Annotated in this window: 53 protein-coding genes (2 of these 53 cut by a window edge); 10 read left to right on the plus strand and 43 right to left on the minus strand. The window is 69.1% G+C overall.

Annotation, left to right across the window (positions count from 1 at the left end):
- Positions 1 to 109, minus strand: the 5' end (the start) of a protein-coding gene (locus D3230_RS09155; protein WP_202344719.1) for a hypothetical protein. It extends 743 nt beyond the left edge of the window; 109 of the gene's 852 nt are visible here — the first part of the coding sequence; the start codon lies at positions 107 to 109; its stop codon lies beyond the left edge, outside the window.
- 40 nt (positions 110 to 149) lie between these two features.
- Positions 150 to 2,048 carry a vWA domain-containing protein gene (locus D3230_RS09160; protein WP_202344720.1) on the minus strand — a complete coding sequence of 633 codons (1,899 nt, stop codon included), beginning with the start codon at positions 2,046 to 2,048 and terminating at the stop codon, positions 150 to 152.
- Positions 2,049 to 2,142: 94 nt separating this feature from the next.
- On the opposite strand from D3230_RS09160, the gene D3230_RS09165 reads away from it, so the two are divergent.
- Complete coding sequence (locus D3230_RS09165) at positions 2,143 to 3,678, plus strand: AAA family ATPase (protein ID WP_237467250.1); 1,536 nt, start codon at positions 2,143 to 2,145, stop codon at positions 3,676 to 3,678.
- A 134-nt stretch (positions 3,679 to 3,812) separates the two neighbouring features.
- Here the strand turns inward: D3230_RS09165 and D3230_RS09170 are convergent, their stop codons facing one another.
- From D3230_RS09170 to D3230_RS09250, 17 genes are all read right to left on the minus strand, one after another.
- Positions 3,813 to 4,685, minus strand: a complete 873-nt coding sequence (locus D3230_RS09170; protein ID WP_202344721.1) for a DUF1684 domain-containing protein — start codon at positions 4,683 to 4,685, stop codon at positions 3,813 to 3,815.
- Positions 4,685 to 6,088, minus strand: coding sequence for an acyl-CoA thioester hydrolase/BAAT C-terminal domain-containing protein (locus tag D3230_RS09175; protein WP_202344722.1), 1,404 nt, complete (start codon positions 6,086 to 6,088; stop codon positions 4,685 to 4,687). Before D3230_RS09175 ends, D3230_RS09170 begins: the two co-directional genes overlap by 1 nt.
- Positions 6,085 to 7,095: an Ldh family oxidoreductase gene (locus tag D3230_RS09180; RefSeq protein WP_202344723.1), complete on the minus strand. Its 1,011-nt coding sequence runs from the start codon at positions 7,093 to 7,095 to the stop codon at positions 6,085 to 6,087. The genes D3230_RS09175 and D3230_RS09180 overlap by 4 nt, the downstream gene beginning before the upstream one ends.
- A 17-nt stretch (positions 7,096 to 7,112) precedes the next feature.
- Positions 7,113 to 7,949, minus strand: coding sequence for an ABC transporter permease subunit (locus D3230_RS09185; protein ID WP_202344724.1), 837 nt, complete (start codon positions 7,947 to 7,949; stop codon positions 7,113 to 7,115).
- Positions 7,946 to 8,710: an ABC transporter ATP-binding protein gene (locus D3230_RS09190; RefSeq protein ID WP_202344725.1), complete on the minus strand. Its 765-nt coding sequence runs from the start codon at positions 8,708 to 8,710 to the stop codon at positions 7,946 to 7,948. The genes D3230_RS09185 and D3230_RS09190 overlap by 4 nt, the downstream gene beginning before the upstream one ends.
- On the minus strand, positions 8,707 to 9,765 hold the full coding sequence (locus D3230_RS09195; protein WP_202344726.1) for an ABC transporter substrate-binding protein: 1,059 nt from the start codon (positions 9,763 to 9,765) through the stop codon (positions 8,707 to 8,709). The genes D3230_RS09190 and D3230_RS09195 overlap by 4 nt, the downstream gene beginning before the upstream one ends.
- Positions 9,766 to 9,986: 221 nt before the next feature.
- Complete coding sequence (gene aroB / locus D3230_RS09200; RefSeq protein WP_202344727.1) at positions 9,987 to 11,096, minus strand: 3-dehydroquinate synthase; 1,110 nt, start codon at positions 11,094 to 11,096, stop codon at positions 9,987 to 9,989.
- Complete coding sequence (locus tag D3230_RS09205) at positions 11,096 to 11,629, minus strand: shikimate kinase (RefSeq protein WP_237467251.1); 534 nt, start codon at positions 11,627 to 11,629, stop codon at positions 11,096 to 11,098. The genes aroB and D3230_RS09205 overlap by 1 nt, the downstream gene beginning before the upstream one ends.
- A 206-nt stretch (positions 11,630 to 11,835) precedes the next feature.
- Entirely contained in the window at positions 11,836 to 13,032 is a 1,197-nt protein-coding gene (aroC, locus tag D3230_RS09210) for a chorismate synthase (RefSeq protein ID WP_202344729.1), read from the minus strand.
- A gap of 5 nt (positions 13,033 to 13,037) precedes the next feature.
- Positions 13,038 to 13,895: a shikimate dehydrogenase gene (locus tag D3230_RS09215; RefSeq protein ID WP_202344730.1), complete on the minus strand. Its 858-nt coding sequence runs from the start codon at positions 13,893 to 13,895 to the stop codon at positions 13,038 to 13,040.
- Positions 13,896 to 14,993 (minus strand): endolytic transglycosylase MltG, encoded by a 1,098-nt coding sequence (mltG, locus tag D3230_RS09220; RefSeq protein ID WP_202344731.1) that lies wholly within the window; start codon positions 14,991 to 14,993, stop codon positions 13,896 to 13,898.
- Positions 14,990 to 15,493 (minus strand): Holliday junction resolvase RuvX, encoded by a 504-nt coding sequence (ruvX, locus tag D3230_RS09225; RefSeq protein ID WP_202344732.1) that lies wholly within the window; start codon positions 15,491 to 15,493, stop codon positions 14,990 to 14,992. Before ruvX ends, mltG begins: the two co-directional genes overlap by 4 nt.
- Positions 15,486 to 18,152, minus strand: coding sequence for an alanine--tRNA ligase (gene alaS / locus D3230_RS09230; RefSeq protein ID WP_202344733.1), 2,667 nt, complete (start codon positions 18,150 to 18,152; stop codon positions 15,486 to 15,488). Before alaS ends, ruvX begins: the two co-directional genes overlap by 8 nt.
- 45 nt (positions 18,153 to 18,197) lie before the next feature.
- Positions 18,198 to 18,425 carry a hypothetical protein gene (locus D3230_RS09235; protein WP_202344734.1) on the minus strand — a complete coding sequence of 76 codons (228 nt, stop codon included), beginning with the start codon at positions 18,423 to 18,425 and terminating at the stop codon, positions 18,198 to 18,200.
- Between the two features lie 167 nt (positions 18,426 to 18,592).
- The gene (gene rpsD, locus D3230_RS09240) at positions 18,593 to 19,222 is read right to left on the minus strand and encodes a 30S ribosomal protein S4 (protein WP_087015579.1); all 630 of its coding nucleotides are present in this window, start codon (positions 19,220 to 19,222) and stop codon (positions 18,593 to 18,595) included.
- A 255-nt stretch (positions 19,223 to 19,477) separates the two neighbouring features.
- Positions 19,478 to 20,791, minus strand: a complete 1,314-nt coding sequence (locus D3230_RS09245) for a replication-associated recombination protein A (RefSeq protein ID WP_202344735.1) — start codon at positions 20,789 to 20,791, stop codon at positions 19,478 to 19,480.
- Positions 20,792 to 20,848: 57 nt separating this feature from the next.
- Complete coding sequence (locus tag D3230_RS09250) at positions 20,849 to 21,700, minus strand: alpha/beta fold hydrolase (protein WP_202344736.1); 852 nt, start codon at positions 21,698 to 21,700, stop codon at positions 20,849 to 20,851.
- Between the two features lie 135 nt (positions 21,701 to 21,835).
- Between D3230_RS09250 and D3230_RS09255 the strand changes: the two genes are divergently transcribed.
- Together D3230_RS09255 and D3230_RS09260 are read left to right on the plus strand one after the other, a co-directional pair.
- On the plus strand, positions 21,836 to 23,071 hold the full coding sequence (locus tag D3230_RS09255) for a DUF349 domain-containing protein (RefSeq protein ID WP_202344871.1): 1,236 nt from the start codon (positions 21,836 to 21,838) through the stop codon (positions 23,069 to 23,071).
- Positions 23,072 to 23,193: 122 nt separating this feature from the next.
- Positions 23,194 to 23,769: a hypothetical protein gene (locus D3230_RS09260; protein WP_202344737.1), complete on the plus strand. Its 576-nt coding sequence runs from the start codon at positions 23,194 to 23,196 to the stop codon at positions 23,767 to 23,769.
- Between the two features lie 20 nt (positions 23,770 to 23,789).
- Here the strand turns inward: D3230_RS09260 and D3230_RS09265 are convergent, their stop codons facing one another.
- The 7 genes from D3230_RS09265 to leuA all read right to left on the minus strand — a co-directional run bounded on the left by D3230_RS09265 (position 23,790) and on the right by leuA (position 33,141).
- Complete coding sequence (locus D3230_RS09265; RefSeq protein WP_202344738.1) at positions 23,790 to 26,039, minus strand: RelA/SpoT family protein; 2,250 nt, start codon at positions 26,037 to 26,039, stop codon at positions 23,790 to 23,792.
- A gap of 98 nt (positions 26,040 to 26,137) precedes the next feature.
- Positions 26,138 to 27,193, minus strand: a complete 1,056-nt coding sequence (secF, locus tag D3230_RS09270; RefSeq protein ID WP_202344739.1) for a protein translocase subunit SecF — start codon at positions 27,191 to 27,193, stop codon at positions 26,138 to 26,140.
- Between the two features lie 2 nt (positions 27,194 to 27,195).
- Positions 27,196 to 28,989: a protein translocase subunit SecD gene (gene secD, locus D3230_RS09275; protein WP_202344740.1), complete on the minus strand. Its 1,794-nt coding sequence runs from the start codon at positions 28,987 to 28,989 to the stop codon at positions 27,196 to 27,198.
- Between the two features lie 64 nt (positions 28,990 to 29,053).
- Entirely contained in the window at positions 29,054 to 29,530 is a 477-nt protein-coding gene (gene yajC, locus D3230_RS09280) for a preprotein translocase subunit YajC (RefSeq protein ID WP_202344741.1), read from the minus strand.
- A gap of 107 nt (positions 29,531 to 29,637) precedes the next feature.
- On the minus strand, positions 29,638 to 30,645 hold the full coding sequence (gene ruvB / locus D3230_RS09285; protein ID WP_202344742.1) for a Holliday junction branch migration DNA helicase RuvB: 1,008 nt from the start codon (positions 30,643 to 30,645) through the stop codon (positions 29,638 to 29,640).
- Positions 30,642 to 31,268, minus strand: a complete 627-nt coding sequence (gene ruvA / locus D3230_RS09290) for a Holliday junction branch migration protein RuvA (protein WP_202344743.1) — start codon at positions 31,266 to 31,268, stop codon at positions 30,642 to 30,644. Before ruvA ends, ruvB begins: the two co-directional genes overlap by 4 nt.
- 106 nt (positions 31,269 to 31,374) lie before the next feature.
- Positions 31,375 to 33,141, minus strand: a complete 1,767-nt coding sequence (leuA, locus tag D3230_RS09295; RefSeq protein ID WP_202344744.1) for a 2-isopropylmalate synthase — start codon at positions 33,139 to 33,141, stop codon at positions 31,375 to 31,377.
- A gap of 153 nt (positions 33,142 to 33,294) precedes the next feature.
- Here leuA and D3230_RS16415 point away from each other — a divergent pair, with 153 nt between their 5' ends.
- Together D3230_RS16415 and D3230_RS09300 are read left to right on the plus strand one after the other, a co-directional pair.
- The gene (locus D3230_RS16415; RefSeq protein ID WP_337249140.1) at positions 33,295 to 33,903 is read left to right on the plus strand and encodes a DUF2207 domain-containing protein; all 609 of its coding nucleotides are present in this window, start codon (positions 33,295 to 33,297) and stop codon (positions 33,901 to 33,903) included.
- Positions 33,904 to 35,145: a DUF2207 family protein gene (locus tag D3230_RS09300; protein ID WP_337249141.1), complete on the plus strand. Its 1,242-nt coding sequence runs from the start codon at positions 33,904 to 33,906 to the stop codon at positions 35,143 to 35,145. It abuts the gene before it with no gap.
- 240 nt (positions 35,146 to 35,385) lie between these two features.
- On the opposite strand, the gene D3230_RS09305 is transcribed toward D3230_RS09300, so the two are convergent.
- The 13 genes from D3230_RS09305 to lepA all read right to left on the minus strand — a co-directional run bounded on the left by D3230_RS09305 (position 35,386) and on the right by lepA (position 48,838).
- Positions 35,386 to 35,757, minus strand: a complete 372-nt coding sequence (locus tag D3230_RS09305) for a DUF5684 domain-containing protein (RefSeq protein WP_202344745.1) — start codon at positions 35,755 to 35,757, stop codon at positions 35,386 to 35,388.
- 35 nt (positions 35,758 to 35,792) lie between these two features.
- Positions 35,793 to 36,722, minus strand: coding sequence for a GTPase Era (gene era / locus D3230_RS09310; protein WP_202344746.1), 930 nt, complete (start codon positions 36,720 to 36,722; stop codon positions 35,793 to 35,795).
- On the minus strand, positions 36,719 to 38,011 hold the full coding sequence (locus D3230_RS09315; protein ID WP_202344747.1) for a hemolysin family protein: 1,293 nt from the start codon (positions 38,009 to 38,011) through the stop codon (positions 36,719 to 36,721). Before D3230_RS09315 ends, era begins: the two co-directional genes overlap by 4 nt.
- Positions 38,008 to 38,469 (minus strand): rRNA maturation RNase YbeY, encoded by a 462-nt coding sequence (ybeY, locus tag D3230_RS09320; RefSeq protein WP_202344748.1) that lies wholly within the window; start codon positions 38,467 to 38,469, stop codon positions 38,008 to 38,010. The genes D3230_RS09315 and ybeY overlap by 4 nt, the downstream gene beginning before the upstream one ends.
- Positions 38,466 to 39,533, minus strand: coding sequence for a PhoH family protein (locus D3230_RS09325; protein ID WP_202344749.1), 1,068 nt, complete (start codon positions 39,531 to 39,533; stop codon positions 38,466 to 38,468). Before D3230_RS09325 ends, ybeY begins: the two co-directional genes overlap by 4 nt.
- A complete protein-coding gene (locus D3230_RS09330) occupies positions 39,523 to 39,873 on the minus strand; it encodes an HIT domain-containing protein (RefSeq protein ID WP_202344750.1) in 351 nt (116 codons plus the stop codon). The genes D3230_RS09325 and D3230_RS09330 overlap by 11 nt, the downstream gene beginning before the upstream one ends.
- A gap of 62 nt (positions 39,874 to 39,935) precedes the next feature.
- Positions 39,936 to 40,691, minus strand: coding sequence for a 16S rRNA (uracil(1498)-N(3))-methyltransferase (locus D3230_RS09335; protein WP_202344751.1), 756 nt, complete (start codon positions 40,689 to 40,691; stop codon positions 39,936 to 39,938).
- A 2-nt stretch (positions 40,692 to 40,693) separates the two neighbouring features.
- Positions 40,694 to 41,794: a molecular chaperone DnaJ gene (dnaJ, locus tag D3230_RS09340; protein ID WP_202344752.1), complete on the minus strand. Its 1,101-nt coding sequence runs from the start codon at positions 41,792 to 41,794 to the stop codon at positions 40,694 to 40,696.
- Positions 41,795 to 41,848: 54 nt separating this feature from the next.
- Complete coding sequence (hrcA, locus tag D3230_RS09345) at positions 41,849 to 42,886, minus strand: heat-inducible transcriptional repressor HrcA (RefSeq protein ID WP_202344753.1); 1,038 nt, start codon at positions 42,884 to 42,886, stop codon at positions 41,849 to 41,851.
- A 170-nt stretch (positions 42,887 to 43,056) separates the two neighbouring features.
- On the minus strand, positions 43,057 to 44,940 hold the full coding sequence (locus D3230_RS09350; protein ID WP_202344754.1) for an S-layer homology domain-containing protein: 1,884 nt from the start codon (positions 44,938 to 44,940) through the stop codon (positions 43,057 to 43,059).
- Between the two features lie 145 nt (positions 44,941 to 45,085).
- Positions 45,086 to 46,321, minus strand: a complete 1,236-nt coding sequence (gene hemW, locus D3230_RS09355) for a radical SAM family heme chaperone HemW (RefSeq protein WP_202344755.1) — start codon at positions 46,319 to 46,321, stop codon at positions 45,086 to 45,088.
- Positions 46,302 to 46,988, minus strand: coding sequence for a DUF1990 family protein (locus tag D3230_RS09360; RefSeq protein ID WP_202344756.1), 687 nt, complete (start codon positions 46,986 to 46,988; stop codon positions 46,302 to 46,304). Before D3230_RS09360 ends, hemW begins: the two co-directional genes overlap by 20 nt.
- Positions 46,985 to 48,838, minus strand: coding sequence for a translation elongation factor 4 (lepA, locus tag D3230_RS09365; protein WP_202344757.1), 1,854 nt, complete (start codon positions 48,836 to 48,838; stop codon positions 46,985 to 46,987). Before lepA ends, D3230_RS09360 begins: the two co-directional genes overlap by 4 nt.
- Before the next feature lie 140 nt (positions 48,839 to 48,978).
- On the opposite strand from lepA, the gene D3230_RS09370 reads away from it, so the two are divergent.
- Positions 48,979 to 49,803, plus strand: a complete 825-nt coding sequence (locus D3230_RS09370; protein WP_202344758.1) for an MOSC domain-containing protein — start codon at positions 48,979 to 48,981, stop codon at positions 49,801 to 49,803.
- A gap of 187 nt (positions 49,804 to 49,990) precedes the next feature.
- Entirely contained in the window at positions 49,991 to 50,251 is a 261-nt protein-coding gene (gene rpsT, locus D3230_RS09375) for a 30S ribosomal protein S20 (RefSeq protein ID WP_202344759.1), read from the plus strand.
- A 393-nt stretch (positions 50,252 to 50,644) separates the two neighbouring features.
- Here the strand turns inward: rpsT and holA are convergent, their stop codons facing one another.
- The 4 genes from holA to D3230_RS09395 form a co-directional block, all read right to left on the minus strand.
- Positions 50,645 to 51,703, minus strand: coding sequence for a DNA polymerase III subunit delta (holA, locus tag D3230_RS09380; RefSeq protein WP_202344760.1), 1,059 nt, complete (start codon positions 51,701 to 51,703; stop codon positions 50,645 to 50,647).
- A 60-nt stretch (positions 51,704 to 51,763) separates the two neighbouring features.
- On the minus strand, positions 51,764 to 53,488 hold the full coding sequence (locus D3230_RS09385; RefSeq protein ID WP_202344872.1) for a ComEC/Rec2 family competence protein: 1,725 nt from the start codon (positions 53,486 to 53,488) through the stop codon (positions 51,764 to 51,766).
- A 224-nt stretch (positions 53,489 to 53,712) separates the two neighbouring features.
- Positions 53,713 to 54,657, minus strand: a complete 945-nt coding sequence (locus D3230_RS09390) for a DNA-3-methyladenine glycosylase family protein (RefSeq protein WP_202344761.1) — start codon at positions 54,655 to 54,657, stop codon at positions 53,713 to 53,715.
- Complete coding sequence (locus tag D3230_RS09395; RefSeq protein ID WP_202344762.1) at positions 54,654 to 55,022, minus strand: VOC family protein; 369 nt, start codon at positions 55,020 to 55,022, stop codon at positions 54,654 to 54,656. Before D3230_RS09395 ends, D3230_RS09390 begins: the two co-directional genes overlap by 4 nt.
- Positions 55,023 to 55,084: 62 nt before the next feature.
- Here D3230_RS09395 and D3230_RS09400 point away from each other — a divergent pair, with 62 nt between their 5' ends.
- The 3 genes from D3230_RS09400 to D3230_RS09410 form a co-directional block, all read left to right on the plus strand.
- Positions 55,085 to 55,522 (plus strand): MarR family winged helix-turn-helix transcriptional regulator, encoded by a 438-nt coding sequence (locus D3230_RS09400; RefSeq protein ID WP_202344763.1) that lies wholly within the window; start codon positions 55,085 to 55,087, stop codon positions 55,520 to 55,522.
- Between the two features lie 336 nt (positions 55,523 to 55,858).
- Positions 55,859 to 57,388, plus strand: coding sequence for a recombinase family protein (locus D3230_RS09405; protein ID WP_202344764.1), 1,530 nt, complete (start codon positions 55,859 to 55,861; stop codon positions 57,386 to 57,388).
- Positions 57,385 to 57,671 carry the start of a hypothetical protein gene (locus tag D3230_RS09410; protein ID WP_237467252.1) on the plus strand. The gene runs 358 nt beyond the window's last position, so 287 of the gene's 645 nt are visible here — the first part of the coding sequence; its start codon is at positions 57,385 to 57,387; its stop codon lies off the right edge, out of view. Before D3230_RS09405 ends, D3230_RS09410 begins: the two co-directional genes overlap by 4 nt.

Here is a 57,671-nt window from a genome sequence, read left to right on the forward strand (position 1 = left end):
CGCTGGAACTCGGCTCCGCACCCGCGCCGGCCGCGTAGCGCTCCGCGAGCGCCGGGTACAGCGCACGGATCAGGCGCAGCTGTTCCGCGGCGTGTGACTGTCGTTCCATGGACCCGGATCCCCTGCTCGTGGTGTGATGCTCGTGCTCCTCACGGTAGCTCATCCACGATCACCGCGCTGAGCGTCTCCGCGAGCCGCGCAGGATCATCGATCCGGCGACCGTCCGGCGCGTAGCGGTTGGTCATTTCGTCGCTCCCGAAGCCGCAGCCGACCACGCGCACGCCGAGATTCCGGAGCGCGCGCAGCTCGCGGGCGGCGGCCACCGGGTCGTTCGATCCGCCATCGCTGATGAGGAACACGATGCGCTTGCGTTCCTGGCCGTCCCCACCGCCAGCGCCGGCACCGCCGCCCGTCCCGCCCCACTGCGCGGCCGCGGCGCGGAGCGCCGCACCGTCGTTCGTGGAGCCCTGCGGAGCGCGGATCGCGGCGTCGAGCCGGCGTCGCACCCCGTCGTCGAGGCCGCTGGAGAGCGGCTTCACGATCTCCACCTCGGCGTCGAACACCAGCAATGCGGTGCGCACATCGAGTTCGAGGCTGCTTCCGAGCGCGCGCTCGGCGTGCTGCACGTCCCGTTCGACGCCGCTCAGGGCCTCGAGCAGCACGAGCATGGCGTCCGACGCGGCGGCCGCGATCCGGCCCTGCATGGATGCCGAGCGGTCGATCAAGAACACGTAGTCGGTGTGGCCTGCGCGCCGTGTCGGGCGGGGCCGCGACACGCGGCGGCGGTACGCGCGCGGGCGGGCCACCCCGGCGAGCACCTCGGCGATCGCAGCGGGCAGCGCATCCGTGGCGAGTTCCTCCCCCTCGGGCTCCGCGCGCCGACTCAGCGCCGGGCGCCGCGCGATCCGCTCCGTGATCACCCGCGCCCAGACCTCGCGCATCGCCTCGATCGCGGGGGCGAGCGCGGCCGCCCGTTCCCGGTAGGCCGCGAGCGCCGTGCTCCCGCCGCGGGCGTCGCCGCCGCCGGAACCCGCCGGCTCCCGGTCGCTCGATTCCCCCTCCGCGCGGGCTTCCAGCCCCTGCTCGACGATCCCGTCGAGCAGGGCACCGGACGCCGGCATCGGGGTGCTCAGCATGGTCTCCACAAATCCCGCGTGTTCGGCGGCGAACAGATCGGCGCCCTCGGCCGAGTCGCTGCCCTCTCCGGGCCGGGCGTGCTCCTGTTCATCCGCCGACGCCGCGTCCGGGGCGTCCGACTGTTCGGGGGCGTCGCCCGGGCTCGCGTCGGCGCCGGCCGATCCCGCGCCGCTGTCGAGCGCCGCCCCCGCGTCCGCGGACTCCGCCGAACCCTCGCCCGCCGCGTCCAGCCCGCGATCCGCCGCGTCGAGCGCCCGGAGCGCGTCGTAGCTCGGGAGCAGGAGGGCGAGCGCCCGCTCGGTGCGCTGCAACGCCGTGCGCCGGGGATCCGGTGCGAGCACCCGGCGCAGCGGGTCGAAGCCCCCGTGCCCGAGCGCGACGAGCGCCGCGAGCTCCGCAGCCACCGCGGGATCCACGTCGACCGCGGGCCCGGAGGCTCCCACGCCCGCCGCGCCGCCGCGCCGCAGCAGCTCCGTCACCCACTGCAGGTGCCGCGGCAGCGACCGCAGCTCGGACGGGAGCTCCCGCGCCATCGCCACCTCGAGCGGCCCACGGAGGCCCGGGAACGCGGCGACGAGTTCCGCGGCGGACTGCAGCCGGACCACGGCGCGCAGCAGCGGCACGGTCTCGGGCCGCTGCGCGGCGATCGAGCGCACCCGGCGTGCACGGGTCGCCTCGACGAGTTCGCCGCGCGGGCCCTCCCACAGGTGCAGGAGCGCCAGCGCGATCGCCTCGGCGTCCCCGTGACCCCGCGCCCCGTACCAGCCCAGTCCGATCCGCAGCGCCCCGTCGACAAGCTCCCACGTCTCGTCATCGGTGACCTCAACGGGCACGCCGAGAATCGCGCCGGCCGCGGTCAGCCGCGCACGCAGTTCGCCGCGGCGTCGCACCTCGCGCTCACTGGTGTCCATGCACTCACCCTAGCGGCGGCGTCGCGGACGGGGAACGTCCCCTTCACGCCGTTCGCGCTTTCCTGCCCCGTGACGCGGATTATCCGGTGCACATATGCGACGTTTTGAAATCGAGTGGCGCATGCGTGCCTCCTGCTCCGGCCCGGCGCAGCAGGCTCGCGCGGCGTCATCCGGTCGCGCGGTCACCCCGGATGATAGCGTGAGCCTCATGCTCCCATTTGACGCGCACCCGGTCCTCGCAGAAGCTCGGGAGCTCGCCGCGGAACGCCGCCGCGTACGGCAGGCGCGCGCACTCAGCACCCGCGACGCGGCTCGCGAATTGCACGCCGTTGACCTCGCCCGGCTCGATAGCCGGCTCGGCGAGATCCTGGCCGATCCAGAGCACCGCTCGATCATTGATCGGGCCCTCGACGATCGCGCCGCCGCGCTCCGCGTTGCCGTCAACGAGCGGCGGGCGGAACTCGCGGAGCGGGACCGCGGGACCGCGGCGGACACGCTCGTGGCCGAGGCCATCGCGCAGAACCGTTCGCTCACCGCGGGCGAACGCGCGCGGGTTGCCGAGCTGCGCGGGCCGGACGGCACCGCCGCGCCCAGCACCGCCGTCGCCGCGCTTGACGACACCGCCCGCGACACCGCGCTCACGGCGCACGGCACGCTTCGGCTGCGCGAGGCGCGCGCGCAGCTGCGCTCCGGCTTGCTCCTCACCGGGCAGATGCGCGGCATCATCGCGGAGGCGGCACCCGCCCTGCACCGCGGCAATCCGGTACTCCTGCTCGGCGAAACCGGCGGCGCGAAGACCGCGCTGGCGGAACACCTCTCGCGCACCGTGCTCGGCCGTGAACCCGAGCTCGTGTCCGGCTACGGGGATATCACCTCGGCCCAGCTCATCGGCACGCACGAACTCCGGGCGGAGGACGGCGCCACGGTGAGCGTGTTCACGCCGGGCCCGCTGCTGCGGGCCATGACGGAGGGCCGCCCCGTGATCCTCGACGAGGTGAACGCGATGCCGCCCGAGTTCTTGAAGCGCCTCAACCGGATCCTGCAGCTGCGCCCCGGCGACACCCTCGGCGTGCAGGAGGATGCGGGGCGCGAGGTGCGCATCGCGCCGGGCTTCGCGATCCTGGCCACCGCGAACGAGCAGACCCCGCACCGCTACCGCGGCGTGGACCGGCTCAGCGCCGAGCTCGTGAACCGCTTCGGCGCGAACAGCTACCGGGTGCACTATCCCGACACCGGGATCGCGTTCGAGGCGTACCCGGCGGAGAACGCGCTCCTCGCGGCCGCCGCGATCGTGGATGAGCGCGGCGAACTGCCCCGCGAGTGGTCCGCGGACGCCCTCGAACGGGTGGCGCGCGCGGCGTTCATCAGCCAGCAGGTGTTCGCGGGGGCGGCCAGCGGCGGTTTCAGCGACTACGTGAGCGCCGAGCGAGAGATCGACGGCCGGCCCGGGCTTGAGGAGTCGGTGCTCGCGCCGCGCACCCTCGTCGCCATCGTGCAGAAGGTCGCCGCGAGCGCGGGTTCCGTGTCCCTCGACCACGCGCTCTCGCGCTTCGTGGAGGGCGTGATGCACCGCGAGGATCGGCGGGTGCTCGCCCTGATCCTCGAGGGCCAGGGCTTCCAGCTGCGCTGAGCCGACGCTCGGGTCCACGAAACGACCCTGAAATCACGAAACGACCCCGAAATTACAGTAATTGCCGTAATTTCGGGGTCGTTTCGTCGCTCAGGGGTCATATTGCGGTCCGATGACCGAGGGGCGGGGCCGGTCTACGCCTCGTAGGTGAGGACCCGGGCCACGTCGTTCGCCGGTTTCTTCTCCCCGGCGAGCACCTCGAAGTCGAGCGAGTTCTGCGCGGGCGGCAGCGGGCAGGTCACGAAGTTCGTGACCGCGCAGGGCAGCGCGTGCGCGTAGTTGAAATCGATGACGTCGATGCGCCCCTCGCCGTCCTCCGAGAACTGCAGCTCGATGACCCGGCCCGCGCCGTAGCTGATCGGGCCACTCGTGCGGTCCCGCACGTGCGCGACGGGCTGCACGCCGTGGGCGGAATCCTTCCCGATCAGCACCAGCTCATAGCGCGCGCCGTCATGCTCGAAGGCGAGCGTGCCGATCTGCGTGGTCGTCTCGCGGACGCCGGTCTCGACCGTCACCGCTTCGACGTCGTTGCGCTCCGCCGGCGTGAACACGGCCGGGAGGCGCCAGGCCGGATCGTAGTCGAAGGCCGTCAACCCGATCTCCGCTGCGCTCACGGACACGTGCGGGTCGCGCACACGCACCCCGAGGATCCGATCCCCCGCGTCGTTGGTACGCGGGACCGTTTCCACCTCGCGGTCCCCGAAGTAGACGGGAACGCTGGCACCGTGGCCGTAGGTCTGGTTGCGTCCCGTCGGAATCTCGACGGGGCTCGTGGGGTACTCGCCGTTCACCGACAGGTTCGGGCCCGACTCGGGCGGGGTAAAGATCACGCGGCCGTCGGTGACGGCCCAGGTGCCCGGCAGCCCGTCGAGCGTCTTCCCCGAGGTCCCCTCGTGCAGCCAGTACTGCGCCACCAGCGCGGTCCAGCCGTAGGGTCGGGTCAGCTCCGAGACTCGCGTGTGGCGCCACTCGCGCCACTGCCCTGCCAGATGCTCCGTCGTCGGCATTACTGCTCCTTCGTTCGTGGGGAAAGTGGGGTGCGTGCGGCCGCGGTGCGGTGCACAAACGCGCACACCTGCGCAAAGGAATCCGCGCTGGCCCGGGCGTTGCCCCCGGGGGTGCCGCCGTTCGAGTAGCTCACCCCGGAGACCGGGTGCGTGCGCGCGATCTCGGTGCTCGGGAGGTGCGGGATCGTGATTCCGTGCCCGGCGTCGACGTAGTCGAGGTGCTGCCGCTCGGCGGCGTGGCCGTGGCGGGCGAGGGTGTCGAGGGCGAGCCGAGACGCGTAGCTCGAGGGCCAGGCGCGATCGTCGAGCCCGGATACGCAGAGCACCGGCCCCGGGAAGCGTTCGATCGGGATCCGGCTTGCCTGAGCGAGCTCCCGGTCGTGCAGCCCATCGACGTACACGTCAGCGTGCCGCTTGGGCGGCGGTGCGTCGTGCCACGGGTGCCAGGTAACGCCCGCGTTGTCGTGCCACAGGTACTCGAGCGGTTCGCCGCCCGCGGTCCAGGTGGGGCCGTCCCACCCCTCGGCGGGATCCGCGGCACCCTGCGCGCCGAACACAAACGCCCCGGGCACGAACGCGACGGCACCGAGGATGCGCTCCGGGAAGCGGGAGGCGAGCAGCAGCGTGAGCTCCCCGCCGCGCGACTGCCCGCTCACGAGCGGCGCGCCCCCGAGGGGTTCGAGCTCGCGCTGCACCCAGGCGAGCGCCCGCTCGAAGTACTCAAGCGGCGTCCGCGAGATGAAGTGGGACAGGCCGGGTGCGCGGAAATAGCCGAGCGCGAGCGCCTGAATCCCCGCCGCGGCGTACAGCGCCGCGCGCGCCTCGTTGATCCCGCCGCCGGAGCCGTTCATCACGACGATCGTCGGGAACGGGCCGTCGCCCGGCGGGCGGAAGATCGTGCCCACGAGGCCATCCTCGCGCAGCTCGGTGCGGGTCACGCCCGGGGCGAGCAGGTGCTGCTCCACGCGCACCTCGGCTGCGGTCTCGGGCCCGGAGTCGGCCGGAACCGCGGCACGTTCCGCGCCGGGATCCCCGCTCGCGGGCGCGTCCAGATACCCGGTGCCGGGTTCGCCCCATGCGCGCAACCGGGTCACGATCGGCACCGTCACGTCCTGCGGTTCGGAGCTGCCGCCGTGCGCCGTCACGCGCGCCTGCGCCCAGAACAGGCCCATCGCGTCAGCCTCACGGAAGTCGCCGGAGACCGGGGCCGAGGTATCCAGGTCCACGGTGCCGTCGGCGCCCACGAGCACACTCGCCTGCGCGGCCCAGGTTTCGGCACCGCGCACCGTCTCGGCGCGGAGCGTCACGAGCGAGCCGGGCACCGCGCCAGCCACGCGGATCCGGCGTCGTTCCGAGAGCAGGCCCGATTCGGGCGTCACGGTGAGCTGCAGCGCCGCGCTCATCGGGGTCCCCCGTCCCGCAGCGCCCGCAGGGCCGCGAGGCTCTCGGCCGCGACCGTCACGTCGCCGCGCGGAACGGCGGCCCCCAGCGGCAGGGCGTCGAAGCGCGCCGGGACGTGCCCGCCGGCCGCGGACCAATCGGCGGCGAGCTGCGCGGTGTCCAGCGCCGCACGCGCGCCGCCCGCGCGTGCGGGATCGAGGGCGAGGACGAGGGCCCCTCGGCCGGACGCGGCGTGTCCCGCCGGGACGCGCCCGCCCACGGCGACGCCCGCGAGCAGCTCGACCAGCAGCCCGCCGAGCGAGCCGAGCAGGTGCTGCGGCAGAATCGTCGCGACCTGCGCCGCGTCGAGCGTGGGCGCGCCCGCCGCGTCGAGCGCGATGTCCGCGGCGATCGGGGTGCCGCTCGCGCGGTGCGCGGCCAGGGCCGCCTGCGTGATCGGCGCGGTCGCGAAGTCGGCGACGAGCGGCGGCGCGTCGGGGCGCGGAGCGGCCACGGCGAGGGGGTTGGTCCCGACCACGGGGCGCGTCCCGCCCCACGGCGCGACCTTCGCCGGCGCGTGGGCGGCCACGAGCCCGACCGCGCCGTCGGCGGCGAGATCGCGTGCGGCGAAGCCCAGGATCCCGAGCGCGCCCACGTTCCGGATCCCCACCACCCCGACGCCGTGCGCGGCCGCCGCGGCCGCGGCGAGTCGCGTCGCCGTCGCGAGGGCGAGCGGTCCGGGGACGCCGGTGGCGTCAAGCGCCGCGATCGGCGCTGAGCCCTGGGGTGGCGGGACGTCGCCACCGATCGCGGCGCCGTCCGGGGCCGCGACCCGTTCCAGATCCCGGAGCAGCATTCCCACGCCGAAGCCGGGCAGCCCGAGCTGCTCGGCCTGGGTGAGCCAGCGGGAGGCTCGCGCCGCGTCCGCGCCCGCGTCCGCCGCCGATCCGGCGTCGCCGGTTCCCGAGCCAAGCGCGGCGACGAGCTGCCGGTGCAGCTCCACCGCCGGCAGCGTGACCGTCTCAGTCATGGTGTCCGTTTCCTCGCTCAGTACTTCACCCAGGGAACCACGCGGCGCTCGATGAAGCCCTCCAGCGAGGTCGCCGCGTACCCCAGGATCGAGATGGTCACGATGCCGACGTACATCTTCGACACGGCGAACGTCGACCAGGAGCTCCAGATGAGATAGCCCAGCCCGCTCTGCGACCCCACGAACTCGGAGGCCGCGATGATCACGAACGCGCCGCCCGTGGCGAGTTTGAGGCCCGTGAAGATCGAGGGCAGCGCGTACGGGAACGACACCGTGAACCACCGCTGCATGCGTGTCGCACCGTTCGCCCGGGCCACATCGTTGAGCAGCGGCGGCGTCTGCATGACGCCGCTCATGGTGTTGAAGAACAGGTAGAAGAACACGCCGATCGCCACGATCACGTACTTGCTCGTCTCTCCCAGGCCGAAAATCAGCAACAGCAGCGGGAAGATCGCGACCTTGGGGATCGGGAGCAGGCTCGCGAAGATCGGCTCGAGGAGCTGTCGCAGCGGGCGCACCGAGCCGAGCAGCACGCCAAGCAGCACGCCGGGCACCGCGCCGAGCACAAAGCCGATGAGGATGCGTGAGAGCGTCATCGCCGTGTGTTCGAGCAGCACGCCGTCGAGCAGCATCTTCACGAACGTCTCGATGATCGAGCTCGGGGCCGGGAAGAACCGGACGTCGAGCACGCCGACGCGGCTGAGGAGCTCCCAGACCAGGATGAGGAGGATCGGCGTGTACGGCCCGATCCGGCGCGTCCAGCGCGAGCCCTTCTCCTGCTGCACCGCCGCGACGAGCTGACGCTCGATGTCGGCCGGGATGGCGGGGGTACCCGTCTGCGATTCGGCGCTCACGCGGCCACCTCCTCGTCGGGCTGCCGTTCCAGCAGATCCCAGAGTTTCACCGTGATTTCGCCGTACCGCGGATCGCGGCGCAGTTCCTTGATGTCGCGCGGGCGCCCGAACGGGATCTCGATATCATCAATGATCCGGCCGGGCCGGTGCGACATGACGACCACGCGGTCCGCGAGCGTCAGCGCCTCGTCCACGCTGTGGGTGATGAACAGCACCGATTTCGAGGTCTGCTCCCAGATCCTGAGCAGCTCCTGCTGCAGCGCCACGCGGGTCTGCTCATCGAGCGCGCCGAACGGCTCGTCCATGAGGAGCACGTTGCCGTCGTCCGCGAGGGCCCGGGCCACCGAGGTGCGCTGGCGCATGCCGCCCGAGATCTGGGACGGGTAGTAGCTCGCGAAGTCCGTGAGGCCCACGAGTTCCAGCAGTTCGGCGACCCGCTCGCGCCGCTGCGCCTTGGGCACGCGGCGCAGCTTCAGCGGGTAGGCGATGTTCTCCGCGACCGTGAGCCAGGGGAACACGCCATGCTCCTGGAACACGACCGACGGCCGGCTCTGGGTCTCCACGGTGCCGAGGCTCGGCTGCTCCAGCCCCGCGGCAACGCGCAGCAGCGTGCTCTTGCCGCAGCCCGAGGGACCGAGCACGCACACGAACTCGCGCTCGGCCACGTCGAGCGACACGTCCTGCACGGCGACCAGCACCTCACCGCTCGCCTCCGCGTTCGGGAACGCCTTCCACAGGTTCCGGATCGAGATGCCCGTCATTTGGCGTCGGTGTCCGCGGTTCCGGCGGCGTCCGCCTGGGCCACGGCGTCGGCGAGGATATCCGCGCGGAAGATGTCCTTGATCGAGGACGCGCCCTCGAATTCGAGCGTGTCGCGGTCGCGGAAGAACTGCTCCTGGCGCTCCACGTCGCTCCAGTCGATCGCACCCTCGGGATCCTGCACCGTGAGGCCGATGGACGCGAGCGTCTCCACCGGGAGCTCCGTGTACTCGGCGATGATCGCCTGGGAGGCGGGATCGTCCCAGCCGCCCGCCTCGAGTTCCTGCACCGCCCGCAGGTACGCCGCAGTGAAGGCGGTCACCGCCTCCGGGTACTTCTCGACGTACTCGGTGTTGAACGCGAGCGCCCCGAGCTCGACGCCCGCCTGGTAGCTCACGTCGAGCAGCTCGTGGCCGAGCTGCTTATCGGTGATCGCCGAGGAGATCGGCTCGATCGTCCAGCTCGCGTCGACCGACCCGTTGGCGAGGGCGGGCGGAATGTCGCCGGGGGTGAGGTTCACGAGTTCGACGTCGTCGAGGCTGAGGCCCACCGACTCCAGTGCGAGGTTGACGGAGTAGATGCCGAAGCCGCCGTCGCCGGGGATCCCGATCTTCTTCCCCTTCAGGTCTTTCGCGTCCGTGATGCCGGACTGCTCGGACGCCATCAGCGGGGCGGGGTTCTTCCCCTCCTCGGGGATCCGGGAGACGCTCGCGATCACCGAGAGCGAGGCACCCGCCTCGGTGGCGTTGAACAGGCCGGCACCCCAGGTGGCGCCGCCGGCGGTGATGCTGCCCGTGCTGACCTGCTGGTAGGTCTCGCCCGAGCTGCCGCTCTTCGAGATCAGTTCCACGTCGACCCCGGCGTCGTCGAAGTAGCCCTTCTCCTCCGCGAGGAAGAACGGGGCGTAGTCCGCGTACGGCGAGTACAGGAAGGTGATCTTCGGCGCGTCGGCGACGTCGCCGGAGCCCTCCGGGGCCGCGCCCGTGGCGCAGCCGGTGAGCAGAGCGGCACCGGCGATGAGCGCGAGCCCTCCGGTGAAATGACGACGAAGACTCATGAGGGGCTCCCCGGGTTCACACACGTGCCGGCCCTGTTGCCGGTCATTCCGCTAATCTATCGGGTTCGTGTTTCGCTGTGCGGAATGCGCCGTCACATTCGGTCACACCCGGGGCGGGTGCCGCCGCCGACCGCGGCCCCGCGAAACGACCCCGAAACAACGAAACGACCCCGAAAACGCGCAATTTCGCGTGATCTCGGGGTCGTTTCGACGCGTAGTGGTCAGCTGGCGATCTCCTGGTAGGCGAACTGCAGCATCGAGTCGTCGACGCCGGCGAGCACGCGCGGCTTGCCGATCTCGTCGAGCACGATGAACCGCAGCATGCCGGCGCGGGCCTTCTTGTCGCGCTGCATCGTCGCGAGCAGGCCGGGCCAGCGACCGGCGGGGTAGTTCAGCGGCAGCGTCAGCGACGACAGGATCGCGCGGTGGCGATCCACGGCGGCATCCGAGAGCGCGCCGGCCATGCGCCCGAGCTCCGCGGCGTACATCATGCCGATCGAGATCGCGACGCCGTGGCGCCACTGGTACCGCTCCGCGTGCTCGATCGCGTGGCCGAGCGTGTGCCCGTAGTTCAGGATCTCCCGGAGCCCGCCCTCCCGGAAGTCTTCCGAGACCACGCGGGCCTTCACGCCGATGGCGAGTTCCACCAGGCGGCGGAACTCCGGCGACGCCGGATCGGTCGCCCGGGCCACGTCGGCCTCGAGCAGGTCAAGGATCTCCGGCTCGGCGATGAAGCCGCACTTCGCGATCTCCGCGAAGCCCGCGAGGATCTCGTTGCGGGGCAGGGTTGCCGCGAGGTCCAGGTCGCAGATCACCCCGGTCGGCGCGTAGAACGTGCCCACGAGGTTCTTCCCCTCCGTGGTGTTGACCCCGGTCTTGCCGCCCACGGACGCGTCCACCATGCCGAGCACGCTCGTCGGGATCTGCACGAGGCTGACGCCGCGGAGCCAGGTCGAGGCCACGAAGCCCGCGAGGTCGGTCACGGCGCCACCGCCGAGCCCGATCACGGCGTCCGTGCGGGTGAAGTCCGCCTGGCCCATGATCTGCCAGCAGAAGGCGGCGACCTCGATACGCTTCGCGGATTCGGCATCGGGCACCTCGGCGAGGAGGACCTGTTCATAGCGCTCCTGGAGCGCGTCACGGAGTTCGCTCGCGACGCGGCCCACGGTCGGCGTGTGCACGATCAGGATCTTGGCGACGCGATCGCCGAGCACCGCGGGCACACGGTCCAGAATGCCGCGGCCCACGGTGATCGTATAGTTGCTCTCCCCCGTCACCTGGATCTCGGTCACCGGCTGCTCGTCTGCCGCCGGTACGGGTGCGTCGGTCATCATTCGCTCCTGTTCGACGGCGGGGTGCCACCGTCTGTTCGCTTCGGTTCGCGCGCCTGCTTCGTAAAGCTGCGCGCCCACTGGGCGACGCGTCGCGCGAGTTGTTCTTTCGTGGCACGGTCGGTGCGGTAGGTCACGTCGGCGACCTCCTCGTAGAGCGGCCGGCGCTCGGCGAGGATCCGACCCCACGCCTCGGGGTCATCCCGCAGCAGCGGGCGGCGCTGAATATTTGCCGTCCGGAGCACCGCTTCCTGCGTGGTCATGAGCAGCACCACCGGGTACCCCGCAAGCAGTTCCCGCGTGCTCTCGGTGAGCACCGCTCCCCCGCCGAGGGCGAGGATCCGCGCGCCCGGCGCGGCGAGCTCGGCCGCGATCACCTCGGCCTCGAGGCGCCGAAACTCGGCCTCGCCGTGCGTCGCGAAGAAGTCCGTGATCACCCCGTGCGCGCGCACGAACACGGCGTCGGAGTCGACGAACGGAATGCCCAGTTCCCTCGCCACGCGCTTGCCGAGGCTCGTTTTCCCGGCGGCCATGGGGCCGACGAACACTACCGCGCGATCGGGGAGCTTCGCGCCGGAACGGCGCCGGCGTCGGCGCCGCGGTCGCCCACTGCCACGCGGGGACTGCGGGATGAGACCGATGGGTTCGGTCGGGTGCTGCAGTTCCGGTGTCGTGGGCGGCGCGGGCTTCGGCACCGCCGCGGGCGGACCCGCGGCGCGCCCGGCCCGGCGATGCCCGGTCACGACTCGATGACGGTCGACAACCGCTCGGGAATCGACGCGAGGTAGGACTCCAGGTTTCGCTTCGTCTCCGCGACGCTGTCGCCGCCGAACTTCTCGGTGATGGCGTCCGCGAGGATCAGCGCGACCATGGCCTCGGCGACCACCCCGGCGGCCGGGACCGCGGAGACGTCGGAGCGCTGGTGGTGCGCTTTCGCTTCCTCGCCCGTCGCGACGTCGACGGTCGGGAGGGCGTGCGGGACGGTCGCGATCGGCTTCATGCCGGCGCGGACGCGGAGCACCTGGCCCGTGGTCATGCCGCCCTCGATGCCACCGGCGCGACCCGTTTCGCGTGCGATCTGGCCGTCGGCGATGTGGAGTTCGTCGTGTGCGGCGGAGCCGCGGCGCCGGGTGGTCTCGAAGCCGTCGCCGACCTCGACCGCCTTGATCGCCTGAATTCCCATGAGGGCACCGGCGAGGCGGGAATCGAGCCGGCGATCCCAGTGCACGTAGGAACCGAGCCCGGGCGGGAGACCATAGGCGAGGACCTCGACGATGCCGCCGATCGTGTCCCCCGACTTCTTCGTGTCATCAACCTCGGCGACCATCCGGGCGCTCGTGTCGGCGTCGAAGCAGCGCAGCGGATCCGCGTCGAGTGCGGCGGTGTCCTCCGGGCGCGGCAGGGCCCCGCCCGCGGGAACCGCGATGTCGCCGAGCGAGACGGTGTGGCTGACGAGCCCGATCCCGAGCTCTGCGAGGAACGCGCGTGCCACCGCGCCGAGCGCGACCCGCGCCGCGGTCTCGCGGGCACTCGCGCGCTCCAGCACCGGGCGCGCTTCGTCGAACCCGTACTTCTGCATGCCGGCCAGGTCGGCGTGGCCCGGGCGGGGCCGCGTGAGCGGGGCACCGCGGCCGCGGGACTTCTCGGACAGCTCCGTGCGCTCGGCGGACATCACCTCGGACCACTTAGGCCATTCGGTGTTGCCGATACGAATGGCGACGGGGCCGCCGATCGACACGCCCTGGACGACGCCGCCCGAGACGTTGAGTTCGTCCTGTTCAAACTTCATCCGCGAGCCGCGGCCATAGCCGAGCTTGCGGCGCGCGAGGTCAGCCCGGATCTCGTCGAGCGAGACGGGGACCCCGGCGGGGAGGCCCTCGAGGACAGCGATCAGTTCGGGGCCGTGGGATTCTCCAGCGGTAAGCCAACGCAGCATACCCACTATCCTCCCATATCGGGCGTGGCTGCCGCGCGCATCGCGTCCCGCACCGTGTCTTCCCGCGTCATCGGCGTCGCCGGATCGCCGCCCCGGAAGCGGCGGATCTGCACGATCGCCTGTTCAATGAGCATCGCGGTCCCGGGGTGCGCCGCGCCGCCTGCCGCGGTCCAGCGCGCCGCGAGGGGCGAGGGCCAGGGGTCGTAGGCGACGTCAAAGAGGGGCACGCCGAGGAGGGACGCCGGCACGGGGAGGTCGCGCCCGACCGGCCCGGGCAGCGTCGCGATGACGAGGCTCGCGTCGATGCGCGCGAGCGCAGGGTCCGTCGGCTCGCACGGCACCACCGGGCCCCGCTCCGCGAGCCGGTCGCGGATGGCCGCCGCCGCGGCGGCGTTGCGTCCCGCCACCCACACCCGCTCGGCCCCGAGCTGCTGCGCGGCGAGCACCGCGGACACCGCCGTGGCCCCGGTGCCGAGCACCACCGTGCGGCGCGCGTCGAGGCCTGCCGCCGTGATCGCCGCCGCGAGTCCCGCGACATCGGTGTTCGCGCCGTCCCAGCCGGCACCGTCGGAACGTCGGATCAGCGTGTTCACCACGCCGCTCACCCGCGCGATCGGGTCGAGGGTCGTCGCGAGCCGGAACGCCTCCTCCTTCAGCGGCATGGTCACGGAGAAGCCCCGCCACTCCGGCCCGCGGCCGGCGAGGAAGGCTGCGAGCTCGGGCACCGCGCAGCGCACGGCCGAGTACCGCCAGGGCAGACCGAGTACCCCGTAGGCCGCGCGGTGGATCCGCGGCGACAGCGAGTGCGCGATCGGCCAGCCGAGCACGGCCAGCTGGTCCGGCGTGCCCGGCCGGTCCGGCACCTAGCAGCCCTTCCCGGGGTTCGCCGCGCACCACTCGTTCAGCAGCCCCACGGCGGCGTCGTGCTGTTCCTGGTTCGCGCTGAATGCGGACTCGCCCGTGTCGAGGTTGATCGCCACGAAGTAGAGCCAGTCCCCCGCCTCGGGATTCAACGCGGCCGAGATCGCGTCGCGCCCGGGGTTCGCGATCGGCCCCTTCGGGAGGCCCTCGTGCACGTACGTGTTCCAGGGGTTATCGTCCGAGAGCGCCTCGTCGGTCGACCACACGGAGCCGTCCTCGTGCTGCCCCATGCCGTACTGCGCGGTCGAGTCCATCTGGAGCTTCATGCCCTGATCGAGCCGGTTCTGGATCACGCGGGACACCTTGCCGAAGTCCTCGATCCGCCCGCCCTCGCGCTGGATCATCGCGGCGATGTTCAGCACGCGTTCGCGATCCGCCTCCGCGACGCCGAACTCGTCGAGCACCGTGCGCTGCTGGTCGACGAGGCGCTGGATCGCCTCGGCACCCGTCGTGTCCTCCTCGAACTCGTAGGTCGCCGGGAAGAGCCAGCCCTCGAGGCTGTCGACGCCCGCCGGCACCCCGAACGCGGCGGGATCCGCGACGGCGGCCTCGAGCTCCGCGAGCGGAATGTCGGCGCCGGCCGCGATCAGCTCGATCGTCTGCCCCACGGTCTTGCCCTCGGGGATCATTGCCGTGAGCTGCATCTTGTTCGCCGGGTCCTGGAGCGCGTCGAGCGCGCCCTGGGCGCTCATCTGCAGCTTGAGGCGGTACGACCCCGGCTGGAACTCGACGGCCGGATCCTGCGCGAGCAGCAGCTCGTAGAAGGCGTCGGAGGTCTTCACCACGTCGGCCTCGGCCAGGCTCGCGGCGATGTCTTCGCCGATCTCGCCCTCGGTGATCACCACGATCGTCTCCCCGGATCCGGGGCCCTCGTAGTCGTTGGTGGTCCAGCCCATCATGAGCGAGATCTGGGTGCCGAACTGCGACCACAGGTAGGCCCCCGCCCCGGCGAGCCCGCCGAGCAGGAGCACCGTGACGATGAGGGAGATGACGACTCTGCGCCCCGTCCCCCCGGATCGGTTCCGAGTGCGTGCGTTCATGCGTGATTCCCCTCTGACTCCCCGTCGGCGAGCTCGACGGCGCGGCCCGGTGCGGCGCCCTGCGCCCGTTCGCTGTCGAGCGCGTGCTGCAAGATCACGACCGCGGCGGCCTGATCGATGATGGACCGGGTCTGTTTCGTCTTCTTCCCCACCTGGCGCAATTGGCCCTGAGCGGAGACGGTCGAGAGCCGCTCGTCGACGAGGCGCACCGGCACCGGCGTTGCGCTCGCGGCGAGCTCGGCCGCGAGTCGCTCCGCGAACCCGGTCGCGTCGTCGGTCGACAGCGTGCGCTCGCCCCGCATGTTCAGCGGCAGGCCCACGATGACCTCTCGGGCCTCCAGCTCCGCGGCGATGCCGAGGAGCCGCGCGATGTCGGCGCGCCCCTCCGGGTCGCGCGGCACCGTCTCGACCGGGGTCGCGAGCATCCCGTGCAGGTCGCTCCGCGCGACCCCGATCCGCGCCTTGCCGACGTCGATGCCGAGCCGAACGCCGCTACGCACCCGCCGCCTCTCCGAGCGTGCGCCGGATCTCGGCGAGCGCCGCGTCGATCTGCCCGGGATCGGTGCCGCCCCCCTGTGCGAGGTCCGGCTTGCCGCCCCCGCCTCCGCCGAGCACCTTCGCGCCGAGCTTCGCGAGGTCGCCCGCGCGCACCCCGGCACCGCGGGCGGCCTCGGTGGTCGCGGCGATCACCACGGGCTTGCCCGCCGCTTCGCCCGCGAGCACAACGACGCCGGCCTCGGCCGAGAGGCGGTCCCGCAGCTGCAGGGCGAGTCCGCGGATGTCGTCGGCGGACCCGACGGTGCCGAGCGCCGCGGTGACCACGCGCACGTCGCCGAGCGTTTCCGCGCCGGCGAGCAGTTCTGGCACCCGCTCCGCGAGCTTTGCCGCCTCGAACTGCGCGATCTTCTTCTCTGCCGCCTTCAGCTGGGCCCCGAGATCCTGCACGCGTCCCACAAGCTCCGCGCGAGGCACCTTGAGCCCGCCCATCAGCTGCTGCACGATCGCACGCTCGGCGGCGAAGTTCCGGAACGCCTCCATGCCGACGAGCGACTCGACGCGCCGGTTCGTGGAGCCCACGGAGCTCTCCGAAACGAGGCTGATCATGCCGACCTCGGCGGAGCTTGAGACGTGCGTTCCCGCGCAGAGCTCGCGCGACCACGGGCCGCCGATGTCGACGACGCGGACGCGGTCCCCGTACTTTTCGCCGAACAGGGCCATGGCGCCGAGCGCCTTCGCCTCGTCGAGGCTCATCTCCCGGGTCACCACGTCGTAGTCGGCGCGGATGGCGAGGTTCGAGATCTCCTCGAGCTCGCTCTTGGTTTCGGTCGAGAGCGCGTCGCCGTGCGAGAAGTCGAGGCGCATGTACCCGGCCTTGTTGTACGAGCCGGTCTGGTGGGCCCCGGAACCGAGCACATCGCGCAGCGCGGCGTGCACGATGTGGGTGGCCGAGTGCGCCTGCGTCGCGCCGCGCCGGTAGTCGGCGTCGACCCGCGTCTCGGCGCGCTGGTCCAGCCCGATCGTGCCGACCGTGACCTTCACCGTGTGCACCACGAGCCCGGGCACCGGCTTCTGCACGTCGAGCACCTCGGCCTCGAAACCGTCGCCGACGATGCGGCCCTGATCCGAGTCCTGCCCGCCGGACTCCGCCCACATCGAGGTCTCCGCCAGCACGACCTCGGCGATCTCGCCTTCGCGCGCTTCCTGCACGGAGACGCCGTCGACCACGAGGCCGAGCACGCGGCTCTCCTGTGTGAGCTCGTCGTAGCCGGTGAAAAGGGTCTCGCCCAGCCCGCGCAGCTCCTTGTAGATGGAGAGGTCCGCGCGCTGGCCCTTCTTCGCCTTCGCGTCGGCCTTGGCGCGGTCGCGCTGCTCCTGCATCAGCTCTGTGAACACGCCCCGGTCCACCGCAACTCCGGCTTCCTCGGCGATCTCCAGCGTCAACTCGATGGGGAAGCCGTGAGTGTCGTGCAGCAGGAAGGCGGTGTCGCCGGGAACGGCGGCGGCGGCCCCCTTCGCGGACGCGACCGCCGTGTCGAGGATCTGGATGCCCGAGGCGAGCGTCCGCAGGAAGGTCTTCTCCTCGGCGTAGGCCGCCCGGGAGATGAACTCGAAGTTCTCGGCGACCGCCGGGTACGCCTCCTGCATCGCGTCGCGCGAGACGGGGAACAGCTCGGCGAAGCTCGCGCCCTCGAAGCCGAGGAGACGCATCGAGAGGACCACGCGCCGCAGCAGGCGGCGCAGAATGTAGCCCCGGCCCTCGTTGGAGGGCGTGACGCCGTCGGCGATCAGCATCAGGCCGCTGCGCACGTGGTCGGCGATCACCCGCAGCCGGACGTCGTCGGCGTGATCGGCCCCGTAGGTCTTCCCGGCCAGCGCGGCGGCGCGATCGAGGACCGGGCGCACCTGGTCGATCTCGTACATATTCTGCACGCCCTGCTTGATGAACGCGACGCGCTCAAGCCCCATGCCGGTGTCGATGTTCTTCTTCGGCAGTTCGCCCAGGATCGTGAAGTCCGTCTTCGACTTCACATCGGCGACCTCGTACTGCATGAAGACGAGGTTCCAGATTTCCACGTAGCGATCGTCGTCGGTGATGGGGCCGCCGTCGATGCCGTACTCCGGGCCCTGATCGAAGAAGATCTCCGAGCAGGGTCCCGCGGGGCCGGGCTGGCCGGTAGACCAGTAGTTCGTGTCTTTCCCGAGGCGCTGGATTCGCTCGTCGGGCAGTGTGGAGTGTTCCTTCCACAGCGCGAAGGCCTCGTCGTCTTCCTCGTAGATCGTGACCCAGAGATCCTGCGCGTCGAAGCCGAGACCGCCGTCGGCCTCGGGCGTGGTGAGCAGCTCCCACGCGTACTTGATCGCGTCGGATTTGAAGTAGTCGCCGAAGGAGAAGTTTCCGCACATCTGGAAGAAGGTGCCGTGCCGTGGCGTTTTACCGACCTCTTCGATGTCGTTCGTGCGGATGCACTTCTGCACGCTCGTCGCCCGCGGGTACGGTGCCGGAACCAGCCCCGACAGGTACGGCACGAAGGGCACCATGCCCGCGACGGTGAACATCAGCGTGGGATCGTCGCTGACCAGCGAGGCGGAGGGCACGACGGTGTGTCCTCGCTTCTCGAAGAAGTCGAGCCAGCGGCGGTGGATTTCAGCGGTCTGCATCCGGGTACTTTCTACGTCGGGGTGGTGCGGGGTGGGGTGGGGACGTTAGGACTTCTGCGAGAGCCCGCGCAGCGCGGCCTCGAGCTCGGCGTCGGTGGTGGCCTCATCGTGTTCAGCCTCGGCCTCGTAGCCCGAGGTGAACGCTCGACTGAACTCGCTCATCCCGCGGTTGACGCGGTCGAAGAAGCGCCGCCCCTCCGGCGTTTGATTCACGAAGTGTGCGGCAACGAATCCCAATACGGCTCCGCCCAGCAGCCACGTCAGCTTGCGCATGTCTCATTCCTCCATTCGGCGAGCAAGCACGGCACAGCCGCACCAGAAAGCAAGCTCAAGCTTAGCGGGTCGCACTGCCCGAACATTGGATATGCGTTCCCCATGAAAACGCCGCAGGGGCACCGAATTTCTTCGGTGCCCCTGCGGGGATACGAGCTCGGTGCGGCTTAGCGACCCGAGTAGAACTCGACGACGAGCTGCACTTCACAGGTCACGGGGACCTCAGCGCGCTTCGGGCGACGCACGAGACGCGCCTGCAGCTTGTCGAGCTCGACCTCGAGGTAGCCCGGAACCGGGGGAAGCACCTCGGCGTGGCCGCCGGCAGCAGCGACCTGGAAGGGCTCGGTGCCCTCGGAGCGCTCCTTGACGTGGATCAGCTGTCCCGGCTTCACGCGGAAGGAGGGACGGTCGACGATCTTGCCGTCGACGAGGATGTGGCGGTGCACGACCATCTGACGCGCCTGCGCCGTGGTGCGTGCGAAGCCGGCGCGCAGCACGAGCGCGTCGAGACGCATCTCGAGGAGCTCGACCAGGTTCTCACCGGTCAGGCCGTCCTGGCGACGGGCTTCCTTGAAGGCGATGGTGAGCTGCTTCTCGCGGATGCCGTACTGGGCGCGAAGACGCTGCTTCTCGCGCAGACGAACGGCGTAGTCGCTGTCGCTCTTACGCTTAGTGCGGCCGTGCTGGCCGGGTCCGTAGGGGCGCTTCTCGAGGTAGCGCGCGGCCTTCGGGGTCAGGGCGATCCCGAGCGAGCGGGAAAGACGGGTCTGTGAGCGGGTACGCGACGTAGTCGACACGTGGGTCCTTTCAGGTTTCTAGCGTTCCGCGATCCATGGGTGAATCGCGTGTTCTCTCGGCCACGCTGCGCCCGCATTCACGACCTCTCGGACGCAATGCACGCGACGCAGCACACCGTGTTTCGGTGAGGGAACGACCAGCGCAGAAACCCGGCTACAGGGCGTCTGCCACAAGAGTTCATCCGCAGCCAGCGACGAACTCAGTGTTGGCCAGCGTTCAGCATATCACGGGAGGGGACGCCGACGGGCACGCGCTTACTCCGATCGCGTGATCCGCCGGATCTTGTCCAGGCGCTCCGCGAGCTCGCGCTCGTGTCCGTGGCTCGTGGGCTCGTAGTACTCACGCCCGGTGAGCTCGTCGGGAAGATACTGCTGCGGCGACACCCCGCGCGGGTCGCTGTGGGGATAGCGGTAGCCTTTCCCGTGGCCCATCCGCTTCGCCCCTGGGTAGTGCGCGTCGCGCAGGTGGAGCGGCACCTGACCAAAGCGACCGGCCTTCACGTCCGCGATCGCCGCGTCGATCGCCGTGATCACCGCGTTCGACTTCGGCGCCGTGGCAATGTAGATCGTGGCCTCCGCGAGCGGGATCCGCGCCTCCGGCAGGCCGATCAGCTGGGTCGCTTCCGCCGCGGCCACCGCCACCACCAGGGCCTGCGGATCCGCCATGCCGACGTCCTCTGCCGCGTGCACCATGAGTCGGCGTGCAATGAAGCGTGGATCCTCCCCCGCCTCGATCATGCGGGCGAGATAGTGGATTGCGGCGTCGGGATCGGATCCGCGCATGGACTTGATAAACGCGCTCGTCACGTCGTAGTGCTGGTCGCCGTTGCGGTCGTACCGCAACAGCGCACGGTTCACGGCCTCCGAGACGATCTCCGGGGTGACCCGGGGCACGCGCTCCCCCTCGCCCAGCGCGATCGCCGAGCTCGCGGCGGCCTCCAGCCCGGTGAGGGCGCGGCGGGCATCACCCGAGGCCAACTGCACCAGCGCCTCGATCGCGTCGGGAGCCACCTCAACGGCACCCGCGAGGCCCCGCGGGTCCGCGATCGCCCGCGTGAGCAGATCGGCAAGCTCGGACTCCTGCAACGGCTCAAGCGTGAGCAGCAGCGAACGCGAGAGCAGCGGGCTGATGACCGAAAAAGACGGGTTCTCGGTCGTCGCCGCGACGAGCGTCACCCAACCGTTCTCGACACCGGGGAGCAGCGCGTCCTGCTGCGCCTTCGTGAAACGGTGGATCTCGTCGAGGAACAACACGGTCGCCATGCCATAGAGATCGCGGTCGTTCAACGCGCGCTCCATCACGACCCGCACGTCCTTGACCCCGGCGGTGACCGCTGACAGCTCGACGAAACGCCGACCACTGGAGTGCGCGATGGCCTGCGCCAGCGTCGTCTTGCCCGTGCCCGGCGGGCCCCAGAGAATGACCGAAACGGCACCGCCGCCGCCGTCGGTGTCGGCGGCCAGCACGCGCAATGGAGAGCCCGGGCGCAACAGGTGCTGCTGCCCCACGACCTCGTCGAGCGAGCGCGGGCGCATGCGCACCGCGAGCGGCGCGGTCGCGGCTGGCATTCCCTGAGTGTCCACGTTCCCCATGCTACCGATCACCTCCGACACGGGAGCGTGAGCCTACTCCGCCAGAGCCGCGAACACCTCGTCGGCGCGCTCCCACAGCAGCGCCCCGCCGACCCCCGGGAGCACGCGGCGCGACGCGCCGGGGATGCGAGACTGCAGCGTAGCCCCGTGATCGGGCGAATGCGTGAGGTCGTGTTCGCCGAACAGGATCGTCACCGGACAGGTGATCCGATCGAACACCACCTCCCAGCGCCGCATCGCGATCAGCGTGTCGATCACGTACCCGGCCGCGTCGTGCCCAAACCCCTCCGCGAGGGCTGCCTGGTACCGCGCACGGAACGGCGCGGAACCGTACCAGGCGCGATCACTGGGGTGCGCACCCGCGAGCACCATCTCCTCCATGGCCGCCGCGGAAAAGCCGCCGAGGATCTGTGCAGCCGCGTCCGGGTCGCTGCGCGCGAGGTCGGAGAGGGCCGCCGCCTCGTCGGGGAGCTGCGCGCGCACCGCGGGGAACGCGACCTCGTCGGCGGGCGAGACCAGCACGAGCCGGCTCGCGGCACCCTGCGCGGCCAAGCCAAGCCCGAACACGCCGCCCTGCGAATTCGCCACCACGGGCACCGCGGTCCCCGGCCGCCCCGTGACCGCGTCACACACCGCCGCGTAGTCCGCCACGGTCGAGGCGAGGGTGCGCGCCGGATCGTGGTCCGAGGCGCCCATGCCGGGACGGTCGAGGGTGATGAGCCGGAGGCCGCGCTCCGCGAGGAGTTCTTCCCCGAAGGCCATGGTCTTGCCGGTCCCGGCACCCGCAACGAACAGGACGGGCTGGCCGTCGGTGGGTCCCCACGCCGACCCCGTGATCAGCCGATCCTGGGGGCGACGTACCGTGAAGCTGGTGGGACGTGTCATCTGCACAGGATACCGGTGCGCGCGGGGCAACTTCTGCGCGCGTTCAGTTCGGCAGCGCCCCCACTATGGCATAGTGGAGGGGTCTATCCCGTATGGTCGGCGCGACCGGCCCACACACGTTAAGTGAGCAGAACCGTGAGCGAAGCGACCAACGAAACGCCCTGGGGACGAGTCGACGACGACCGTACCGTGTATGTGCGCGAGGGTGACGGTGAACGCGTGGTCGGGTCCTTCCCCGACGGCACGCCCGAGGAAGCCCTCGCCTACTTCACCCGCAAGTTTGCCGACATCGAGGGTCAGGTCACCCTGTTGGAGGCTCGGATCGCCCGCGGCACGGCGGACGCCTCCGCAGCCGACTCCGTCACGAAGCTCACAGCGCTGCTCGTCGAGCCGGCCGCGGTGGGCGACATCGCCGGGCTGCGCGCCCGCGTCGAGAAGCTCAGCACCAAGACCGCGGCGCTGAGCGAGAAGCAGCAGGCCGAGCGGGAGGCCGCTCGCCAGGAGGCCATCGCCAAGCGCGAGGCAATCGTCGTGGAGGCCGAGCGGCTGGCCGCACAGCCCGAGGCGTCGATCCGCTGGAAGGACACGAGCCTCGCGTTCGAGCAGCTCTTCACCGATTGGCAGAGCGCGCAGCGCAGCGGCCCCCAGGTCCCCAAGGGCCAGGCGGACGCGCTGTGGAAGCGCTTCCGCACCGCGCGCCAGACCTTCGATAGCGCCCGTCGCGCCCATTTCGCGCAGATGGACGCCACGAACAAGGACGTGAAGCAGCGCAAGGAGCGGATCATCGCCGCCGCCGAGGCGCTCGCGCCCAAGGGCATCGACGGCATCCCGAGCTACCGCAACCTGCTCGAGGATTGGAAGGCCGCCGGTCGCGCGAGCCGCAAGATCGATGATCAGCTGTGGGCTCGGTTTAAGGCCGCGGGCGATGTGCTCTACCAGGCGAAGGCCGAGGAAGTCGCACAGACCAACGAGGAGTACGCGGCCAACCTCGTCGCGAAGCAGGAACTGCTCACCGAGGCCGAGCCGATCCTCACCGTCACCGACCGCGTGGCGGCGCGCAAGCAGCTCACCGCGATCCAGCTGCGCTGGGACGAGATCGGGCGCGTGCCCCGCGAGGCGCTCCGCGACGTCGAGGGCCGGCTGCGCAAGGTCGAGGACCACGTCAAGCACCTCGAGGACGAGCACTGGCGCAAGACGAACCCGGAGACGAAGGCCCGGAGCGAGGGCCTGCGCGGCCAGCTGGAGTCGTCGATCGCCGAGCTGAGCTCCGAGATCGAGGCCGCGAAGACCGCGGGGAACGCGAAGGCGCAGAAGGAGGCCGAGGACAAGCTCGCCACCCAGCAGTCCTGGCTCGCCGCCCTCGGCGACTAAGCACCGGCGGAGCGCCGCCCGAGCGTCGCTCACAGCTTTTCGATGCGGGGCCCGGCACCAAGTTATCCACACTTGGTGCCGGGCCCCTCGCGTTTCCGGCGCGGGCCACCGATGATGGACGCATGACCTCCACCCCAGCCACCCGGGCCTCTCCCCACCCCTCGCCCGGGAAACTACGCGTCCCAGACACGGCGCACTGGCCCGCCGCCGTGCGCAGCGCGGAACTCCGGCGCGGCAGCCTCGTCCCCTGCGGGCCGGGGGTCCGCCCTGTGGGCTGGCCGGACACCCCCAGGGTGCGGCTCGCGGCGCTCCGCCCGTGGCTCCCCACCGGCACCATCGCGGTGTTCATGACCGCCGCGTGGGTGTGGGACGCCTGTCCGACACCGGGTCGGCCGCTGCACGTGAGCACGGCCGGGCGGCGCGCTCGCCCCCGGACTCCCCCACTCGGCGTGCGCGTGCATCAGTTTCGCGCTCCCGCGACGGACACGGTGGCATTCGGTTCCGGGGCCACCACGACGCGCAGGCGCACGCTCTGCGATCTGCTGCGGCTGAGCGAGGACTTTGCCCGGGAGCACCGGCTCGCGTGTCGCGTCCTCCGGTTGCAGACGGCGTGGGGCGATGCGGAGATCGCCGACGCACTCGCCCGTGGCCCGGCGCCGCACCGCCAGCGGGCACTTGAGCGCCTCAGGGAGCTGTGATGCGTCCCGGGCGGCGGTCGCTAGTTCGTGATCCGGTAGACGTCGTAGACGCCGTCGATGCGGCGGACCGCGTTGAGCACGTGATCGAGGTGTGTGGCATTGGCCATCTCAAACACGAACTTGCTGATCGCAAGCCGCGAGGTCGACGTGTTCACCGTCGCGGAAAGTATGTTGACGTGGTGTTCGGAGAGCGTGCGCGTCACGTCAGAAAGCAGCCCCGAGCGGTCCAGCGCTTCGACCTGAATCTGCACCAGGAAGACGCTCTTGGTCGTCGGGGCCCATTCGACCTCGATGATCCGGTCCTCCTGCTTTCGCAGGTTCTGGAAGTTGTGGCAGTCCACGCGGTGCACGGACACGCCCTGTCCCTTCGTCACGAAGCCGAGGATCTCATCGCCCGGAACGGGGGTGCAACACTTCGCGAGTTTCGCGAGGATATCCGAGGCACCCTTCACGATCACCCCGCTCGAGCCCGTGGCCCGAGACGCCCGCGGTGCCTCGATGATCGGCATCGTCGCGAGCGCGGGCTCCGTCGAGGTCTGATCGTCGAACACGAGCGCGGTGACCTTTTCGACAACCGACTGCGCGGAGACGTGGCTCGCGCCCACGGCGGCGTAGAGCGCCGTCACGTCGGCGTACCGCAGCTGCAACGCCACCTGCTGCAGGGCTTCGGAGTTCATCACGCGATGCAGCGGCAGCCCCTGCTTCCGGAGCGCCTTCGCGATCTCGGTCTTGCCGTTCTCAGCGTCCTCCTCGCGGCGCTCCTTCGTGAACCACTGCCGGATCTTGTTCTGCGCGCGCTTGCTCTTGACAAACGAGAGCCAGTTCTTATTGGGACCGGCATTCGGGTCTTTCGAGGTGAAGACCTCCACGACGTCACCGTTCTGCAACGCGGTCTCCAGCGGGACCAGACGCCCGTTCACGCGTGCACCCATGGTGCGGTGGCCCACCTCGGTGTGCACCGCGTAGGCGAAATCGACCGTGGTGCCGCCGTTAGGCAGGCCGATCACGCGCCCCTTGGGGGTGAAGACGTACACTTCCTTCGCGCCGATTTCGAAGCGCAGCGCGTCCAGGAACTCGCTCGGGTCCTCGGTCTCCGCCTGCCAATCGGAGATGTGCGCGAGCCAGGCCATGTCGTTGGAGGTGGTTCCGGCCTGGTCCTGCGCCCGCTGCTTGTACTTCCAGTGCGCGGCCACGCCATACTCGGCGCGCTGGTGCATCTCGACGGTGCGGATCTGAATCTCCACGGCGCGACCGTCCGGTCCGATCACGGTGGTGTGCAGCGACTGGTACAGATTAAACTTCGGCGTCGCGATGTAGTCCTTGAAGCGGCCCGGAATCGGGGTCCACCGGGCGTGCACCGCACCCAGCACCGCGTAGCAATCGCGGATCGACTGCACGAGCACCCTGATGCCCACGAGGTCGTAGATGTCGTCGAAGTCGCGGCCGCGGACGATCATCTTCTGATAGATCGAGTAGAGCTCTTTCGGGCGCCCGGTGACTTCGCCGCGAATGCGCGCGTCGCGCAGGTCCGCTTCGATCGTGCTGATCACCGTGCCGACGATCTCGTCACGCTGGGGATTGCGCTGCGCGATGAGGTTCTCGATCTCCGCGTACAGCTTCGGCTTGAGCACCGCGAAGGAGAGATCCTCGAGCTCGGACTTCATCGACTGGATGCCGAGGCGGTGCGCGAGCGGCGCGTAGATCTCGAGGGTTTCCTGCGCCTTCCGCTTCGCCGAGTCGCTCGAGACAAAGCCCCAGGTGCGGGCGTTGTGAAGCCGGTCGGCGAGCTTAATCACCAGCACGCGGATGTCCTTGGCCATCGCCACGACCATCTTGCGGACGGTCTCGGCCTGGGCCGAGTCGCCGTACTTCACCTTGTCGAGCTTCGTGACCCCGTCCACGAGCATCGCGATTTCTTCGCCGAAGTCACGCGTGAGCTCCTCCAGCGTGTACTCGGTGTCCTCGACCGTATCGTGGAGCAGCGCCGCCGCGATCGCCACCGGGGCGACGCCGAGCTCCGCAAGGATCTGGGCCACCGCGATCGGGTGGGTGATGTAGGGCTCACCGCTGCGACGCTTCTGGCCCCGGTGCGCGCGCTCGGCTGTCGTGTACGCCCGTTCGATCACCGAGAGATCCGCACGCGGATAGTTCCCACGGACCGTGCGCACCAGCTGGTCTACCGCGCCCGGGGCGCTGCCTCGGGAAAAGATTCGAGGCACGAGTCGACGCAACGCGGTCGTGCCGCCCTGCGCCACATCGTTCGTAACCACCTGATCTCCTCCTCGAATGTTTGAACGCTACACCACGGGCACCCATTCTGACCAACTGGGTGCCCGTGGGTGTGGCGACGGCCGAATCGATCGGACGGCTACGCGGTGCTCGCGGTGGCGGAGTCCGCCGACGAGCCCGCGGCCGCAGCCGAGTCGGCCGCGTTCGAGGAGCCACCGCGCTGACGCAGCACCTTCTCGTCGTGCCGCTTGACGGCGGGCTCGCCCTCGCGCAGATGCGCATACATCGGTGCCGCGATGAAGATCGTGGAGTACGCGCCGACCAGGATGCCGATGAACAACGCGAGGGAAATATCGCGCAGCGTCCCCGCACCGAGCACAAAGGCACCGATGAACAGGATCGAGCCAACGGGCAGGAGGGCCACGACGGAGGTGTTGATCGAGCGCACCAGCGTCTGGTTGACGCCCAGGTTGACCGCCTCCGCGAAGGTGGTGCGTTCCGTCAGTTCGCCGGGCAGCGTGTTCTCGCGAATCTTGTCGAACACCACGACCGTGTCGTAGAGCGAGTACCCCAGGATCGTCATGAAACCGATCATCGCGGCCGGCGTGATCTCGAAGCCCGAGATACCGTAGATGCCCGCCGTGATCACGAGGTCGTGCAGCAGGGCGGCGATCGCCGCGAGCGACATCTTCCAGGTGCGGAAGTAGAGCGCCATCACGAGGGAAGCGAAGACCAGGAAGACGAACAGGGCGATCACGGCCTGTCTCGTGATGTCTTGCCCCCAGGCGGGCCCAATGAAGGAGTAGGTCACCTCTTCGGCGTCGATGTCGTACGCCGCAGCGAGGGCGGCCGTCACCTCACGGTTCTCAGCCTCCGCCAACGCCTCCGTCTGCACCCGAATGTCGGTGGGACCGACAAGGGTGACGCGGGGCGCACTCGAGGGGAGCACCTCCGCAACCGCTTCCTCGGCGACCGCGGTATCACGGTCCTGCCCGTCGGTGAGGTGCACCTGGAACTGGCTGCCGCCCGTGAACTCGATCCCGAAGGTGAAGCCGCCGCGCAGCAACGGGCCCACGATCGAGAGCACGATCAGGATCAGCGAGATCGCGTACCAGGTCTTTCGGCGACCGATGAAGTTGATCGACTTCTCGCCGGTGTAGAGAGCGTTGCCGAACTCGGCAAATGATCGAGCCATGATTAGCTCTCCTTTCCGGTGGTCGCGCCCACGGCCTCGGCCGCCTTGCGCTCCGCGATGGTCTGCCGGCGTTCGGCTTCCTTCTGGCTCCGGGCAACCTTCTTCCCCGCGCCCTTGCTTGCCACCACGGGTTCGCGGAACTGCGCGCGGCCGCGGTACACGGCACCGAGCTGGCGCGGATCCAGGCCGGAGAACTTGTTCCCGTTCTGGTAGAACCGCGTCCGGGCGAGCAACGTCATCATCGGGTGCGTGAACAACGCGACAACGAGGACGTCAACGAGGGTGGTCAGGCCGAGCGTGAACGCGAAGCCCTTCACGTTGCCGACCGCGAGAATAAACAGGATCACCGCGGCGAGGAAGTTCACGCCGTCCGAGGCGAGGACCGTGCGGAACGCTCGGGCCCAGCCGTTCTCGACGGCGCGCTCGATGGTGAAGCCGTCGCGCAGCGCGTCGCGGATGCGCTCGAAGTAGACGATGAACGAGTCGGCGGTGAAGCCCACCGCGACGATGATGCCCGCCACGCCCGCAAGCGAGAGTCGGTAGCCCTGACGCCACGAGAAGAACGTGAGCAGGAGGTAGGTCAGCACGCCCGCGATCACCAGGGAGGCGATCGTCAGCGATCCGAGTGCGCGGTACTGGAAGAGCGAGTACACCACCACGAGCAGCAGGCCGATGAGACCCGCGAGCAGGCCCGCGCCGAGCTGGCTGGTGCCGAGCGTGGCGGAGATATCCTCCTGGCTCTGCACCGAGAAGTCGATGGGCAGCGCGCCAAACTTGAGCTGATCCGCGAGCGCCTTGGAGGTCTCCTGCGTGAAGTCGCCGCTGATCGAGGGACGGCCATCGAGGATCTGTCCCTGCATGGTGGGTGCCGAGAGCACCCGGCCATCGAGCACAAACGCAAACTGGTTCTGTGGCTCCGGGGCACCGTAGAGGCGCGAGCTGATCTTGCCGAACTTCTCCGCACCGGTCTTGTTCATGATGATCTGCACGACCCAGCCGCCCGTGGTGGCACCCGTCTGGGTGGTCTCCATTTGGGCGGTGGCGTCCGTGATCACGTCTCCGCTCAGCTCGACGGGGCCGAGCAGGTACTTCTGCGTGCCGGTGTCGTCGCACGTGATGAGCGGCCGGTCCGCGGCAGCGTTCCCGGTCTCCAGCGCGGATTCCATGTCGCAGGTAAACGCGTCGAACTTCGCCTGCAGTGCCGGTGTCACCCAGGCGAGGTCGCCGGCCTCGGCGGGCGGGGGCTCCGGGTACAGATCATCCGGGTCGCTCATGACCAGCTTCTCGGCCGCAGCGCGGGCCTCAGCCGCCTGCGCCTCGGCCTCCTCCTGCGCCTTCAGCTCTTCGGCCGTCGGCTCCTCGCCGCTCGTGTTCGCGGGCGGCACCTGGTTCATGTCGATGCCGATCCCCACGGCAAGCACCGGGCGGAAGTCGAGCTTCGCCGAGGCCTCGATGCGCTGCAGCGTCTCCTCGTCCGCCTTCCCGGGAATCGACACGGAGATGTGCTGGTTGCCCTGGGTGGTGATCTCCGCCTCGGACACCCCGGCCGCGTCAACGCGCTGCCGAATGATCGAGACGGCCTGCTGCAGCTGTTCCCCCGTGACAGCCTTGCCATCTGTCTGCTCGGCGGCCAGCAGGATCTGGGTTCCGCCTTGCAGATCCAGTGCCAACTTCGGCGTCCAGCTCGCATCGCTCCGGAATACTCCGTAGGTGATGAGGCCGGCGAGGCCGACAATCAGAACCAGAAGAAACACGAGGGAGCGGCGGGCTCGCCTCACGGCTGGTGTAGTAGCCACAACTGACTGCTTTCTCTCAGAGGGAGGGGGAAAAAGCCGCGGCCGGAGCCGCGGCTTTCACAAGCTACGCCTTCGGCGTCTGCTCGCCACCCTGCTGGTCAGTATCGGGGCCCTGCGTGCCCGACTCGTCCGCTGCGGCGTCCGTGCCGCGGTCGAGATCGGCTGCGTCGACCTCCGGAGTCGCCGTCGTTTCGGGGGTGCCGTTCGCGAGGCGCTCGCCAAATGCCGGGTCGTCGTCCGGGGCGAGATCCGAGGCCGGTGCCTCGTCAGCAACCTCGACCGGTGCCACGATCTGGGAGACCGCGTTGCGATGCACCACAAAGGTGCTCGTGCCGCTGCGCACCGTGACCTTGTTCTCTTCCTCGTCAACCGAGTCGATCGTGCCGTAGATCCCCGACTGCAGCATCACATCGGCACCCGGCCGAAGTCCACTCTGGAGCTCCTGCATCGCCTGCTGACGCTTCTTTCCGTTCCGGAACATGAAGAAGATCAGGAGCGCGATCAGCGCAAACATCATCAGAGTGATCGGGTCAATAGCCACGACGGTCCTTTCGGTGGGCGTGCCCGCGCGGGTGCAGAGGGCACAATTCTCTCGATTCTAGCGGGTTCGCGCCTGCAGAAACACAGAGATTTCCAGGGAATCGCGCGCTACAGCGCCCCCGTCGCCTCCGGCGGGACCGCGCCGAGGTGTTCCCACCCCAGCCGCGTCGCGACACGACCGCGTGGTGTGCGCGTGAGGAGCCCGGTCCGCACGAGGAACGGTTCCACAACCGCCTCGATCGTTTCGGCCTCCTCGCCAACGGATACCGCAAGGGTCGACAGCCCGACGGGTCCCCCGCCGAACCGTTCCACGACCGCGCGAAGGACCTCGCGGTCCAGCCGATCCAGGCCGTTCTCGTCGACGTCGTACAGCGCGAGCGCGGCACGCACCGTGGTCGTGTCGCCCGGCGTATCGTGCACCAGGCTGTAGTCGCGAACGCGCCGCAGCAGGCGGTTGGCGATGCGCGGCGTGCCTCGCGATCGGCCCGCGATCTCCTCGATCCCCTGCTCGGACAGCTCGAAGCCGAGCAGCCCAGCCGCGCGGCGCACCACGCTCGCGAGCTCATCCACGCCGTAGAACTCCAGGTTCGCGGTGAAGCCGAAGCGATCGCGGAGCGGATTCGGCAGCAGGCCGGAGCGGGTCGTCGCGCCGACCAGCGTAAACGGCGAGAGCTCCAACGGGACCGACGTCGCGCCGGCCCCCTTCCCCACCATGATGTCCACCTTGAAATCCTCCATCGCAAGATAGAGCATCTCTTCGGCGCTGCGCGCCATCCGGTGGATCTCGTCGATGAAGAGCACCTCGCCCGGCGTCAGCGCGGACAGCACCGCGGCGAGGTCCCCCGCATGCTGAATCGCGGGGCCCGAGGTTTGGTGCAGTGGTTTGTCGAGCTCCGTCGCCACGATCATGGACAGCGTCGTCTTCCCGAGGCCGGGCGGACCGGCGAGCAGAATATGATCGGGGGTCCGCTGCTGCAGCGACGCCGCGTTCAACAGCAGCGACAGCTGGCTGCGGACCTTTGCCTGGCCCACGAATTCCGTGAGCGTCGCGGGTCGCAGCGCCCCCTCGTACCGCTGCTCGGCGATGGTCGCCTCCGGCGAGACCTCGCTGCTCACCGCGTGCCCCCACGGGATCCCGGTCGTCCGGCCTGCAGCAGCGCCAGGGCGGCGCGCAACAGCTCGGCGCTCGCGTCAGGCGCCCCCGCGTCGAGCGCATCGCTGACCGCCTCGTGCGCTTCGGACTGCCCCCAGCCGAGGCCGACGAGCCCGTCCACCACGCCCTCCGCGGCGCTCGGCGTCGCGGCTGCCTGATCCGGCGTCGCGTCTGCGGCCCAATCGGTGGCCGCGAGCTTGCCGGCGAGCGAGACAATGATCAGCTTGGCGGTCTTCGGCCCGATCCCGGAAACCTTTCGGAAGGCCTTCTCGTCCTCGGCCGCGACTGCGCGCGCAATTTCCGCGGGCGCGAGCGCGGAGAGTACGCCCAGCGCGCTGCGGGGTCCGACGCCCGACACGCTGATGAGATGACCGAACACCTCGAGTTCAGCCGCGGTGGCGAACCCGAACAGGGTGAGCGCGTCCTCCCGCACCACCAGGGAGGTGTGCAGCGCAATCTCGTCGCCGGGGTGCGCCTGGGACACGCGTCCGCTCGGGACTTCTACGCGCATGCCCAAGCCGCCGAGGCCCACTACTGCCCATCCGGCGCCCGCTGCGAGAACCGGTCCACGAATCGATGCAATCACATCCCCACCCTAGAATGCCGGCGCAGACGAGGGGGCCCGCCACACCGGGCATTCGAACAAAAGTACGAATGATGGGTGTGGCGGGCCCCCGCCGTCGATGTGCGCGTTAGCCGGCCGTCGCGCCTACGGTCTCGGGGACGGCGTTCCGCACGGCGCGGTTGACGGAGGAAATGATCGCCTTGAGCGTGGCGCGCGTGGTGTCGGGGTCGATGCCGACCCCCCACAGGCGCTGGCCGTCGACCTCGAGGTCCACGTAGGCGGCCGCCACGGCGTCGCCGCCGGTGCTCATCGCGTGCTCAACGTAGTCGAACAGCGTGACCGCGTGACCGTCGTCGTTCAATGCGTTCAGGAACGCATCCACGGGGCCGTTGCCGCGGCCCGTCGCCTGCTTCTGCTCGTCGCCGTCACGGTAGTCGACGTTGAGCTCGGTGATGCCGTCGCCGGCACTCGTCGACGCGGTCCGGAAGATCTCGTACCGGCCCCAACGCGCTGCGTCAGCGGACTCGGCCGGCAGGTACTCGTCCTGGAAGATCTGCCAGATCGCCTCGCTCGACATCTCGCCGCCCTCGGAATCTGTGACGCCCTGCACAACGGCGCTGAACTCGATCTGCAGGCGGCGCGGGAGATCCAAGCTGTGGTCGCTCTTCAGCAGGTAGGCAACGCCCCCCTTGCCCGACTGGGAGTTCACCCGGATCACCGCTTCGTAGGAGCGCCCGAGGTCCTTCGGGTCGACGGGCAGGTACGGGACCGCCCACTCCATATCGTCGATGGACTTCCCGGCCGCCTCGGCGTCCTGCGCCATGCGCTCGAAGCCCTTCTTGATCGCGTCCTGATGCGACCCCGAGAACGCCGTGTAGACGAGGTCGCCCGCCCAGGGGCTCCGCTCGGGGACCCGGAGCTGGTTGCAGTACTCGGCGGTGCGACGCACCTCGTCGAGACGGGAAAAGTCGATCTGCGGGTCGATGCCCTGCGTGAACATGTTGATGCCGAGCGCGACGAGGTCGACGTTACCGGTGCGCTCCCCGTTCCCGAACAGGCAGCCCTCGATCCGGTCGGCCCCGGCCAGGTACCCGAGCTCCGCCGCCGCGACGCCGGTGCCGCGGTCGTTGTGCGGGTGCAGCGACAGGATCACGTTCTCGCGGTGCGCCAGGTGGCGGCTCATCCACTCGATCGAGTCGGCGTAGACGTTCGGCGTCGCCATCTCGACCGTTGCCGGCAGGTTGATGATCACGTTGCGCTCCGGCGTCGGCTCGAACACCTCGAGCACCGCGTTGCAGACCTCGACCGCGTACTCGAGTTCGGTGCCCGTGTAGGACTCCGGCGAGTACTCGTAGTAGATCTCAGTCCCCGCAGCGATCGGCTCGGCCGCCTTGCACATCCGGGCACCCTCGACCGCGATCTGCTTGATGCCCTCGCGATCGGAGCGGAACACGACGTCCCGCTGCAGGATCGAGGTCGAGTTGTACAGGTGCACGATGGCCTGCTTCGCCCCGATCAGCGACTCGTAGGTGCGAGTGATCAGGTGTTCGCGCGCCTGGGTGAGCACCTGGATGGTCACGTCGTCCGGAATCGCGTTCTCTTCGATGAGCTGCCGCACGAAGTCGAAGTCGGTCTGGCTCGCCGAGGGGAAGCCCACCTCGATCTCCTTGTAGCCCATCTTGACGAGAAGATCGAACATGATCCGCTTACGCTCAGGGCTCATCGGGTCGATCAGGGCCTGGTTGCCGTCGCGCAGATCGACCGCACACCAGCGCGGGGCCTTCGTGATCGTCTTCGTGGGCCAGGTCCGATCCGGCAGATCCACGCGGATGATCTCGTGGTACGGGCGGTAGCGGTGGATCGGCATACCAGAGGGCTGCTGCGTGTTCTTCATGGGCTCGTCTTTCTCATCGGTTCACATTCGCTCAGCCAAACACAAACACCGCGACGAGGAAGGCCTGAAGATTAGGCCTCGTCGCGGCAGCTAAGGAGCAGCGAGCCGAACAGCATGGGCACACTCTATCACGCAAGCTCATAGGCTGGGACCATGACTCGACGCACACGCACACCGCGGCTCTCGATGCTCCTCCTCTCGGTCCTCGCGGCGCTCCCCATGCTCGCCAGCACCGCGCCGGCGGCGCAGGCCACCGCGGACGAGGTGCCCGCGGTTGAACGCTTCAGCTACGCGAGCTGGGATGTCGAGATGCACGTGGCGCTGCGGGGCGACGGACACGCGACGGCGCGAGTGACCGAACGCATCGTGGCGGAGTTTCCCGAGCACGACCAGAATCGGGGCATGATTCGCCTGATCCCGCAGGACTACCTGGGGGCGTCGACCGATCCGCGCGACATCACCGTCACCGACGCCGCGGGCGACGCCGTGCCGTTTGACCTTGAGTCTGGCGAGGACGTCGGTGCCGGCGCCGACGCTGTCGCAATCCTGACGGGCACCGATGACTTCGTGCACGGCACCCAGACGTACGTCATCAGCTACGCCCTCGACGACGTCATCCTGTCCCGCGACGACCAGCAGGCCGACGAGCTCTACTGGGACATGATCCCGCTCAACCGCGCGCAGCCCATCGACGCGGCAACGGTGTCGGTCACCTTCGACCCCGCGCTCGCGGAGCACCTCACCGGCGAGCAGCGGTGCTAAGTGGGGGCCCACGAGTCCACCCGCGAGTGCGCGATCGCGGCCCCGACGACGGCCGCACCGGGAACGTTGACGGTGGACGCGGGTGCGCTGCCCGCGCACGAGGGCCTCACCGTGGCGATCGGCCTCGCGCCGGGCACGGTCACCCAACCCGCCGCCCGGCTCCCGAACTTCGCGCTCGACACGCTGCCGCTGTTCGTGGGCGGCGGTGCGGTGCTCGTCTCGGGAGCGGGCGTTCTGAGCGTCGCACGCCTGCGGCGGTCGCGGCGGGGCGAGGGGGCGATCATCGCCCAGTACGACGTGCCCGCGGAGCTGCCCCCGCTGCTGGCCGGGCCGATCGCTGGCGCCGCAAAGCCCACCCCGCCCGCCGAGCTCGTGCACCTCGCGCTCCGCGGTGTGACCCGCATCGAGGAGCTTCCCGGGAAGAACGGGAAGCGGGCGCGGAAGCCACAGCTCGCGTTCCGGCTGCTCGATCCTGCGCGGGTGGGCGATCCGCTCGACGCCGCGGCGGTCACCGCCGTGTTCCCGGCGCGGACCGTCGACGAGCTGTTCCCCGTACCCGAGGAAGACAGCGCGTTCAGCGACCGCATGACCGGGCTCGCCACGGCGGGGTCCGACGCGGCGATGAAGCGCGGCTATGTCGAGCGCGCCCGCAGCCCGCTCGGGCGGGTGCTCGGCTGGGTGAGCCTCGGCCTGACCGCGGTGTGCGGCGTGTTCATCGTGCTCGGGATCGCGACTCGCAGCTCGGACACCCCCGCGATTACCATCCTGCTCGCGGCAATCACGCTGGTGCTCGGGATCGTGAGCCTCGTGCCCCATCGCGTCTTGACGCCGCGCGGGGCTGAGGCGCGACGGTATCTGCTCGGCGTGAAGGAGTTCATTCGCGTCGCCGAGGCCGACCGCCTGGCCATGCTGCAGTCCGTCGCCACCGCAGAACGCCGCGACGCGGGTGAGCACTCCGTCATCGAGCTCTACGAGCGGCTGCTGCCCTACGCCATGCTGTTCGGCCTGGAGAAGGAGTGGGGCAAGACGCTCGCGACACGCTACGCCCAGGAACCCCACTACCTCCCGCTCTGGTACCCGGGGATGCTTGCGGGTGGGTTCGACAGGCTCGACGCCTCGATCTCGCAGGTCTCCTCGTCGATCTCCGCGGCCGCGACGTATTCGGCGAGTTCCTCCGGCGGGTCAACCGGGGGCGGCTTCGCCGGCGGCGGCGGGGGCGGCGGCTTCGCCGGCGGCCGCTAGGCGCTGCCCCGCACCCCGCACCCCGTACTCCCCTACTCCCCTACGCCCCTACGCCCCTACGCCCCTACGCCCCTATGGCGATTTATCTGTACCGAGGGCATTTCGCCGGTATTTGCCTCGCGCTCGATAAAATGCCTCGGTACGGGCGAGCGAAGCCGGGCGAGCGAAGCCGGGCGAGCGAAGCCGGGCGAGCGAAGCCGGGCGAACGAACCCGGGCGAACGAACCCGGGCGAGCGGAGCCTAGCGCCGGTGGTACCGCGCCTGGCCGAAGCCGAGGATCAGGTACCCGATCGGGGCGAGCAGCCAGAGCAGGAAGAACGCGAAGCCGCCGCCCTTCTGGAAGCGCTCGCCGAGCCGGAATGCGACGAAGATCGAGAAGATGAAGCCGACGATCGGGATCAGGTACAGCAGGCCCATCCACGCGGAGTAGCCGGCAACCTTCACGAGGATGAAGACGTTGACGATCGGAATGAGCGCGAGGATGCCCGGGTACCCGGCCTTCGAGAACACGCGCCACAGCGCGATCGCCACAAGGATGTACCACGCAATCGCGAACGGCCCCACGGCCTGCGTCAGCGCCGTGAGCTGTGCCTGATCAGTAATCTGTTCCATCCCGACCCCCGTATCGACGCCCGCCGGAATGCGGGCTAGAACCCGAGCCTACCGAGTGCCTTCGGATCGCGCTGCCATTCCTTCAGAACCTTGACGCGCATCGAGAGGTACACCCGTCGGCCGAGCAGGGCTTCAATCTCGCGGCGCGCCCGCTCGCCCACATCACGCAGGCGGGACCCGCCCTTGCCAATCACGATGCCCTTCTGGCTGTCGCGCTCGACATAGAGCGACGCATAGATCTCGAGAAGACCGGGCGTGCCGTCCTCCTCCGCGTCGCGCTCCACGCGGTCGTCGACGGTCGCGGCGAGGGAGTGCGGCAGTTCGTCCCGCACACCGTCAAGCGCGGCCTCGCGGATCAGCTCGGCAATCCGATCATCCTCGGACTCGTCCGTCGTGTCCGCCGCGTCATAGAGCGGCGGCGAGAGCGGCATCTGCTCGAGCAGCACGTCCGAGAGCACGTCCAGCTGATCGTTCGTGAGGGCCGAGACGGGGACCACCGCATCCCACTCGCGGAGCTCCCCGAGACGGGTGAGCTGATCGATGATCTCGCTCTGCGATGCCTCGTCAACCTTGGTGAGGATCGCCACTTTCTTCGCGCGCGGGAAGTCCTCAAGCCGTTCGTTGATGAAGCGGTCGCCCGGACCGAGCTTCTCCGTCGCGGGCACGCAGAAGCCGATCACATCGACATCGCCGAGTGTCGCCTCGACCAGCGCGTTCAAACGCTCGCCGAGGAGCGTGCGGGGCCGGTGAATCCCCGGGGTGTCCACAATGATGAGCTGACCGTTGGGACGGTGCGAGATCCCGCGGATCGCGCGCCGCGTGGTCTGCGGCTTCGGGCTGGTGATGGCGATCTTCTCACCAACGAGCGCGTTCGTGAGCGTGGACTTGCCCACGTTGGGCCGCCCCACGAATGAGACGAAGCCCGCGCGGAACTCCCCTGCCGCCGGGGTATGCTGATCGTTCATTCCGTGTCCTCCGAGTTCGTGTCGCCCACCCAGTGGGCGGCAACGGCGAGCAAGCGCTGCCTTCGGCGTTCCGTCGCGACCGCGGTGAGCGCGATGCCCGCGACCACGGTCGTATCTCCTTGCTCGGGCAGCCGCCCGAGATGCTTCGCAAACAGCCCGCCGACGGTGTCGACCTCATCGTCGTCGAGCTCGATGTGGAACAGCTCGCCGAGTTCCTCGACCGAGAGCCGGGCGCTCACCACGTAGGAGCCGTCCGGCTGCAGCGCGGCCTCGGGCACGTCACGATCGTGCTCGTCGCTGATCTCGCCGAGCAGCTCCTCGATCACGTCCTCGAGCGTCACGAGACCGGAGATGCCCCCGTACTCGTCGACGACGAGCGCGAGGTGATTGGATTCCTGCTGCATCCGGCGCAGCAGCGTGTCGGCGCGCTGGGTCTCCGGCACGAACACCGCGGGCTTCATCACCCGCGTCATGGGGGCCGTCGCGGCTTCGTCGGGCCGGCGCAGCACAAAGCTGCTCAGGTCCCGCAGATACGCGACCCCGGCAACGTGGTCCACGTCGCCGGTGATCACGGGGACGCGCGAGTGTCGGGATGAGAGCACCTGCTCGAGCCCGTCGCGCACGAGCGTGTCGCTGTCGATGGTCACCATGTCGATGCGTGGCACCATGATCTCCCGCACGAGCGTGTCGCCGAACTCGACCAGCGAGTGGATATATTCCCGGTCGCCGTCTTCGAGGAGCGACTGCTCCGCGGCCTGGTCCACGATGGAGAGCAGCTGTTGCTCGTCCCGAATGCGGGAACTCCCCCGCACCTGGCCGGGGGTGACGCGGTCGCCGAAGCGCACGAGCGCGGTGGCGAGCGGCCCGAGCAGGATCCGGATCGTGCGGATGGTGGGTGCAGCGAAGCGGATCACCTGGTCGGGCCGGTGGGTGCCCACCATGCGGGGGCTGGAACCGACGAGGACAAAGATCAGCCCGGTCATCACCAGCGTCGCAATGACGAGCGCGAGCCACATATTGTCGAGCGTGGTGACGAGCACCAGGGTGATGAGCACGGCCGCGAGGGTCTCCGCGAACACCCGCGTGAAGGCGAGGGCGTTCGTGTGTGGTGCCTCGTCCTCCGCGATCGCCCGGATCGCGGCACCGGTGCGCGGCGATGCCTCGGCGAGGGCCAGCAGTTCCGCCTTCGAGCGGACACCGAGCGCCTCGTCGGCCGCGGCGAGCAAGCCACCGACGCCGAGGAGCAGGATCGCCCCACCGAGCAGAAGTCCGACGACCCCCGCGCTCATCGGGCGCGCTCGCGCATGGCGAACGACAGCAGGAGATCGCGCTGCAGGCCGAACATCTCCGCCTCTTCCTCGGGTGTCGCGTGGTCAAACCCGAGGACGTGCAGCATCCCGTGGGTGAGCAGCACCGACATCTCCTGCAGCAGGTCGTGGCCCGCGGCCTCCGCCTGCACCCGAGCGACCTGCGGGCAGATCACGATGTCGCCGAGAATTCCGGCCGGTGCCGGTGCCTCCGGCGTGCCGGGTCGCAGCTCGTCCATCGGGAAGCTCAGAACATCGGTCGGTCCCGGTTCGTCCATCCACTGCACGTGCAGCTGCTCGATGGCGGCCTCGTCGACCATCACGACGCCGAGTTCAGCGTCGGGGTGCACGTGCATCGATTCCAGCACAAACGCGGCGAGCCGCTGCAGGCGATCCTCCTCGACGGGGATGCCGGACTCGTTGTTGATCTCGACGCTCATCGCGTGCTCTCCTTGGTGTGCTGCGGGGTGGTGTCGGAGCTCGCTCCGGATTCTCGGGCGGCGAGTCGCGCCTCATCGTGTGCCGCGTACGCGTCCACGATCCGGCCCACCAGGCTGTGGCGCACGATGTCGTCGGCGCCGAGCTCGGCAAAGTGGATGTCCTCGACACCGCGGAGGATCTTGTTGACGACGCGGAGGCCGCTCGAGGCCTGCGGCAGATCGACCTGGGTGATGTCCCCGGTGACGACCATCCGCGAGCCGTAGCCGAGCCGCGTCAGGAACATCTTCATCTGTTCCGGGGTCGTGTTCTGCGCCTCATCGAGGATCACGAAGGATTCGTTCAGCGTCCGGCCGCGCATGTAGGCGAGCGGGGCCACCTCGATGGTGCCGTTCGCGAGCAGCTTCGGGACGACGTCCGCGTCCATCATGGACCCGATCGCGTCGAACAGCGGGCGCAGATACGGGTCGATCTTGTCCTCGAGGCTTCCCGGCAGATAGCCGAGCCGCTCCCCCGCTTCGACGGCGGGCCGCGTCAGAACGATCTTCGCGACCTCGCGCCGCTGGAGCGCCTGCACGGCCTTCGCCATCGCGAGGTAGGTTTTGCCCGTGCCGGCGGGGCCGATTCCGAACACGATCGTGTTCGCGTCGATTGCGTCGACGTATGCTCGCTGGCCCCGGGTTTGCGGGCGTACGGAGTTGCCGCGCACGGTGACGATCGGCGTACTCAGCAGCTGCGCGGCGCGCGGGCCGTTGCCCTCGTGCACCATGCGGGTCACCTCTTTCACGTCCGAGCGGGAGACCGCCCCGCTGCGGCGCGCAAGCTCAAGGATTTCCTGCACCACCGACTCCGCGGCGCGCACCGCGGCAACGGGTCCCCGCAGCGACAGGACCTCGTCGCGCGAGTGAAACTCGACGAGGGGGTGTTCTTCCTCGAGTTCGCGAACCAGTTGGTCGCGGTGGCCCAGGAAGGATGCCAGGTCGACGCCGGAGAGCAGGACCGTCCGCTGCAGCTGCGGGCTGTCCGCGGAATCGCGGGGGGACGAGTGCGTTGGTTCAGGATCCAACGAGGGAACGCTCCTCAAGGTTGCCGGCGAGCACGTGGGCGTGGACGTGGAACACGGTCTGCCCGACGGTTGCGCCGCTGTTGAAAATGAGTCGGAACTCGCCGTTGGCGTGTTCCGCGGCCAGCTGCTGCGCGACCGCCACCATCTCGGCGAGGGTGTCGGGTTCGGCCGCGGCGAGCTCGACCACGGTGTCGTACGCGGTCGACTTCGGGATCACCAGGATGTGCACCGGTGCCTGCGGGTTCATGTCGGGGAACGCGATGACCCGATCGGTCTCCGCGAGGAGCTCTACCGGGATCTCGCCCGACACGATCTTGCCGAACACTGTATCTGCTGCCATGGTGCCAGTCTACGACACCGTCTTGCGGCGAGCCGTGGCGGATCGCGCGAGGGTCATACGGGTTACCACCGGCCCAGGACCGTGTGCAGCAGCGCGAGGGCGGCCGGCCCCGCGCTCGACGTGCGCAGGACCGTCGTTCCCAGGACGAGCACCTCCGCCCCCGCTGCGCGGAGGGTGTCGAGCTCGGCGTCGGCGAAACCGCCCTCGGGACCGATGACCAGGATCAGTTCGCTCGCCGCGGCCGCGTGCTCCGCAGCCCACGCGCTGAGGGGTGCCGTTCCCGCCGGGTGGAGCGCGATCACCGCGGTCCCCTCGGCCTGGGCGCGCGTCACGAGGTCGGCGAGCGAGGCGACAGCTTCGACCTCGGGAACGATCGCGCGCACCGACTGCTTCGCCGCCTCCCGCGCGATGCGCTGCCACTTCGCGCGGCCGCGCTCGCGCTTCTCGGCGTCAGCCCAGCGCGAGACGGATCGCGAGGCCTCCCAGGGCATGATCGCGTCGACCCCGAACTCGGTGGCCTGCTCGACGGCGCGCTCGTCGCGGTCGCCCTTGGCGAGCGCTTGCGCGAGCACCAGGCGCGGCGTCCCGACCGTACGGGACTGCGCCTCCGCGAGGGTCACCACGAAACGCTGTTTCGACACCTCGGTCACGGTGCCACGGCCGAGTGCGCCGGCGCCGTTTCCGAGCAGGATCTGTTCGCCGAGCCGCAGTCGGCTGACGCGCACCGCGTGGTGCGCCTCGTCCCCGGTCACCTCGATCTCCGCGCCCGGCACGAACGCGTCCGCGCCGAGGTCCTCGCGATAGTAGAGGTTCGCCACGCCTAGCCCTGGCGGAAGAATCGGTCGCGGATCTTGCCGAAGAAGCCCTGCTGGAACTCACCCAGGTGCGGGGGCTCGTCCTTGCGCAGCGCGGCGAGCTGCCGCACGAGATCCTTTTCGCGCCCGGAGAGCTTGTGCGGGGTGACCACCTGGACGGCGATCTTCAGGTCGCCGCGCGTGGTGCTCCGAAGGCCCTGGATGCCGCGACCGCGCACGGTCACGACGTCGCCGGACTGCACGCCAGCCTCGACCTCAGCCTCGACCTCGCCGTCGAGCGCGCTGAGCTTCGCCGAGGCGCCGAGGATCGCGTCGGTCATCGACACCTGCATCGTGCACAGGAGGTCGTTGCCGTCGCGGCTGAAGATGTCGTGGTGCATGACGCGGAATTCGATGAAGAGGTCTCCGTTGGGTCCGCCGCCGGGCCCGACCTCGCCGCCGCCGCGCATCTGCAGGCGGGTCCCGGTGTCGATGCCCGAGGGGATGTCCACCGTGATGGTGCGGCGTTCGCGCACGCGGCCCTTGCCGGCGCACTCAACGCAGGGGTGTTCGATGATCGTGCCGTAGCCCTGGCAGCTGCCGCACGGGTGCATCGTGACGACGTTGCCAAACAGCGAGCGCACCTGGCGCTGCACCTGCCCCTGCCCCCCGCAGACGTCACAGGTGACGGGGTGCGTGCCCGGCTGCGTGCACGCGCCCTGGCAGACGGAGCACAGGACCGCCGTGTTCACCGTCACGTCGCGCTGGACGCCGAAGATCACCTCTTCGAGCTGCACATCGACCCGGATCATCGCGTCGTCGCCGCGCTCCGCGCGCGAGCGCGGGCCGCGCTGCTGCCCGCCGAAGCCGCCGCCGCCGAAGAAGGTTTCGAAGATGTCGCCGAAGCCGCCCGCACCGCCCTGACCGCCACCCATGTCGTACCGCTGGCGCTGTTCGGGGTCGCTCAGCACGTCATAGGCGTGGGTCACGCCTTTGAACCGCTCGGCGGCGTCCTCACTCGGGTTGACGTCCGGGTGCAGCTCACGAGCAAGTCGGCGGTAGGCCTTCTTGATTTCCTCGGGGGTCGCTTCGCGCGACACGCCCAGCGTCTCGTAGTGATCTGCCACGGGGTATTCTCCTCAGATTGTTTGCGAGCGGATGGGGCGGGACGGTGCCGAAGGCTACCGGTCCTCACCCAGAAATCGGTTCAGGTAGCGGGCCACCGCGCGCACGGCGGAAATGTTCCCGGCGTAATCCATGCGCAGCGGCCCGAGCACGCCGAGCTTGGCCACGGCGGTGCCGTCCTCTTCGTAGTTCGAGGCGATCACGGAGGCGGCGGAGAGGCCGTAGGCGTGGTTTTCTCGACCGATCGAGGTGGTGACGTCCCGACCGTCCTGCACCAGCTCATCGAACAAGCGCAGCAGCGTCACCTGCTCCTCAATCGCTTCGAGCACCACGGGCAGCGCCCCCTGGAACTCGACGGGCCGCGAGAGGTTTGCGGCCCCGGCGACGGCGATGCGGTCGGTCCGGTTCGCGCTGAGCTGGGTCCCCACCACGTCGAGCACACGGCGCACCAGATCGACCTCGTCGGGCCCGGCCCAGTCGGCGATCGTGGCCTCGAGATCCGCGATTGCGGTGGCGGCGGCCTCCACGTCGCGGCCGACCGCGGCGGTCGCGATCCGGCCGCGGAGCCCGTGCACCCAGGCTTCCGTGACCTGCGATGCCGGCAGCCACGCGACCTGCTGCTCGACGACCCCGCTGCCGAGGATGAGCACGCACAGCACGCGATCCTCGCCGATCGCGACCAGGTCGATGTGGCGCACCACGGTGCGGCGCAGCGACGGGTACTGCGCGACCGCGACCTGGTTCGTGAGCTGCGCGAGCAGCCGAACCGTGCGCCCCATGACGTCGTGGAGGTCCGTGGATTCGCCGAGGAACCGCTCGATTGCCGAGCGCTGTGCCGCGGTGAGGGGCCGCACCTTCGCGAGGGTGTCCACGTAGAGCCGGTACCCCTTGTCCGTGGGCACACGACCGGAGGAGGTGTGCGGCTGCGCGATCAGCTCGTCGTCCTCGAGCAGCGCCATGTCGTTCCGGATCGTCGCGGCGGACACCCCGAACTGGTGCCGGTCCACGATGGCCTTGGATCCGACCGGTTCGTTCGACGAGACATAGTCGCTGACGATGGCGTGCAGCACGGCAAGACTCCGCTCTGAAACCACGACCCCTCCTCGACTCTTCCGTCCGATCCCGGTTGGCACTCGGGAAACCTGAGTGCCAAGTCTAGCGCAGGTGCCCGAGGGAACTGCAGCTGTCCGCTGAACGCGAAGAGCGCCGGGGCTGTCGGCCCCGGCGCTCTGGCGATTACGGAACGGGTCCGTGATCGCCCGCGTTACTGCAGCCCGTCCGCGCGGTGCAGGAACGCGGCCATCGCCTCGCGTGACAGCTTCGCCTGCGGCGCGTAGCTGGGCTTGCCGCTCGGCTGCTTGATCCCGGTGGAGCGCTTCGTTTCCACCATCCAGGCGATCTCCTTGTAGAACTTGTCCCCGGGCTTCACGTCAGAGACGGGCGACACCTTCGGGGCCTGGTAGCCCTTTGGGGCCGCGTCGCGGTACAAGAAGGCGGCGATCGCCTCGCGGCTCACGTGCGCCTTCGGGGCGAACTTCGGCAGTGACGCGCCGTTCTTGATGCCCGTCGAGAGCTTCGCGTCCCACATCCACGCGATCTCCTCGTAGAACTTGTCCCCCGGCTTCACGTCCGAGAACGGGGACTGCTTCGGGGCCACGTAGTTCTTCGGAGCTTCGATGCGGAACATGAAGGCGGCCATCGCCTCGCGGGTCACGGAAACCTTCGGCTGGAAGGTGTAGGTGACCTTGCCGCCCGCGCCCACCTGCTTGTTGCCGGTGGTGATGCCACGCTCCTGCATCCACATGATGTCCGCGTAGAACTTGTGCCCCTTCGGCACGTCCGTGAGCACGGGCTTCGGCTTCGGGGTTTCCTCACCCGGATCGACCGGCACGGGGGCCGTGAAGAACTCGGTGATCGCACCGTTGAAGACGATCGACTGGATCGTGGCCGAGCCGCTCTCCACGTGCACGCCGTAGCCGAGCACGTCGTGTTCGCCCAGTGCCGCGACGATCGCGGCGAGCGGAGCCGGCGTGTTCGCCGCGATGAGCACCCCGCCCTGATCGGAGATGTCGCGCGAGGACACCCACTCGCTCGCGTCGGCGAGCTTCCCCGACGCGGGAACCAGTGCACGCAGCGTCGTGAACTGCGGCTCGACCACGCCCTGCGGATAGCTGAATACGGGGATCTGCGCCCAGACATCGGCACCGCCCGCGTCCGCGACCACGGTGAGCTCAGCGGCGAGACCCGCCGCGTTCGGCAGGAAGTCGTTCTCGGCGAAGCCGTTCAGCACCTGCGACTTGCCCGTGATCCTCAGGCCCGCCGGGTTCTTCTGCTCGCCGACGACGGTCGCAAAGCTGCCGCGCTCCGGGCCCGCAGCAACCCCCTCATGCCAGCCCGGGTAGCTGCTCTCGTCGGGCCGGATATCCTTCGCGTCGACGAAGCTCGGGGTGCCCGGGGCACCCGGGGTGGTGGCCGCGGGGGCCGCCGTGAACTGTGTCGTCACCCCGCTGGCGCTGAAGTTCGATACGAGCACGTCGCTCGCGGGGCGGTAGACCAGGAATCCGGCACCGAGGGCGCGCGCGTCCTCGTCGACGTCCAATGCGTCGACGAGCGCCCCGAGTTCCCCGCTGGCATTCGCCGCGAAGTCCGTGCCGATTGCGCCGCTCGTGGTCCACACATCCGCGGCCTCGCCTGCCTGCTTCCGCAGCGTGGTGTACTTCGGCTTGCCCGCCTCGTCGTAGTCGAAGAACACCGGGATCTGGTATGTCACGGCGCTCAGATCCGAGGCGACGATGTCGAGGCTGGCGGCCAAGTCTTCGATCGAACCCCGCTCCTCGGCGGACGCGTCCGCCCCCAGCTGATCGTTCCCGTTGCCCTTCCGCACGAGCACCTCGGCACCCCGCGGCACCGTCACGCCGTTGCGCTGCTGGGTGACGTCTTGCGACCTCGAGGGGTCGAAGTGCCAGGAATTATATGCGGCCGTCTCCTCCTCGGGCGTCGCCGTCTTCGTGATTTCCGCGGCCGGAACGTAGTCCGGCCCCGCCGCGTCCGTCGCGTCACTCGCCTGCGCCGCGCTCGTGCCGAGCACCGCCCCGCTGACGATCAATGCTGCCGCTGTCGCGCCAGCGCACACTTGCCGCATTCGCATGAAGCTGCCTTCCTCACCGTTGAACCAAGTTGGGTGAACGCGAGAGCACACTCAACTCCCACCCCTGTGAAAGATAGCACATAGGATGAATTCACACAAGCTACTCATAGGAAACACTTTGGAACAACTGCGTAAACGGTCAGTCCTACGGTCCGGTTCCTCCCAGGATCCGGTGCACGACGGTGTCGGCAAGCAACCGACCCCGCAGCGTCGGCACCACGCGGCCGCCAATGGCGGCCCTGCCGTCGATCAGGCCATCCGCGATCAGCCCGGGGATCGCCGCGCGCTCGCCGGGTGCCAGCACCTCCGTCGGGAGGCCCTCGGCGATCCGGGTTTCCAGCAGCACGCGTTCGTCCCGCCGCGCCTCGGCGCTCAGGATCTCCCGGGAGTGCGCCGGCGACACCCCGGCATGGACCCGGCTCGCGTACGCACCCGGGTGCTTCACGTTCCACCAGCGCACCCCACCCACGTGGCTGTGCGCGCCCGGACCGGCGGCCCACCAGTCCTCGCCCGTCCAGTAGGCGAGATTGTGGCGAGACCGGGTCTCCGGAGAACGGGACCAATTGCTGATCTCGTACCAGTGCAGCCCTGCCGCGGCAAAGCGCGCCTCGGCGAGCTCGTACATTTCGGCGTGCAGATCCTCGTCGGGCTCCGCGACCTCGCCCCGCCGGATCTGCGCCGCCAGTTTCGTCCCCGCCTCGACGATGAGCGCGTACGCGGAGATGTGATCCGGCGCGCACTCGAGCGCCGCGTCGAGCGACCGTTCCCAATCCGCAAGGGACTCGCCGGGGGTGCCGTAGATCAGATCGACGCTCACCTGGAGGCCGGCCTCGCGCGCCCACGCAACGACCTGCGGCACACGCTCGGGCTGGTGCGTGCGATCGAGCGTCTGCAACACGTGCGGCACGGCCGACTGCATGCCGAAGCTCACCCGGGTGAACCCGCCGGCAGCGAGCTCCCGCAGATACGCGGCATCGACCGAATCCGGGTTCGCCTCGGTGGTCACCTCGGCACCCGGCGCGATCCCCCACTCGTCTCGGATCGTCGCGAGCATCGCCGTGAGATCGCTCGCGGGCAGGAGCGTGGGCGTACCGCCTCCGAAAAACACCGTCGAGACCTGACGCTCGGGAAGCCCCGCATCGCGCATGACGCGGGCGCCGAAGCTCAGCTCCCAGCTCGCCTGCTCGGCGTACTCGGCGCGACTCGTCCCGCCGAGCTCGCTCGCCGTGTAGGTATTAAAGTCGCAGTACCCGCAGCGCACCCGGCAATACGGCACGTGCACGTACACGCCGAAGCGGCGGGATTCGGCCCCCGCACGGACGCTCTCAGGAAGCGAGCCGTCCTCCGGCGCGGGATCGCCGTCAGGCAGAACGCTCGGCACCCGGGCCCTCCGTGCTCGCGGGCTGTGCGCCCGGGGCGAGCGCCGCGAGCTGGGCGCGCACCTGCTCCACGGCGAGCTTCAGCTCCGCACGGGCGCGCAGCCCGAGCAGGCCGCTCTTCGGCGCGTCGAGGAAGCCACGAGCAAACGCCCACACGGTGTCGTCCTCGCGCAGTTCGATCCCGAACTGCTGTTCGCCGACCACACCCTGCTCGTCCGCGGTGCCCCAGGCGAAGCCCACCGTTCGATCCTCCGTCACCGTGTAGATGACCAGCACCTCCCGCTCAGGCTGACCCGCGGCGCCGAGCATCGCCCGCGTGCCGGGAACCACATAGGGATCGCCGTCCGGGCCGAAATGCTCCTCGGGTGCCGCGGCCGCCTGGGGCGTGCCCGCAGCGTCGAACTCGGGGCCCTGGTACTCGCTGCCGGTCCCGCGCTGCACCTCGCGGACCGTCATGCCGGCACCGCGCTGCGCGCCCCAGGTCATCAGGAGGCTCGACGCCACCAGGAACCGTTCCTGGCCGCTGCCGAGCCGCAGCGTCTCCTCGTACGGCGTGCTGCCGTTCGGCGGGTAGCGCAGCAGGTCGGGGGCACGCGAGGCGCCCACCGCGGCGTAGCTCACCGGCATGTCGACGTGACTCTGGCGGCGCGTGGGCTGGCCGTCGCTCATTTCTTGGCCGTCTCCTTGCCTTCCACGTCTCCGGAGAGCGCGGCGATGAATGCCTCCTGCGGCACCTCGACGCGGCCCACCATCTTCATGCGCTTCTTGCCTTCCTTCTGCTTCTCGAGCAGCTTGCGCTTTCGGCTGATGTCACCGCCGTAGCACTTGGCGAGCACGTCCTTGCGGATCGCGCGGATCGTCTCGCGGGCGATCACGCGCGATCCGATCGCGGCCTGGATCGGCACCTCGAACTGCTGACGCGGGATCAGCTTGCGCAGCCGCTCCGTCATCATGGTGCCGTAGTGGTAGGCGTTGTCGCGGTGCACGATCGCACTGAAGGCATCGACCTTGTCCCCCTGCAGGAGGATGTCCACCTTGACGAGATCCGCTTCCTGATCCCCCATGGGCTCGTAGTCGAGGCTCGCGTAGCCCTGCGTGCGGCTCTTCAGATGATCGAAGAAGTCGAACACGATCTCACCGAGCGGAATGCTGTAGCGCAGCTCCACGCGTTCGCCGAGATACTCCATGCCGAGCAGCGAGCCGCGGCGGCTCTGGCAGAGCTCCATGATCGCGCCCACGTAGTCCTTAGGGGCGAGGATCGCGGTCTTCACGACCGGCTCGCGCACACTCTGGATCTTGCCCTCGGGATATTCGGACGGGTTCGTCACCGTGACCGTCTTGCCGTCCTCGGTGGCGACCTCGTAGATCACGCTGGGGGCGGTCGCGATCAGGTCAAGGTCGAACTCGCGGCGCAGACGTTCCGAGATGATCTCCAGGTGCAGCAGGCCCAGGAAGCCACAGCGGAACCCGAATCCGAGCGCCACCGAGGTCTCCGGCTCGAACTGCAGCGCCGCGTCCTCAAGCTTGAGCTTGTCGAGCGCTTCGCGCAGCACCGGGTAGTCGCTGCCATCGAGCGGGTACAGGCCCGAAAACACCATGGGCTTCGGATCGGTGTAGCCCGGCAGCGGCTCGGTGGCCGGCTCGCGCTTCGACGTGATCGTGTCGCCCACCTTCGACTGGCGCACGTCTTTCACGCCCGTAATGAGGTAGCCGACCTCGCCGACCGCGAGCCCCTGGGTCGGGGTCGGGCCCGGCGCGGACACGCCAATCTCCAGCGCCTCGTGATCCGACCCGGTCGACATCATCTGGATCTTCTCGCGCGGCGAAAGCTTGCCGTCAACCATCCGGACGTACGTAACGACGCCGCGGTAGGCGTCATACACGGAGTCGAAAATCATGGCGCGCGGCGGGGCGTCCGGGTTTCCGACCGGCGCGGGAATGCGCTGCGTGACTCGGTCGAGCAGCTCCTCGACCCCAGCCCCCGTCTTGCCCGACACCTTCAGGATGTCGTCGGGGTCGCCCCCGATGAGGTCCGCGATCTCTCGGGAGACCCGCTCCGGATCCGCCGCCGGGAGATCGATCTTGTTGAGCACCGGGATGATCTCGAGGTCGTTCTCCATCGCGAGGTACAGGTTCGCGAGCGTTTGCGCCTCGATCCCCTGTGCCGCGTCGACGAGCAGGATCGCCCCTTCGCAGGCGGCCAGCGAGCGAGACACCTCGTAGCTGAAGTCGACGTGACCCGGCGTGTCGATCATGTTCAGGGCGTGCGCGACCCCGTCGACGTCCCAGTGCATACGCACCGCCTGGGACTTGATCGTGATGCCGCGCTCGCGCTCGATGTCCATCCGGTCGAGGTACTGCGCCCGCATTTCGCGGTCTGGCACGGTGCCGGTGACCTGCAACATACGGTCGGCAAGCGTCGACTTGCCGTGGTCGATGTGCGCGATGATGCAGAAGTTGCGGATGCGCGCGGGGTCGGTCGACGCCGGGACTGGGGGGTTCAGGCTGCGTGGAGACATTGTGGGCCATTATCGCACGCCGCGGGGCCGAGTTGCTCATCCGTGAGCGGACACGCGCGCCGCGCGCGCGAGGATCCCTGCGGGCGGCCACGAACCCTTGACCCCCGCGGGGAGCTGGGGTTCCTGCAAGAATGGCTGTCATGGCCAGCGTCGTTGCACTCTCCCGGTATCCCGTGAAGGGGTTCACCCCCGAAGCCCGCAGCTCGATCGTGGTGCAAGACGATGGCCGGGTGGCGGGCGACCGCGTGCTCGCGTTCCGCTTCGGCAACGCGGCCACCCCGGAGGAGAAGGACGGGCTCGACTACTGGCCCAAGGCCCGCGGACTCTCGCTCCAGGACTTCCCGTCCCTCGCCGCGCTGCGCCTCGAGTACCGGGAGTCGGAGCGGCTCCTCCGGTTCTGGCACGAGGGCGCGCTGCTCGTCGAAGGGAACCTCGAGCCCGAGGGGCGCCGGCGGCTCGAGGCAGCGATGGCGGAGTTTGTGCTCGCATCACCCGAGGCCGCGCGGCTCGAGCGCCCCGGACGGCTGCCCTTGGCGCTCGTGGGCGACGGCGTCACCTCCCGCTTTCAGGATCGCGCGCGCGGTTTTGTGTCCGTGCACAGCGAAGCGAGCGTCGCCGCGCTCGCCGAGGCCGTCGCAGCCCCGGTCGATCACCGCCGCTTCCGATCGAACGTCGTCATCGCTGGGGTCGAGAGCGAGGCGGAACTGCGCTGGGACGACGAGGTGCGTCTCGGCGAGGTCGCGTTCGCACCGCAGGGCGAGATCGTGCGCTGCCTCGCGACCCACGCGAACCCCGATACCGGCGTGCGCGACCTCCCCGTCCTGACTACCCTGACCCAGCAGCTCGGGCAGCGCCGCCCCACCCTGGGCCGGCTCCTGCTCCCCCGAGGCCGCGGCGGAGCGATCCGCGTCGGGGACGCCGTCATGGCTCCGGGCGCGCTTGCCCCCGCGGGCGACCGCGCGTAACCGTGCGGATCCATTGACCGCCGCGCCCCGCGACACACGCCCTCGGCACCGTCGCGTGCCGCGGGCCTGATCTGCTAGAGTTGACTCTTGGCTTGCGTGTGGATCACACCACACACCCCGCAAGGTGCCCTCTCTCGCCGCGCGGATCCACCTTATTCAGTCGTACCCCGTAAGGACGTAACCCAACGTGGCAAACATTAAGTCGCAGATCAAGCGCATCAAGACCAACCAGAAGGCAACCGAGCGCAACCGTGCGTACAAGAGCGAGCTCCGCACCGCCGTGCGCGCCGCCCGTACCGCCATCGCGACCGGCGACAAGGCTGCCGCTCAGGCAAAGGTGCAGGCTGCGAGCCGCAAGCTCGACAAGGCTGTCTCCAAGGGTGTCATCCACAAGAACCAGGCTGCGAACCGCAAGTCGGCGCTCGCCGCGAAGGCTGCCGCGCTCTAAGTCGCACCCCTTCGGGTTCTGAGGAATCTCAGTACAACGGGCTCCGCTTCGGCGGGGCCCGTTGTGCGTTTCCCGGGGAGTGTTCCCCAGCGGCCGTCCCAGGCACCGCGTCCGCCAGCGCTGACCGGCGGGTTCCGCCGCGGACCGGCGGGTTCAGCCCGAACCAGCGGGTTCAGCCCGAACCAGCGGGTTCAGCCCGAACCAGCGGGTTTCGCCCGGACTAGCGAGTTCAGCCGCAGACCGGCGGGTTCAGCGCTGACCGGCGGGTTCAGCCCGCGCGAGGCGCATTCGCTGTTGCTCGGCGCGTCAGCCAGCGCTCGGCGCGTTCGCGGCCTCGGCGCGGCCGCGGCCTCGGCGCGGCCGCCAGCGCACGGCGCGTCGAGGTCAGTACAGCTAGGCTCGTTCGCGGCCGCGGCGGGCGACGAGGAGCACGAAGCGTTCGAGCGCGTACTCGGGGTCCCGGGTGCCGCCCTTGAGGAGCCACTCGGTTTCTGCGGCTTGGTCGATGCAGCGGGCGAGGTCTTCTTCGCGCCAGCCGCGGACCTCGCGCTGCGCCCGGTCGACTTGCCAGGGCGCCATGCCGAGCTCCTTCGCGAGCTGGCCGCCGCTGCCTGTCGCCCCGAACACGCGGGCCATGGCCCGCACCTTCATGTTGAGTGCGGCAAGCATGGGGATCGGGTCGGTTCCGGTGGAGAGCGCCTGCCGGAGCAGCACCAGTGCTTCCGCTCCGCGCCCTGCCGTGGCGGCGTCGGCGACACGGAACGCGTTCGTTTCAACGCGCCCCTCGGTCGCGCGGGTCACCGCACCCTCGTCGATGCGGGCCCCCACGTCGGAGACGAGCTGCGCGCAAGCACCCGCGAGCTCCCCGATCCCCCCGGCATAGGCGGCGACGAGCATGCGCAACGCGGCCGGGCTGATCTGCGCCCCGAGCCGCCGGAACTCGGCCTGCGCGAAGGCGAGCCGGTCCGCGTCCTTCTTCACCTCGGCGCAGGGAATCTCGACGGCACCCGGCGTGCCGCGGCGGAGCAGATCGAGCAGGGCTTTGCCGCGTTGCCCCCCGGCGTGACGGAGCACGAGCACCGTGTCTTCGGCGGGGTCAGCAACGTAGCGCTTCGCGTCCTCGATGAACGCGTCCGAGCTCTTTTCGACGCCCTCGACCCGGAGCAGCCGGGGCTCGGCAAACAGCGACGGACTTGCCAGCGTGAAGAGCTCCCCCGCCGCGTAGGAGGCCGCGTCGACGTCGTGGACCTCGAGCTCGGGATGCGCCTCGTGGAGCGCCGTCCGGATCGCCTGTGTGGCGCGGTCGGCCAGGAAGGTCTCGGGACCGCTCACGAGCACGACCGGGGCCGGGCGCGCTTCGGACCAGTCGAGCTGGGTGATCTTCGCCGCAGCGGACTTGGCCCCGGCCTTGGCCGGGGCGGATTTCGACTGGGTTCCTCGTGCTGCTGCCACCCGTCCAGCCTAGCCGGGCCCACCGACACTCGCCGCCAGAGCGGGCGCCGCGTCGCCGGGTCAGTCGCCCGCCTCCGCCCGGCTGCCCCAGACGCGCAGCGCCCCGGAGCTCCCGCTGACGGCGATATGGCCCAGCCGATCCGTCCGCGCCGTTGCCGTCCCCGCCGCGGCGAGCTCCGCCAGCGTTTCCCGGGCGGGGTGCCCGTACCGGTTCTCGGCCCCGACGGAGACCAGCCCCAGTTCAGCTCCCACCCGCGCAGCGAGCTCGGGGGCCTGGTCACGCGAGCCGTGATGCGCCACTTTCACGACGTCGGCACGGAGCATGGGTTGCCGCCGCATCAGCTCCGCGTGTTCGGTGGCTCCCGTGTCCCCCAGGAGCAGCACCGAAAGCTCCCCGAGTTCGACATGCAGGACCAGGCTCGACGCGTTGGCGTTCGCGGGCACCACGCCGGACGGCGGACCCAGCACCCGCCAGGTGACGGCCGAGCCAGGCTCCGCGGGGGCGGCAGTCCCCGCGGCAGCGTCCGCGGGCGTGGCTCCGCGCGAAACCGGCTCGGCGACACCGATGTCCACGGGCACGTCCGCGGCCGCGAGCGCCAGGAGCAGCGGGCGCGCATCCTCCGACTCGCGGTGTGCGGGCGCGACGATCGCGCGATCCACGCGCCCGAGGACCGCATCGATCGCGCCGAAGTGGTCCTGATGGTCGTGGCTGATGATGAGTGCTGCGAGCCGATCGACGCCGAAGCGGTCGAGGCATTCCGTCAGCGCGTCCGCGTCGTCACCCGTGTCCACCAGGAACACCGTCTTCGGTTCGGCCGGGTCGCGAAGCAGCAGGGCGTCCCCCTGCCCGACGTCGCAGGCGACCACGCTCCAGTCGCCCGGAGTGGCCGCGCGCACGGCGAGCGGGCTCACGAGGGTGGGGCCGAGCAGCGCCCCGAGTCCCGTCGCGGCGAGCCCCCACCCCCACCGCGCCGCCCGCGGGGTGACCCGCCGTGTCCCGCCCCAGGGTTCTCGGCCCCCGCTCCGGTCCGCCCGGCCGGTACCCACCCACCAGGCCAGCGCGAGCGCCAGCTCCGCGCCGGCGAGGAGCAACGCACCCGCCCACCCGTCCGGCCACGGCAATCGCGCGCCCGGGAGGGCCGCGGTGACCGCCGCGGTCGCCTCGAGCCACCGGGCGGACCAGGACGCCAGCGCCACGAGCAGGAGGCCGAGTTGCGGCAGGAGCGGGAGCAGCACGAGCGCGAGCAGTCCCGTTCCGGTGCCGAACGGCGCGGCCGGGGCCGCGAGCACGTTCGCGAGCACGCCGACAATGGGGAGACCCGGTTGCAGGAGGAGGAGCAGCGGTCCGCAAGCGAGCTGCGCGGCGATCGCGACCGCGACCGGCAGGGCGAGCCACGCAGGGAGGCGGAACCGAGTCACGAGTACCCGCCGAATCGTCGGCACGGCCAGCAGGATGCCGGCGGTCGCGGCGACCGAGAGCGCGAAGCCGGGGTGGAGTGCCTGCCACGGGTCCCGCAGCAGGAGCACCACGATCGCCGACCCGAGCGCTGGCAAGGCGACCGCGCGCTTCCCGCCGTATCCGGAGAGCAGGACCACGGCGGCCATGACTGCCGCACGCTGCACACTCGGGTCCGGGCCGACGACGAAAACGAAGCCCGCGAGCGCCGCACCCTGTCCCAGGATCCGGACCCTCCGGCCGGCCCCAGCCCAGGCAAGGGCCCATCCCACGGCACTCGTCACGAGTGCGCAGTTTGCCCCAGAGACTGATCGCGTGGGAGATGACAGCGCAGATTACTTACGTAGAGCCAAAGTTTGGGGTGCGACGACAACCTGCATTGCTGCTATTGGCGGTTAAGAACCTCAGGCCAGTTTGCACCTACCCATCTCTTTCCCTAGCCGAAAACCAAATGTGCACACTTTTGTAGACAGAAAAGGTACCGCGCTCTGAATTAGAGCCTAGGCGCGATCAGGGCATAAGCGCAGTGAGGCTCAGAATCTCGGGATGCTTGTTAAGGCGTAGCTGCGAAGTGCGGAACTGGAATCTGGCGTGCGGAAATGCCCGTTGCGATCTCGTGCGTTTCGGCTTCTAGCCACTGCCTGATCAACAGAGTGACCCAGCTTCTGAATGGTTGCCACTGTTTTGCGATCTGCTGGTGAACTGCGGCGTTCTCTGTCCTGTAGAGCGCAGCCATAGCCTTTGAGAGTCTTGGCTCGTTAGCCGGAAGCAGATCCGGTGTCCCGGCGCCGCGGATCAGGATGAGCTCAGCGGAGAAGGGCCCGATGCCATAAAGCCGCTGCAGCTCAGCTAGAGCAGCTTCCGGTTCGAGTTGCAGCAGGTGAGCTGAGCTGAGCGCACCATCGAGAGCGGCCTGTGCGACTCCTCTAAGAGTATCGAACTTGCGCAGGGTGAGTCCAGGCATGGCAGGAAGCGCCAGTACGGTGTCGGGTCCTGGGAAGCCATGGAGCACCTGGCCGCCCGGAAACTCCATCCGCGTTCCAAATCGCTCTGAAAGCCGCTGCTTGATGGAGGCAGCATGGGTGATGCGAATTCGTTGCCCAATTACAGACCAGGCGGCCGCCTCCCAAGGGGTGGGGAATTGCACGGGGCGAAGTCCTTCGAATTGCCGTTGCAAATGGCTGACGACTGGGTCGCACTGCCCGATTGCAGTGATGGGATCGTCTACGACATGCAAATTGAGAATCCGTGTGATGTTTTCTCGTATCTGCGATGTGCCTGCTCCTCCTGGGTTAGAAACAATTTGGGCCTGAATCGAATCATCATGTTCCCGGAGATGAACCCCAACAGGCAGCCAGGTGTCGTCAAGCGCAAAGGCGAGATCGAGGGACGCTGAGGCCTCGCTTTGCTGACTCGCTGGAAAATTCATTGCGAACCGGCTGCTGGCCGCCAGGGAGAATCCTGGCGGCCGAGGCAACGTAAGGCTTGGGTTGGTCATGCCTGGTCGTGGACGGTCACTGCGTACCCGTCGAGGTCGGCAAAGGTAAACATGAGCCCAAACGGGCCTCGCTCAGGTGAACGCAGAATCTCTACTCCGTTAGAGGTAAGTGAATCGTGGAGATCCTGTGTTGCGTCGCAGTGTAGCCAGAGGGCGACACCGTTCCCAGGCCGCACCCCTTGATTCAGGTCTGTACCTGGCATTGGTTCCCGTACAGCAAAAGGGATTGGCGAGGTTGCAAAGACCACAGCGCCAGGCCGGTTCATGTCAGTGCGAGTGAGTCCAACCTGCTGCTCATAGAACGCTGCTGCGCGCGCAACGTCTTTCACCTGGAGCGCAATAAATGAGGGGCCAGTGACAGTCATGTGATTTCCTTTCAAGTGAATCTCAGCGTGCTGACACTGTCACTCTATGTCAGAATACTTACATGGCGCAAAATGTCGAACATCTCGAGGCACTGATTGGCTACCGGCTTAAAGAAACCCAATCAGTGCTGCGTTCCCGAATGGATGAAGCACTTCGCCCACTTGGTTTAACGACCCCCCAATATGCATGCCTTGAGCTTCTGGGGCGTTCTCCAGGGGCTTCAAATTCCGAGCTCGCCCGCGGAGCTTTCGTCACCAGACAGACGATGAACACACTCTTGCGTAGCTTGCAGTATCGCAACCTTGTTGAGCGATCGGCTTCTCCAGCCGGAGGGCGCGCACTTCCTACAGCGCTCACCGATGATGGGCAGCAGCTTCTGTCGAGCGCGGCGACGCTAATTGATGCGATAGAAGAGAAAATGGTCGCCGGCCTGAGTGTTCAACAGCGTGAAGACCTTCACGAACTTCTGTCACAGTGCATTACGTCGCTTCGTGAATAATCTGGGATTGGGATTCATCTCAGGCCGGGGTCTAACTGCGCCTAAAGCTCAAAAAGCAGTCAGAGACTAAGGCAACCTAGCCCCCTGGTTCGGCCTGAATGAAACTCCGACATGGTTACCCGTAACGGCGTTAGTACCCGACGAGCGGATGCACTCCAGGTTTGTTGGAGCCCCAAACCTGATCAATATTTCTACAGGCCCGTGTGCAATTGCCCGGGCAACCCTAATTTCGCGGAACCCCGCATTAGACCGAATTCGCACCGGAGACCGATTGCTTCCCAGATGACACCGCGCATTACTTACGCAGAGCCAATTTTGGCCGTCGAAGGGTGAGTAATGCGGAGCGAAGAAAAGCTGGTCTGTCGAGAGTATCTCAGGGTATCCAAGGACCGCTACGGCACCGGTCGGTCGCCGGACGAGCAGCACCACGATAACGTCGAAGCGGTAAAGCGCAACGGCTGGACGATGCACCCGATCCCCTACCGCGACGATGACCGGAGCGCCTCACGGTACGCCAAGAAAAGCCGCGAGGGTTTTGAGCAGCTGATGTCCGACCTTGAGGAGAATACCTTCGGTGCCGACGCGCTCGTGCTCTGGGAATCGTCGCGCGGCAGCCGTCGCGCCGGGGAGTGGGTTGATCTGCTCGACCTGCTGGCCGAGCGCGGCGTGCGCGTTTTGGTCGTCACCCACCAGCGCCTCTACGATCCAAGGAACGCGCGCGACCGCAGGTCGCTCCTCGAAGACGCGGTCGACTCAGAGTACGAGAGCGCGAAGACGAGCGAGCGTCTGCGCCGCAGCGCGAAATCTGCGGCGGAGCGCGGTCAGGTGCATGGGAAGAATCTCTACGGCTACAAGAGAATCTATGACAGCGAAACGCGTCAGCTTCTCCGCATCGAACCGCACCCCGAACAGGCGCCGGTCGTGCGCGAGGTTTTTCGTCGTGCCCTCGCTGGACAGTCATACAACAGCATCGCGAAGTGGCTGAACGAGTCAAAAATCCCGCCCCGCCGCCCGCAGCAGTTCAAAACCCCGCGCACCATCACTGGATGGAGCTCATCCTCAGTGAGTCAATTGTTGAACGCCGAAGCCTACACCGGGGTAAGACTCCACCACGGCCGGGTCGCATCTACCGAGGCGGTCTGGCCTCCCCTCGTCAGCCGCGAGGACTGGGACGCTCTGCAGCAGATCAACGCAAGCAGGGTGAGTTTTGGCAGCCCGAAAGATTCGCGGGCGAAAAGGCTGCTCGTCGGGATCGCCCAGTGCGATGAATGCAGCGCGTGGATGGGTGTTTTCCCGCAGAACCGCGGCTCAAGGAAGCTCGACGCAGCAGGCAACCCCGTCCCCCGCGAGCGCTACTGGTCGTACATCTGCCAGGGGTTGCCTGGAGTCTCGGGTTTCCACGTGGCCATGAAGCAATCTCACCTCGACCACGCAGTCACTGAGCTCATCATCGCCCGTCTGTCGCGCCCCGACTTCCTTGTAGTCGTAGGTCAGCAGGAGGCGGATACACAGGTGGAGCGCGAGATACTCCGGCAGGAGATCGCTGGGCATCAACGCTGGCTCGAAGAGGTGCGAGTGAAGGCCGAGGCGACGCGTGACCTCAGCCTCCTTTTCGATCAGGAGGCACGCGTCCAGCCGAAGATTCGCGCCGCCCAGGAGCGTTTGGAACGTCTCGCAGGACTCGACCAGCAGGTGAGGGATGTCGCCGGTTCCAGCAGCGTGCGGGAGGCGTGGGCGAAGCTCTCGCTGGAAGACCAGCGCCGGATCGTGCGCAGCCTGATGCGGATCCGCGTGAAGCGAGTCCCCGAGGGGATGAAGGGGCATCGGGGAATCAACTTACATCGCATCGAGGTCGTGTGGAAGTGAAACCGCTCATCGAGGTCAACATCGAAGCCTTCGACCGCAGCATCGCTTTCCTCACGCCTCGCGCCCGCGACACCCGCGCGGTACGACATCTCCGTGCCGACTATGCTGCCCTCGCGGTCGGCCTGCACGACGACCTGCACGCGCTGCCACAGATGGAAGCAGCGGCAGGCGGCGGACTGGTAGTGGGCACGCTGCCGGTGGCTCTCGATCCGATGCACATCGTCGAGCCGAACGGGCTGCAGTGGGCGCGGAACATGAGCTACGTGCATCGGCACTACGCTGC

Origin of the sequence: Leucobacter chromiireducens subsp. solipictus (assembly GCF_016758195.1) — a bacterium.
Lineage (GTDB): Bacteria > Actinomycetota > Actinomycetes > Actinomycetales > Microbacteriaceae > Leucobacter > Leucobacter solipictus.

Bases quoted from the DNA above. Each gene is read 5' to 3' on its own strand.
- D3230_RS09245 (WP_202344735.1), bottom strand. From the start codon at position 20,791: ATGCCAGCCGCGACCGCGCCGCTCGCGGTGCGCATGCGCCCGCGCTCG.
- leuA (WP_202344744.1), bottom strand. From the start codon at position 33,141: ATGAAGAACACGCAGCAGCCCTCTGGTATGCCGATCCACCGCTACCGC.
- D3230_RS16415 (WP_337249140.1), top strand. From the start codon at position 33,295: ATGACTCGACGCACACGCACACCGCGGCTCTCGATGCTCCTCCTCTCG.
- D3230_RS09260 (WP_202344737.1), top strand. From the start codon at position 23,194: ATGACCTCCACCCCAGCCACCCGGGCCTCTCCCCACCCCTCGCCCGGG.
- D3230_RS09165 (WP_237467250.1), top strand. From the start codon at position 2,143: ATGCGACGTTTTGAAATCGAGTGGCGCATGCGTGCCTCCTGCTCCGGC.
- D3230_RS09350 (WP_202344754.1), bottom strand. From the start codon at position 44,940: ATGCGAATGCGGCAAGTGTGCGCTGGCGCGACAGCGGCAGCATTGATC.
- D3230_RS09395 (WP_202344762.1), bottom strand. From the start codon at position 55,022: ATGACTGTCACTGGCCCCTCATTTATTGCGCTCCAGGTGAAAGACGTT.
- D3230_RS09205 (WP_237467251.1), bottom strand. From the start codon at position 11,629: ATGGCCGCCGGGAAAACGAGCCTCGGCAAGCGCGTGGCGAGGGAACTG.
- D3230_RS09195 (WP_202344726.1), bottom strand. From the start codon at position 9,765: ATGAGTCTTCGTCGTCATTTCACCGGAGGGCTCGCGCTCATCGCCGGT.
- D3230_RS09170 (WP_202344721.1), bottom strand. From the start codon at position 4,685: ATGCCGACGACGGAGCATCTGGCAGGGCAGTGGCGCGAGTGGCGCCAC.
- secF (WP_202344739.1), bottom strand. From the start codon at position 27,193: ATGGCTCGATCATTTGCCGAGTTCGGCAACGCTCTCTACACCGGCGAG.
- D3230_RS09360 (WP_202344756.1), bottom strand. From the start codon at position 46,988: ATGAGCGACGGCCAGCCCACGCGCCGCCAGAGTCACGTCGACATGCCG.
- D3230_RS09250 (WP_202344736.1), bottom strand. From the start codon at position 21,700: ATGACACGTCCCACCAGCTTCACGGTACGTCGCCCCCAGGATCGGCTG.
- D3230_RS09305 (WP_202344745.1), bottom strand. From the start codon at position 35,757: ATGGAACAGATTACTGATCAGGCACAGCTCACGGCGCTGACGCAGGCC.
- D3230_RS09405 (WP_202344764.1), top strand. From the start codon at position 55,859: ATGCGGAGCGAAGAAAAGCTGGTCTGTCGAGAGTATCTCAGGGTATCC.
- D3230_RS09370 (WP_202344758.1), top strand. From the start codon at position 48,979: ATGGCCAGCGTCGTTGCACTCTCCCGGTATCCCGTGAAGGGGTTCACC.
- aroB (WP_202344727.1), bottom strand. From the start codon at position 11,096: ATGACCGACGCACCCGTACCGGCGGCAGACGAGCAGCCGGTGACCGAG.
- ybeY (WP_202344748.1), bottom strand. From the start codon at position 38,469: ATGAGCGTCGAGATCAACAACGAGTCCGGCATCCCCGTCGAGGAGGAT.
- D3230_RS09235 (WP_202344734.1), bottom strand. From the start codon at position 18,425: ATGCGCAAGCTGACGTGGCTGCTGGGCGGAGCCGTATTGGGATTCGTT.
- D3230_RS09180 (WP_202344723.1), bottom strand. From the start codon at position 7,095: ATGACTGAGACGGTCACGCTGCCGGCGGTGGAGCTGCACCGGCAGCTC.
- D3230_RS09175 (WP_202344722.1), bottom strand. From the start codon at position 6,088: ATGAGCGCGGCGCTGCAGCTCACCGTGACGCCCGAATCGGGCCTGCTC.
- era (WP_202344746.1), bottom strand. From the start codon at position 36,722: ATGAACGATCAGCATACCCCGGCGGCAGGGGAGTTCCGCGCGGGCTTC.
- D3230_RS09390 (WP_202344761.1), bottom strand. From the start codon at position 54,657: ATGACCAACCCAAGCCTTACGTTGCCTCGGCCGCCAGGATTCTCCCTG.
- D3230_RS09315 (WP_202344747.1), bottom strand. From the start codon at position 38,011: ATGAGCGCGGGGGTCGTCGGACTTCTGCTCGGTGGGGCGATCCTGCTC.
- D3230_RS09190 (WP_202344725.1), bottom strand. From the start codon at position 8,710: ATGACGGGCATCTCGATCCGGAACCTGTGGAAGGCGTTCCCGAACGCG.
- D3230_RS09330 (WP_202344750.1), bottom strand. From the start codon at position 39,873: ATGGCAGCAGATACAGTGTTCGGCAAGATCGTGTCGGGCGAGATCCCG.
- D3230_RS09160 (WP_202344720.1), bottom strand. From the start codon at position 2,048: ATGGACACCAGTGAGCGCGAGGTGCGACGCCGCGGCGAACTGCGTGCG.
- D3230_RS09400 (WP_202344763.1), top strand. From the start codon at position 55,085: ATGGCGCAAAATGTCGAACATCTCGAGGCACTGATTGGCTACCGGCTT.
- aroC (WP_202344729.1), bottom strand. From the start codon at position 13,032: ATGCTGCGTTGGCTTACCGCTGGAGAATCCCACGGCCCCGAACTGATC.
- lepA (WP_202344757.1), bottom strand. From the start codon at position 48,838: ATGTCTCCACGCAGCCTGAACCCCCCAGTCCCGGCGTCGACCGACCCC.
- mltG (WP_202344731.1), bottom strand. From the start codon at position 14,993: ATGAACGCACGCACTCGGAACCGATCCGGGGGGACGGGGCGCAGAGTC.
- alaS (WP_202344733.1), bottom strand. From the start codon at position 18,152: ATGCAGACCGCTGAAATCCACCGCCGCTGGCTCGACTTCTTCGAGAAG.